Raw genomic sequence first — 55306 nt, forward strand, 5'->3', positions numbered from 1 at the left:
GCCGATACCCCTGCCCTGAGAGATCCGGCACCTTCACCTGCCGGCCCAGCCGTGTGGAGGCCCAGCGGACCAGCGTGGCGCTGTCCGCCGCGTGCAACTCTACCGGCCGCTCCCGGTCCGGCACGAATGCGGCGTAGCTCTCGGCCGCCTGCTGCGCGAGGGCCGCGATGCCCGCCGGGGCAGGCGACATCCTCCCATGGAGCCACCAGCCGCCGCTGCCGCCCAGGCCCAGCGCCAGGACGACGGCCGCCGCCATCTGCCAGGGCACCCGGCCTGGCCGTCGCCGCGCCTCGATCAGCCGGGCGAGGTTGAGCTCGGGCGGCACGGGCTCCGCCGCCACCGGCGCGAGCGCCTCCCGGAGGGCGGCGCGCTGGCGCCGATAAGCGTCGACCCGCGCCGCCACGGCCGGCTGCTCAGCCAGGTAGGCGTCCACCTCCGCCTGCCGGGAACTGTCGAGCAGCCCGTCCACCAGGGCATGCAGGTCATCCTCCGTGATGGGACGCTGGCTCATTTCACCCTCCGCAGATGCGGCACTTCCGCCGAAGCGGCTTCTCCCTCCATCGCCTGGCGAAGCCGCTCCCGCCCGCGCGCCAGACGCGACATCACCGTGCCCACGGGCACTCCCAGTGCCGCGGCCGCCTCTGCGTAGGACAGGTCCTCCACCGAGACCAGCAGCAACACGCTCCGTTGGTCCTCCGGCAGGGTGTCCAGGGCGCGCAGCAGGTCCCGGTGTCGGAGCGCGTCATCCTGGACTGGTGGCATGCCCGGCTCGGCCACCTCCTCCAGCGGGAGGTGCGGGCCGCGTCTGGCACCCTGCCGCAGCCGGTTGATCGCGAGGTTGTGCAGAATGGCGAAGACCCAGGCGCGCGCGTTCCCCTCGGCCCGGCGCAGATGCCAGCGGGACAGGGCGCGTTCCAGCCCGTCCTGCACCAAGTCATCCGCGGCGCTGCGGTCCCGCAGCAGGGCCCGGGCGTAGCGCCGCAAGGCCGGGATCATCGGCTCCAACGACTGAACCGTGTCCGTCATGGCAGGGCCCGCCCGCCCCGACCGGGATGATGGGGCCGCTTCCTCATGGTTGCCGCACCTGTTGCAGCGGTGCCCTCATCATCGCGACGGCGTCGCGGCTGGGCTGGACGGCCATGGCCTTCATTATCCGCGTCATCGCCTGATCAGGCCCGATCAGCAAGCGATGTTCCGCGACCGTCGAGGCGCCGTGCTGGTGGGCCTCACGCGCCGTCGTGGTACCTCCCGCGGCGAGTAGCCGAAATCCGGCCAGGGCTGCACTCCGCGCGGGCGGGCGGAAGCTGTTGCTCATGGGATCGTCCTGCGGTCGGGGAGGCGGGTCATGGCTAGGAGACACTCGCGCGCGCGAAATATTCCCGGCGTCCGACAGCTTATTCGCGGCCCCGCAGTCGTGTAGGAGCGGAGTGTCAGCTCCCTCCCCGCTTTTCCCGAGAGCGGCATTTTCGCTTGCGGCCAGCTTCGGTCGTGGCAGACCACCGCGTACTTCGAATGCACGCTGCCCAACCTCCTCAGTCACTCGGATCGTAGGGCCCGCTGGTATTTGCACACTGTCGAGGGTGATCAGGATAATCACCGTGAGCACTTCGCGACCCACGGGTCGGTGCACACCCAGAAGCCTCCCGCCCGTCATGCGTGGGCATCGCAACGGGGGGCGGGTGTGGGAAGCTCCCCCAAACGCTACCTAGCTTATAGATGGTTGCCAATCGACGCGACTCACGCCCACTCTTGAAACTGAGTTGTCGGGCGGGGTGAAGCGGGCGGCATGCATCGGCGAACCTGGGCTACCCTGGCACTTTCAGTGCCCTGGATAGTAGGTCCGGCAGCGCGCCGCTCCGCCGCGCAGGAGCCCGGGCGCACCCTGACCTTCGGCAACAACGCCACGGTCACCAGCCTCGACCCGCACTTCTACACGGCCACTCCGAATCTTGAGACGACGCGGCAGATCTTCGACGGCCTTACCGTCATGCGGGCCGATGGCAGCATCGGCCCGGCCCTGGCCGAATCCTGGACGCAGACGGCCCTGGAGATCTGGGAGTTCCGGCTCCGCCCGAACCTCCGCTTCTCGGACGGCACGCCCTTCACGCCCGAGGACGTGGCCTTCACCATCGACCGCATCCCGAACGTGCCGAACTCTCCCGGCTCCTTCGTCATCTTCACCGCCAGCATCGGCCGGGTGGAGGTGGTGGACGCCCGCACGGTCCGCCTGCACACCAAGGGGCCGGACCCGCTGGTACCCGCCAACCTGTCCTGGGTGGGGATGCTCAGCAGGCGGCTGCACGCCGGTGCCACGACGCAGGGCTTCAACGACGGCGCGCTGGCGATCGGCACCGGCGCCTACCGCCTCGTCTCCTACGCTCCCGGCGAGCGGATCGAGCTGGTTCGGAACGAGGGCTGGTGGGGCCCGCGCCCGGCATGGGACCGGGTGGTGAACCGCACGCTCCGCAACCCCGGCGCCCGCTCCGCCGCCCTGCTCTCGGGCGACGTGGACGTGATCAACGGCGTCCCGACGGCCGACCTCGCCCGGCTACGGGCCGATAGCCGCCTGGCGGTCGCGGAGACGGTGGGGCTGCGGATTGTCTACATCATGCTGGACACGTTGCGGGACGAGAGTCCCTTCGTGACCGGCCCGAACGGCGAGCCGCTCTCCCGCAACCCGCTGCGCGACCCGCGCGTGCGCCGCGCCCTTGCCGTGGCAATCGATCGCAACGCCCTGACCGAGCGCGTGATGGAGGGCTCCGCAGTGCCCACCGCGCAGGTGGTGCGCGAGGGGCTGAGCGGCCATGTGCCAGAGCTTCGGCCGGTCTATGACGCCGCTGCCGCACGGCGCCTGCTTGCCGAGGCCGGCTTCCCCAACGGGCTGCGCCTCACCCTGCACGGCCCGAACGACCGGTACCCCAACGATGCCCGCGTTCTGCAGGCCGTCGGCCAGATGTGGCAGCGCGCCGGCGTGCAGACCGTGGTCGAGGCGATGCCCTGGGCCAGCTTTTCCGCCCGGCAGGCCCGGCGCGACTTCTCGGCCTGGCTGCTCGGCGGCACGGCCGCGACGAGCGAGGCCTCCTACCCGCTCCGCTCCATCCTGAACCTGCGGGATGCCGCGCGCACCAACCGCCGCTACGACAACCCGGCCTTCGAGGCCGTGCTGGAGGAGGTCGGCCGCACGGTCGATCCGGCCGCGCGCGAGGCGCTGCTGCGCCGCGCCGTGACGATGTCCATGGAGGACGTGGCCATTATCCCCCTCTACATCCAGAAGGCCACCTTCGCCGCGCGGCGTGGCCTGCGCTTCGAGCCCCGGGTGGACGAGATGCTGGACTTCGCATCCGTCCAGCCATCCACCTGAGGGGCCGCCAGGGAGAGAACCGGACATGACGGGCAGCAGGGCAGGCGCGATCGCGCGCGCGCAGCGGGAGTACGACGACGGCGTCTTCGTCGATCGCCTGGCGAAGCTGGTGGCCGTGCCCACCGAGAGCCACCCGCCCGAGCACAAGGCGGACCTGGAGCGCTACTGCCACGCCGTGCTCGGCCCGATGGTCCGGGAGCTCGGCTTCGAGACCGTGGTGCTCGACAACCCCGAGCCGATCCACGGCCCCGTCCTCGTCGCCACTCGCATTGAGGACCCGGCGCTTCCCACCGTGCTCTTCTATGGCCACGGCGACGTGGTGCGCGCCATGCCCGAGCGCTGGCGCACCGGCCTCGATCCCTGGACGCTGAAGATCGAGGGCGACCGCATCTACGGGCGCGGCACGGTGGACAACAAGGGCCAGCACCTGCTGGGCATTGATGCCATGGGCGCCGTGATGGCCGAGCGCGGCGGGCGGCTGGGCTTCAACACCAAGATCATGGTGGAGACGGGCGAGGAGGCGGGCTCCCCCGGACTGCTGGAGTTCGTGCGGCGCCACAAGGACCTGCTGGCCGCCGATGTCTTCATCGCGCTCGACGGCCCGCGCGTCTCCCGCACCGTGCCGGACGTTACCCTCGGCACGCGCGGCGGCATCGCCATGGACATCGTGGTGGACCTGCGGGAGGGCGGGCACCATTCCGGCCACTGGGGCGGGCTGCTGAAGGATGCGGGCGTCATCCTGTCCCACGCCATCGCCAGCATTATCTCGCGCGACGGCCGCATCCTGGTTCCGGGCTGGACGCCGAAGAACGTGCCGGATTCCGTCACCCGCGCCGCCCGTGCCGTGCAGGCCGAGGTGCTGCCCGGCGCCCCGGTGCCGGAGCCGGACTGGGGTGAGCCCGGCCTGAACAACGCTGAGCGCATCTATGCCTGGAGCAGCGCGATCGTGCTCGCCAGCATCTCCGGACAGCCGGAATCACCTGTCAACGCGGTGGGCGGCAAGGCCCGCGCCCGCATCCAGCTCCGCCACACGGTGGACGTGAAGGCTGAGGACGTGGTGCCCGCGCTGGAGGCGCACCTAGCTGCCCAGGGTTTCGATGAGGTGAAGGTGGTCCCCGTGACGGAGCGGGACGCCTTCCAGGCGTCCCGCACGGATCCGGACGACCCCTGGGTGAAGGCCGTGGTATCCTCCTTCGCCGAGACCTCCGGCGGCGCGCCTAACATCATCCCCAACATCGGCGCCTCCGGCCCTTCGGAGTACTTCCGCCAGACCCTCGGCACGCCGGTGATCTGGATCCCCCATTCCTATGGCGGTTGCGGCCAGCACGGCCCGGACGAGCACGGGCTGGGCACGCTGTTCCGCGACGGGCTGGGCCTTATGGCCGGGCTCTGGTGGGACATCGGTGAGAAGGGACGCCCGGCCTGACAGTCACCTATGGCATTCCGACCAGCGGCCGCGCGGTCCTCTGCCCCGCCAGCACCATCCCCGGCCAGGTGGATGAGTCCTGGCCCTATCATGACGCGGGCGAGTGTGGAGAACCGGCGCGACAAGCTGACTGCCATAGTTGAATCAGCGCCGATGCAAGACGCGGCAGGACCTCCAGCTAAGCAGCTTTGTCAGTGCTGGCTTTGTCGGCCTCCTCGGGCAAATGCGTCAAACCACAGTGAAGGTCCGCAGCACGGCCGGATCAGGGTCGCGCCCCAGCCCTGGTCCGCTCGGCACTGTGAGCATGCCGCCTTCCGGGCACACAGAATCACCGAATGGGCTGGCGCCGAGCTCGCACCAATGGATCTCAATCGGGACTTCACCTTCCATTGCGGCGGCGAGATGCATCGAGGCCAGGAGGCCTGGGCCGAAATACGGCGAGTGCGCAGCCACCGTGACGCCGCTCGCCCTCGCCCGGTTCGCTGCGCGCCACCACTCACCGATGCCCCCGATCTTGGTGACGCTGGGCTGCACGACGTCGGCCGCACCTGCGCGCAGCAGTGCCTCGAACTCGAAGCTGTTGCAGGCATTCTCTCCCGTCGCGATACGCAGCCCGCCCTCCTGCCGCACCCGCGCCAGGCCAGCGTAATCTTCCGGTGGCCAAACCGGCTCCTCCAGCCAGAGCAGGTCATAGGGGGCGAAGCGGCGAGCAACCGCGATGGCCTCTTCCACCGTCCAAGGGCAGTTCGTGTCCACGGTCAGCGGCACATCCGGTCCCATGGCCTCACGCGCCGCTCTCACCTCCGCCTCACGGATCTCGTGCAGCTTCACCATGGAATAGCCACGTCGCACCGCCTCTGCCGCGTTGCGCGCGACGAGTTCGGGGTCGCCGTACCGCATCAGGCTGGCATAGGCCGGCAACCTGTCCCGTCGTGCTCCGCCGAGCAGCGTGGATACCGGCTGCCCGGCGCGCTTGCCGGCCAGATCCCATAGCGCGATCTCGAGGCCGGAGAGCGCGAAGACGATGGCCCCGGTACGTCCGAAAAGATGGAATACCTGGCGGAGAGCACCGATGGTGCCCTCGATGTCCGTGGCGTCGCGGCCGATGGCGACGGGCGCGATGTTGTGCGTCACCGCCGCTGCCGTGGCTTCCCAGGCGACATGGCTGAAGGCCTCGCCCCAGCCAACCAACCCGTCCGCCGTTTCCACGCGCACGAGGATCATATGGACGAACTCGCGCGGCCTGCCGGCGAAGCGCGGCTTGGGCCCGCCCACCTCGAAAGGCAGGGCGAGGGTCACGGCCTGGACGGATCGGATGATCAACGAGCGCGCGCTCCTACTGGGGCTGGATCTTCGCGGCGCGCACGACCTCGCGCCACTTCGCAACTTCGGCGCGGATCCAGTCGCTGAACTGCGCCGGACTGCTGGCCGCTGGGTCGCAGCCCAGCTCCGCCATGCGCTTCAGCATATCCGGCCGCTTTACGGCATCGGCGACTGCCGTGCTGATGCGCTCCAGGATCGGGCCAGGCGTACCGGCCGGGGCGATCAGACCGTTGATGGTCTGCGCGTCCACAGTTGGCAGGCCCAGCTCGCCCATGGTTGGCACATCCGGTAGCGCGGCGGAGCGGCTGGCACTGGTGATTCCGATCGCCACCGCTTGGCCACCGGTGGCAAGCGCACCCGCCTGCGACTGCGCGAGGAAGGCCAGTGTCACCTCACCCGTCAGCACGGCATTGGCGGGCAGCGAACCACCGCGGTAGGGAACATGAAGCAGGTCGGTCCCGAGCGCGAGACGAAGCTGCTCGCCGGCGATGTGCACCGCCGTGCCCACACCGGCGGAGGCGAAGGATACCTTGCCCGCGTTCGCGCGGATGTGGGACACCAGCTCCGCCATCGTCCGGACGCCGAGGCGCGGGTTGACCATCAGCACCAGCGGCGTCGTCGCCACCAGGCTGATGGCGGTGAAGTCGCGCAGCGTATCGTATGGCAGGCTGAACAGGGATGGATTCACCAGGAAGGCGAGGTCGATCATCCCAATCGTCTGGCCGTCCGGCGTCGCGCGCGCCACTGCTTCCGTGCCGATTGCGCTGTTGCCGCCCGGGCGGTTCTCCACCACCACGGCGGCGCCCAGTGCATCCCCGACCGGCGCGGCGATCAGGCGCGAGAGGATGTCGGTGCCGCCGCCGGGTGCGTAAGGCACGATGAGACGGATGGACCGGCCCGGTGCCGGCTGAGCCTTCGCTGCCGCTGAAAGCCCCGTAAGGCCGAGCAAGGCCACCGCCGCGCGACGCCGCATGCGTTCCTCCCCATTCCCTCTCACCGGCTGTTGCCGCCGGTTCTTGCTAGATCGGAACGCTGTTGGGGAGGGGAGTCAATCCTGCACTGCGCGCCTCACGCGGCCAGATCCTTCATCAGCGCGTAAAGCTCCGCCTGCCCCTCGAAGCCTATGCCCGGTCGGTCCGGCAGACGCAGCCATCCGTCCTCCACGCGAGCGTCGTCGGCGTATCCGGCGAAGGCACCGAAAACACCGGGATAGGCTTCGCACCCGCCGAGACCAAGCCCGCCGACCACCGCGAGCGACATCTGGTTGCCGCCATGGGGAAATATCTGCGCCCGAGAGAAGCCCGCCTTCTCCGCCATGGCCACGATGCGTGCAAAGGTCGCAAGGCCAAAGGCCTGGGGAGGATCCACCTGCAGGATGTCCCGGTCGGGCCGCAGCCCCCCGAATTGGATCATGTTGGCCACGTCCTGGAGGGAGTACAGGTTCTCGCCGGTTCCGATCGCGGGAGCGTAGGCGCCGCACACCTCCGCATAGAGCGCCAGGTCCAGGGGATGCACCGGCTCCTCGAACCAGCGCAGTCCATAGGGCGCGAGCATGGCCGCATAGGCGAGTGCACGCTGCCGGTCGAAGGCGCCGTTCGCGTCCACGGCCAGGTTGTGGCCGCCGCCAACGATCTCCAGCACGCCCTCGATGCGCCGGCGGTCCTCGTCCAGCGGCATCCCTCCGACCTTGGTCTTGAGCATGACGTAGCCGGCATCCCGGTGGCGGCGCATCTCGTCCTGCAGGTCCGCCACCGTCTGGCCGGGCCGGTACCAGCCGCCGCCGACGTAGCAGGGCACCCGCCCGCCCGGCGTCCCCGGGCCGTAGCGCCGGGCCAGAAGTGACCAGAGTGGCTCGCGCCGGGCCTTCGCGGCGGCGTCCCACAGCGCCGTCTCGATAGTGCCGATGGCCCAGGCACGCTCCGCGTCACCGCCCGGCTTCTCGCGGCGGTTCAGCACCGGCAGGCAGCGCTCCGGGTCCAGGAAACCTTCTTCGTCCAGCAGGCTCTCGGGCGCTTCTCCGAGCAGACGGGGGATGAAGCGGCCGCGCATCGCGCCGCCGCAGGCGTACCGGCCGGTTCCGTTGAAGGCGTAGCCGACAACCGGGCGTCCCTCGACCACGCGGTCCGTGATCACCGCGACGACCGAGGTCGTCATCTCGCCGAAGTCAAAGACGGCGTTGCGCATGGAGGAGCGGACGGGCACGGCCGTCTCGCGGATCTCGACAATTCGCATGATGGTCCTTCTTCAGTCGGCGCGGATGCCGGCCTCGCGCACCAGCGCGGCAAGCGCCGGCACCTCGGTCGCGAGCTGGGCGGCGAACTCGGCGGGAGTATTCAACAGGGCGCGGAAACCGATGCCCCGCAAGCGCCCCTCCGAGGACGCGGCGCGGACTATGGTGGTCACCAGTCCTGCGATACGCGCCGTTACCGGTTCTGGCGTGCCGGCGGGAGCGAACAGCGCCTGCCATGTTTCGCTCTGGAAGCCCGGTAGAACCGTTTCAGCGACCGTTGGCATACCCGGCAGGTCCGGCCAGCGCTCCGGGCCTGTGGTGGCGAGGCCGATGAGCCCGCCGGTGCGAACCAGGGACTGAGCTGCCGGCATCGCAGCGAAGCCCAGGGGAACCGTGCCGGCCAGCACGGCCTGCATCGCCGGGGCCGCCCCGTTAAAGGGCACATGCGTCAGCTCGATCCGCGTGGCGCGGCGGAACATCTCGGCCGCGAGGTGGGGACCGGTGCCACTGCCGGGGCTGGAATAGTCGAGCTTGCCGGGCTCCGCCCTTGCTCGGGCCAGCATGGCCGCCAGGGTCCCGATCTGCGCGGAGGGATGCGCCACGATGGCGTTCGGCGAGGTGACGGCGGCCGTGATTGGGGCGAAGTCGCGCAGCGGGTCATAGAGCGGCGGCCGGTCTTGGGGCTGCAGCGCCGGATTGGCGGCGAAGGCGCTGGAACAGAACAGCAGCGTGTGGCCGTCCGGTGCGGCACGCGCCACCGATTGGATGCCGATGTTTCCGCCGGCCCCTGGCCGGTTCTCGATGACGACGGGCTGGCCCAGCGACGTGCCAAGTGGCTCCCGCAGCATCCGGGCTATAATGTCCCGGCAGCAAAGGGCACGATGACTCGCACCGGTCTGCTCGGGGCCCAGCTGGCCTGGCCTCGCGCGACAGCGGGAGCGGCGAGAGCGGCCACCAGGCTGCGGCGAGCGAGGATCATGCGGCTCTCTCTCATTCCACGGCAATCCGCATGCGCGCCGCCACGTCGCGATAGCGCGCGATCTCTCTCGCGATGAAGGCGGCGAATTCCGACGGGGGCATTCCGCCCGCCTCCGCCGAGGCATCGTCCAGGAGGCGCCGCATCGGCTGCGAGGCAAGGGCCTCCACCGTGGCCGCATAAAGGCTCTCAACCGCCGGCGCGGGTAGCCCCGCCGGGCCGAAGAGGCCGAACCAGGACCGGATCTCCACACCGGGGGCTCCGGACTCATCCAGGGTAGGCAGGTCAGGGAAGCGCGCCACGCGGCCAGATGTGCTGACTGCCAGGGCTTTGATGCGCCCGGCGTGCATGAGGGGCGCGGCTGCCGCCAGCCCATCGATCACGAAGTCCACCTGCCCTCCCGCCAGGTCGGCCAGCGAAGGGCCGGTGCCGCGATAGGGAACGTGGACCACGTCGATCCCCGTCGCTGCCCGCAGCATCTCCCCCGCGACGTGCTGCACCGAGGCCACGCCGGAGGAGGCATAGGTCAGCCGGCCGGGGGCGCGCCGGGCTGCGTCCAGGAGGTCCTGCGTGCTCGCATAGGGAGCTCCCGCATTGACCAGCAGCGCATGCGGCTGCGCCGCGACAAGGGTAATCGGCGTGAAGGCGGTTCGCGGGTCGAAGCCGAGCCTCTGGTCGAGGTTGGCCGCAATGGCATTGGCGGTGGAATGGCCGAGCAGCAGCGTCGTCCCGTCGGGCGCCGCATGGGCAACGAGGTCGGCCCCGATGATGCCGGCAGCACCGCCCCGGTTCTCAACAACCACCGCCTGCTCCAGCTGGGCCTGCAGCAACGGGGCCAGCGAGCGCGCCAGGATGTCCGTGAAGCCGCCTGGCGGAAAGCCGACGATGAGGCGGATCGGCCGCGCGGGGCGCCAGCGGGCGGGAGACTGAGCTCTGGCCGTCCCGCCGGATGCCGCCGTCAGCAGCGCCAGCACGACACGCCGGCCATGCCAAGCCTCTTGGCGCATGGACCCTATCCTCCCGTTTCGTTACGATTTAACCCATCAGCTAACAATCCACCATCGGCCTTCGCGCGGATGCGCCGGCCGGGTTCAGTCCAGTGACAGCGAGACACATGCCAGGAAGCGGTGGGAGGATCCGATCTCGCCTTCGATCAATCGCCGGAGTTCGGCGGGCGGCATGCCATCGGGGGTGTGCGGAACATGGCCGATCCGCAAGCACCAGATGTCATATCCGACCCACCTGAGCGCGAGGATCAGAGTGACCATGGTCACCCGCCTGCTGAGCCAGCGCTGCCCACGGAGCCCCGGCGTCCGCAGCCTGCCCGTCCGCGGCTTTAGCAACCAGGTGGGCCTGATCCTGGAGCCGGTGGCGCACGGCCTGGGCTTCGCGGTCATCCCGCGCTACGCGCGGCAGGCCTCTCCTCGGGCTGAGGCGATCCGCGTCGTCGAGGGCGGGACAGCGGTGGTGGGCACGCTCTGGCTGATCCATCGCTCCGAATGGCCGGCCCGGCCTGTGCGGTCAGGGTGCTGGACTACCTGCAGGAGCGTGTCTCTCAGGATGGGGTGTGCCAGGGGGACACCCGGCAAGGAGGCTCTCAGGCGATGAGGTAGCCGCCATCGACGGGCAGGATCACGCCGGTCATGAATGACGCCGCGGGGCTGGCCAGGAAGCACGCGGCGCCCGCGACATCGGCCGGCAGACCCCAGCGCCCGAGCGGCGTGCGCGAGAGGATCGGCCCCGAGCGCGTGGGATCGTCCTGGAGTGCCTGTGTCAGCGGGGTCGCGATCCAGCCCGGCGCAACGGCGTTCACCCGGATGCCGTCCGGAGCATAGGCCATGGCGAGGGACTTGGTCAGCTGCGCCACACCGCCCTTGCTCGCGCTATAGGCCGGCACGAGGCCGCCGCCGAAAAAGGAGAGCATGGAGGCGGTGTTGATAATGCAGCCCCGGCTTTCCGCCAGCCGGGCTCGGGCGGCCGTGCAGACCCGCATCGTACCGGTGAGATTGATCGCCAGCACGCGCTCGAAAACATCGAGCTGGTGCTCCTCCACGCGGCGGATCACGCCGGCGCAGTTCACCAGGATGTCGAGGCGGTCGAGCGATCCAATCATGGCCTCGACCCCCTCCGCATCCGTCACGTCGAGCTCGCGGGCCATGACATCGACGTCCGGCGGAAAATGGCATTCCGCCGCGCCCAGGCCGACGGCGATGACGTTGGCACCAAGGCGCGCCAAAGCCTCCGCGATCCCGGCCCCGATGCCGGTGGTGCCGCCAGTGACGACGGCCGTGCGGCCGGCCAGCAGACCCGGCGCGAAGGCGGCCTGGGCGGCCGGCATGGTCATGTCAGCCGTCATCGCACGAACTGATCCGCGTATGCCGCGCCGAGACCAACCTCCTCGTAGTGCTTGCGGCACATGTCGAGTTTCGTGAACACGTCCTCGTAGCCGGTGTGCCGGCCCCAGGGATCGACGTAGTACATGCAGCCATTCACCTGGAAATAGGTGATCATCTCCTCCACGCCCTCGTCCACGACGAGGGTGTGGATCTCGCCGGGCGGCTCTAAGGCGTAGGAGCCCTCGCTGGCCACCCAGTCGTGCTCCAGGTAGCGCCAGCTTCCCTTCAGCACAAAGGCATGGACCGGGCCGGGATGGCGGTGGCGGCTGAGGATGCCGGAGCGGCGGACCTTCAGCAGGTTCATCCAGTAGCCGCCCGAGAGGCTGAGGCAGAGCGGGCGGAACCAGACGTTCTCGGCCTGGGGAACCCAGACCCGGTCGTCCTCCGGGATGGCGGGGGCCACGACGAGGTCGGGCAGGCAGCGCTCGTGCTGCGGGTGCTGGTAGGGCATCCGCCTCAGCGTCTCCGCGTCCAGCCCCGCAGCCGGATCGGCTTCCGTCACGCGGTCGTTCATCGGCGCATCCTCCGTTATGGGTTCACGCGGTTAAGCGGCGCCTCGCCCCGCAGGACTCGGGCCACCTCCTGCGCGGACATGGATTGCAGGTCCGCGATGCTGTCCTCGGAGTACCAAGCGGCGTGGTCGGTCAGGATCACGTTGGACAGGCCGCGCAGCGGGTTGTCCATCGCCGGCGGCTCCGCCTCGAACACGTCCAGGCCGGCACCGGCGATTTGGCCCTCTCGGAGGGCCGCAGCCAGGGCCACCTCGTCAATCAGAGTGCCGCGACTGGTGTTGACGATGATCGCCGTGGGCTTCATCGCCGCCAGGAAGTCGGCGTTGATGATGTGGCGCGTCACCGGGAGCGCCGGCGCGTGCAGGCTGATCGCATCCGCCTCCCGCGCGATGGTGGCGGCGTGGGTCAGTTCGCACCCCTCCGGCGCCTCGCGCAGCCCGGGATCGGCGATGAGGATGCGCCCGAAGCCAAGGGGCCGAACCTTCCGCAGGAGGGCCGCCCCGATCCGTCCCAGTCCGATCAGGCCGAGCGTGCGGCCGCGGATGCGCCACTGCGGCAGGCTGCGCGGCACGCCCCAGCCACCTTCCGCCATGCGGGCGGCCGATTGCGGCAGACGGCGCCAGAGCGCCATGAACAAGGCCAGGGCGTGGTCCGAGACCTCCTCCGTCCCATAGTCCGGCGTGTTGCAGACAGGGATGTCCCGCGCCTTCGCCGCGGAGAGCGCGATATTGTCCACGCCGACGCCGGCGCGGACGATCACGCGCAGCTCCGGCGCGCCGGCGATGGCCTCGGCCGTGATCGGGCTCTCCCGCACGATCGCGGCGGTGGCGTCCCGCAGGGCCTCGGCCACGCGCGCAGCATCGCCTCGGCAGGGCCGCAGCTCCACCGTCGCCCCGATCGGGGCGAGGATGGCCCGCTCCGCCTCGTAATGTTCGTAGCCGTCGTCGAGGACCGCGACGATCATGCCGCACGGCTCCCGGCCAGCAGCGCGCCGATGGCGGCCGCCGTTGGGATAGGGGCTACTGCGCCGTAGCCCGTGGTGGAAAGGGCGGCGGCCGCATTGGCGTAGCGGGCGGCGTGGAAGGGATCGTCCCCGGCGACGTACCGGGCCAGGAAGGCGCCGGCGAAGGTGTCGCCCGCCCCGGTGGCGTCCACGGCCTGCACCGCGTGGCCAATGACTCTCTCCCGCCGCTCCCGCGTGCAGACGAGGACACCGTCCTTGCCGAGCTTCAGCAGCACGACCGGGCAAAGGTTCAGGTAAAAGTCCGCGATCGCCTCCGGGTCGCTCAGCCCCGTCAGCACCTCGGCATCCTCGAAGGAGGGGAAGACGATGTCGGATCGCGCGATGGCGGCATGCATCACGGCGGCCGCGCGCCGGGCGGGCCAAAGGCGGAGGCGCAGGTTCGTATCGTAGGAGACCTTCACCCCTGCGCCCCGCGCTGCCTCGATCGCGGCGAAGACGGCGTCGCAGGCCGTCTCGGAGATAGCCTGGCTGATGCCGGAGACATGCAGCACCTTCGCGGCCGCAATGGCCGGCAGCGGCAGGTCAGCCACCGTGTAGCGGGCCGCGGCGCTGCCGGTGCGATAGAAGGTGAAGTGATGGCCCCCCTCGTCATGGGTGACGAAGTAAATGCCGGTCTGGGCCGCGGGATTGGTCCGCACGGTCGCAGTGTCCACCCCTTCCTGACGCCAGAGCGCCTGGAAGGATTCCCCGCCCGCATCCGCGCCCACCGCCGTGATGTAGCCCACGCGGGCCCCGCTGCGGGCGGCGGCGATGGCGGCGTTGCTGGTATCTCCGCCATGGCCTTCCAGGTAGAGGATGCGGCCTTCCGCATCGGGCGCCTGCTGGTTGAACTCCAGCATCGGCTCGCCCATGCAGAGGATGTCGGGCGGGGTCGCCATGCTCAGATGCGCCCGTACTTGGCAAGACCCTTGGCGAGCGACTTCTCGGCGATGATCAGCCGGGCCTGCTCCGCCTCGCGCTCGTCGATCTCGCGCGCCATGGCCAGCACCTCGGCCGCCTTGGCCGGGGGCACGACGCAGACGCCGTCGATATCGGCCACGATCAGGTCGCCGGGATGGACCATGATGTTGCCGATGCTGACGGGCACATTGCCGGAGACGGTGCCGGTGCGGCCAAGCGAGGTGCCAGGGGACGCGTAGCGGGCATAGACCGGCAGGTCGTAGTCGCGCCGGATCTCCGGGATGTCGCGCACGCCGCCGCCGAGCACGGCACCGGCATGGCCGTTCGCCACCGCGCCCGCCGTCATCAGCCCGCCCCAGAAGGCCAGGTCCTCATCGCCCATGGCGGCGATGCAGATCACGCTGCCGGCGGGGCTGGAATCGATCAGCTCCAGCGCGTGGGTGGGGGGCAGGAACTCGTGGGTGGGCGTGTGCAGCACGGTCACGGCGGGGCCGACCATGCGCTTCTCGTTGATGCGGTTCTTGATCTCGTGGTGCATGTAGCCGCGGCGGCCTACCACCTTGTCCAGCGCATCGGCCACGGAGGCGATGGCGACGGTCTTGAAGCCTTCGATGATTTCAGGGGTCAGCATTCGGTCCTCGTTCTCTTCAGATGTGCATCAGGCCGAGCGCGTCCTCGGCGGCGCGCCGCACGGAAGCGCGGTCCCCGGCCAGGATCGCGGCCTCGTCCACCAGCTTGCCGCCGATGCCCACGAAGGCGGCGCCGGCGGCGAGGTAGTCGGGGGCGTTGCGGGCGTCCACGCCGCCGGTGGGGCAGAAGGCCACGCCGGGGAATACGGCACTCAGCGCCCGCAGGTGGGAGGGGCCGCCGGCGGAGCTGGCGGGGAAGATCTTCACTACGTCGGCGCCCGCGGCCAGGGCGGCGCGCACCTCCGTCGGCGTCATGGCGCCCGGCATCATCCCGGCGCCGGCCGCCTTCGCCACCCGCGCCACCTCGGGATCGACCCAGGGGGTGACGAGGAAGCGGGCACCTGCGGCGATGCAGGCCTCGGCGGAGGCGACGTCACGCACAGTGCCGGCGCCGACCACCAGGTCGGGGTCGGAGGCCAGGTCGCGGATGAGGGCGGGCGCGTCGGGTACGGTCATGGTGATCTCGAAGATCCGCATGCCGGCCTCGTGCAGCCAGCGCACGGCCGTCTCGGCGGTCGCCGTCGCGTGGGTGCGGATGACGGGGACCACCCTTGCCCGGCGAAGCGTCGGAATCAGGCTATGCATCAGATCTCTGTCCTGGGGGCGGCCGGACGCGGAGGCGCCCGGCCGTCGTGAAGTGTGGGGTTTAGGCTGCTTCCTGCGCCCGCCGCGTCGCGTTCTGCAGCTTCTCGGTCCACTCGCGGCCGATCTCCTTGTCCAGCCATTCCCGCACGGGACCCTGGGCGCGCTGGCGGAAGGCGTCGATCTGGGCGGAGGTCAGGCGCTGCACGGTCATGCCCTTCTCCTTCAGGATCACCTCGGCATTGGCGTCCTGCGCCGCGGTCATGCCGCGGTGGATCACTTTCGCTACCTCCACGCCCTGCAGCACCGCCGCCTGCTCCTCCTTGCCCAGCCGGTTGAAGAAGCGGTCGGACATCATGTAGGCGTGCAGCGAGTACACGTGGCCGTCGAGCGTGATGTGCTTCTGGCTCTGGTAGAGGCTGGCGGCGAGGATGTTGGTCACGCCGTTCTCCTGCCCGTCCACCGTGCCCTGGGAGAGCGCGGCGGGCAGCTCGCCCCAATCGATCGCCGAGGCGGAGGCGCCGAGCGTCTCCATCAGCTTCACGAAGACCGGCGAGGGCTGCACGCGGATTTTGAGGCCACGCATGTCGTCGGGCGTGACGATCGGGCGCTTGCTGTTGGTGATGTGGCGGATGCCGTTATCGGCATGGGCGAAGAGGCGGATGTTGACCTTCTTGCGCATGTCCTCGGCCATCTCGGCGCCGAAGGCGCCGTCCAGCACCTTCCAGGCGATCGCCTGGTTCTCCCACAGGAACGGCAGGGAAAAGGCTTGGTAAGGCGCGTAGACGCCGGCGATGCCGCCGTCATGCACCACGGCCATCTCCAGGCTGCCGAGGCGGAGCTGCTCCATCACCTGCTGGGCCGGGCCGATCTGGCCGGCGGGGAAGATGTCCACCCGGATGCGGCCGGCGGTCAGGCCCTCCACCGTGCTCTTGAACGCGAGCGCGGCGGCGTGCTTCGGCTGGTCCAGCCGGCCCGGCTGATAGTGGGTGTAGCGGATGATGCGCGCCTGCTGCGCGCCCACCACCGCGGGCATCGCCAGGGTGGCGGCGCCGGCCGCGGCTCCCAGCATCAGGTGACGACGGTTGATCTTCATTGGGATTTCCTCCTTTGCGATTTACTTGGCGTAGCCCATGGCGTGCGGCAGCCAGACGGACAGGCCGGGCACGAGGGTGAGCAGGAGCAGGATGGCGATCTGAGCGGCCAGAAAGGGCCAGAGCTCCTTCACGATCCGCCCCATGGATTCGCCGCTGACGACCTGCGTGACGAAGAGCAGCCCGCCGACCGGCGGCGTGATCATCCCGAGCGTCAAGTTGACGATGACGACAATGGCGAAGTGCATGGGATCGATCCCCATGCTGGCGGCCAGGGGCGCGAGGATGGGAACGAGGATCATCACGCCCGGCAGCGGCTCGATGAAGATGCCAAAGAGCAGCAGGAAGATGTTGACGACGAGCAGGAAGCCGATCGCCGAGAGGCCGAGGGTGCCGATCCACTCGCCCACGGCCTGCGGCACCTGCAGCACCGTCAGCACGTAGCCAAAGCTGTTGGAGGTGGCGATGATCAGCATCACCGCCGCCGTCATCACGCAGCTGCGGACGAGGATGCCTGGAAGGGCCGAAAGGGCGAGCGAGCGGTAGAAAAAGAGCCCGCAGACCAGGGCGTAGAACACGGCGACCGCGGACGCCTCGGTCGGCGTGAAGACGCCGCCGTGGATGCCGCCAATGATGATCACGGGCAGCAGCAGGGCCGGGATGGCGCTAATGGAGAGCGAGACGAACTCGCGGAAGGGCGGACGGGAATCCACCCCGCGGTAGCCGCGCTTGACGCTGATCCAGTGATTCACGCCCAGCAGCGCGGCCGAGATCAGAAGGCCTGGGACCACACCCGCGATGAAGAGGCCGTTCACGGAGACGGAGTTATCCGTCAGCGCATAAACCACCATGATGATGGAGGGCGGGATGATCGGCCCGACGATGGCCGTGGCCGCCGTCAGCGCCGCGCCATAGGCACCGGAATAGCCGCCCTCCTTCATCATGCGCTGGATCACCGCACCGGGGCCGGCGGCATCCGCCAGCGCACTGCCGGACAGCCCGGAGAAGAGCGTGAGGGTGATGATGTTGGTGTGGCCCAGCCCGCCGCGGGCCCGGCCCACGCAGGCGGCCGCGAAGCGCAGCAGCGTGTCGGTCAGGCGCCCGCCCGTCATCAGCTCGGCGGAGAGGATGAAGAAGGGGATGGCGAGGAGGGGAAAGCTGTCCAGCCCGGCAAATACCTGCTGCGGCACGACCAGAAGGTCTGCCAGATCCTCCTTCCAGATCACGGCCGCGCTGGCCATGCCCATGGTGAAGGCGATGGGGACGCCGAGCGCCAGAGTGGCGAGGAAGACGAGGGTGAGGGTGATCATGGCGCGATCGCTCCGTAGGCCCGGCGGTTCAGAGCGCGCCGCCGAGTTCGGCGGCGGTGACCTTGTCCTCGTCACTGCGGGCCTGCCGGACGAAGCCGGGCGCCATCAGGGCGAGGTGGATGAGCATCAGCACGCAGCCCACGGGAACGGCGAGATAGACCATGCCGGCCGAGAGCCGCAGCACCGGGCTGTGCTGCCCCCAGGCGAAGATTGCGTAGTCCCAGCCCCACCAGCCCAGCAGGACGAGGAAGGCGGTCACCAGCAGCACGATCAGCATCCGCACCAGCCGCGCGGCGGGTTCCGGCAGGGCGTCCGGCAGCGTCTCCACGGCGATATGCGCGCCCTGTCGCAGCGCAAGGCCGGAGCCGAGGAAGGCGAGCCAGACCACCATGTAGCGGCTGACTTCCTCCGCCCAGGCGAAGGACTGGCCGAAGCCGTAGCGGAGCACGACGTTGGCGAAGACGAGGGTGCAGGAGGCCGCCAGCAGGACAGCGCAGACGAAGCGGTTCACGAAGAGGAAGGCGCGTTCCATGGCGTTCACTCCGTCCGCCGCGGCTTGAGGGCGGCCTTCATGCGGGCGAGCCGCTCATCGGCCGCCGGTGGTGAGAGCAGCGCCACGGCGACGGCCAGGGCATCGCCCATCACAAGATGCGCCAGGCGGGAGACCATGGGCGTATGAAGTTCCGTGTCCTCCTCCACCTCCACGGGAACGAGAAGCGTCGAGACTTCGGCCAGCGGAGAGCCGGGGCGCGTGACGGAAAGGACGGTCGCGCCGGCCTGCCGTGCCAGCTGCGCCGCCTCCACCAGCTCACGCGAGCGGCCGGTATGGGAGATGCAGAGCGCGACCGCGTCGCCGTCGAGGGTGGCGGCGGCCATGGCCTGCATGTGCGGGTCGCTGCGCGCGACGACGCCACGGCATACACGGAACAGCTTGTGCGCCAAGTCTTGCGCGACCGCCGCGGAGGCACCGAAACCCCAGATCTCCACGCGAGAGGCCCGCACCAGGGCCGGCGCGGCGCGCTCGATCACCGTGGGATCCAGGGTCTTCTGCAGGTTTTCCAGTGCAGCGATGGCTGTTCCCAGGACGGCGCCGGCGACCTCAGAGACGGGCGTGTTCGCCTCCACCCGCCGGTGCATGCGCGGGCGCTGATCAGTCCGCGCGAGGGCCATCCGCAGGTCGCCGAAGCCTTCCAGGCCGAGGGAGCGGCAGAACCGGACCACAGTTGGCTCGGAAACGCCGGCGCGCCGCGCGACATGCGCCAGGGTGCCGGTCATGGCGGCATCGGGATCCGCAATGACCAGCTGCGCCACCTTACGCTCAGCCGGGCTCAACTCGCCCATTGCAGAACTGATCTGTTCCTGCACGCTTCCCGCCCTCAATTCTTGTCGTAGTGCTACTACATCGTGGGACCGGTCTTCAAGAGGGCTGTATGATGTCCTTTAGATGAGTGCGTCCGGGCTTGGTACTAGACGGCGAGGAGCCGTGCTGAGCCTTGGGCCAGCGAGGCTGCCATTCTCACCGCGACGCCTATTTTGCCGCTGCTCCAGTCGAAGTCGTTGTAGTGCTACGCCAAGAACGGACGGTTGGGGGACGGGCCAGGGTAAGCGGCAGCGCGGTGAGAGGCCGCTGCCAACCTGCCCGGCAAACAGTGCCGCCAAGGTGCCCATTTCAGTGAGCGTCCGCTTTCCTGACGCCTCGCTTGCAAGCGGATTAACGGCTTACTTCGGCCTTCATCGTTCCCTCCCCGTTATGCCTTGGGCGTGGGCAGAACCTAGACGGGGCGGAATGGAGCGATGCTTCACGTCCGCTTAGCCATCGTTCGAGTTCAAGGGCTGACGGGCAGCTCTCGGCCAAAACGGGCCGCTGCGAAGGCGTGCCATCAACGGCGCGAGGCCCGGCCCGCAGCGCTGGACGCGGGAGACCAGAGGTCCACCCGCGCCAGCCGCCCGCACGCCGAGGGCAGCCTCGTGCCCAGGTCGCTCGCCACGCAGCCACCGGTACCGTCGTCGAACCTAGCGCCCCGTGCCCGGCGGCATACCTGCTTCAGGACACCGCCACGGGATCGAGTACGACGGCGGTACGCTCAGCAAGATCGCCGATGAGCGAAAGGTATCTCTGGAAGTGCGGAGTTGCGCGGTGCGCCGCCACCGCCTCGCCGTCGACGTAAAGTTCGTCAAGCACGAACCGGGCAGGGTTGGCTTGGTCCTGCCAGAGGTCGTAGCGCAGGTTGCCCGACTCCGCGCGGCTTGCGGCGATCATCCCATCCAACAGGGCCCGCAGTTCCGCGGCCTTCCCTGCCCGGGCGGCGAGGATCGCCATGATCTTCACTTGGTTCGACATCTTGCTGTTCCCTGTCAGATGAGCGGGATCGGCGGGGCGCGAGCGAAGCGCCCCGCCGGTCATGCGGGTTCTCACGCCATCACGAGCGGTCGAGCGAGCGCTTCGATCAGCTTGGCGGCGAGGGCATGGTCGGAACTCGGGTTCTGACCGGTGATTAGCTCGCGATCGACCACTACGTTCGGGGCGAAGTCGACCGGGTTGCTGGTCACCCTGCCGCCCGCGGCCTGCAAGGCCGCCGGCATGTCGAAGTAGAGCCTGCCGAGCAGCAGGTGCTCCTCGGCGATCCTCTCCTCGCTCGCCGAGAAGACGGTCATCTGATAGCCCTCATAGGGCCAGCCCCGGGCGAACTCGGCCGCCCCGGCCGTGTCCCCGGCGATTAGCGCGGCGCGGAATTCGCGGGCTCGCGGCATAGCCGCGGCAATGGCGACCGGGCCGTGGCAGAGCAGCGCGGTCGGCTTCCCGGCCTCGTGGAAGTGCCGGAGGACCGCGCCCATCTCGGCGTCCTGCATGAGGTCGACCACCGGGGCATGGCCGCCGGGCACGAAGAGGCCGGCGTAGCCGCCCAGTCCGCCATCGACCACGGAGTGCAGCGTGCGCACCTGGTTCATGGAGGGATCGTCGGCATAGAAGCCCCTGGCGCGTCCATGGGCAGCCTCGTCACCTCCGAAGTGCTGCGGAGAATCCGACGCTTCGTCGATATGCGGCTTGGTCCCGTCCGGCGTGGCGAGCACCACCCGGTAGCCGGCCTCGATCAGCGCCATTACCGGCACGACCGTCTCATTCAGGTATTGCCCGATCGCGGCCGAGCCGCCGCCCTGGAGCTCGATCCGCGTGGCGTTGGAGCCAACTACGAGCACTGTTCCCTTGGTCATCTGAGCCTCCGCTGCCCCGTCCGCTTCCCTGCGGACGAGCGCACCATCGTCGCTCCAGAGGTATTCCAGAAGTTTATTGCTTTGATTCTAGATATATTGAGCGCATTATAAGCCGTGCGCTATGACCTCAACCTCCTGCCGATCTTCATCGCCCTGATGGAGGAGCGCAGCGTCACGCGCGCCGCGGAACGCCTCGGCATGACCCAGCCCGCCCTGTCGAACGCGCTCTCACGCCTGCGGGTCATGTTGCAGGACCAGCTCTTCGTCCGGGAACGCTACGGGATTCAGCCGACCCCGGTCGCCCTGGAGTTGGCACCCGGTATCGCTGAGGCGCTGGCGAGGCTCGACGACGCCGTGCTCGGCCAGCAGGAGTTCGACCCGTCCAAGGCCGAGCGTCTGCTGACTATCGCGCCCAACGGCTATGTCGAGTTCGTCCTGGTACCCGCGGTGGTGGCGAGGCTGCGCCAGGTCGCCCCCGGCATCCGGTTACGACTGACGCCGTACAGCAACGATCTCGCAGAGACCGGCGTCACCTCCGGGACAACCGCGCTGGTCCTCGGCCGGGTCGTCGATCCGCCCGACAACCTCGTCGTGCAGCACCTGATGGACGAGGGGCTCTCCTGCGTAGTGCGGGCAGATCATCCCGAGATCGGCGATAGCATGACCCGGAAGCAGTTCGAGCGGCTCAGGCACGTAAACGTGGTGCCACCCGGCCGCATGCGGGCCGGGCTGTTCCAGGCGCTCGCGCAGCAGCAGCTCAAGCGCGAGGTCGCCATCTCCGTCACGAACTTCTTCGCGGTCGCCGAGATGGTCGCCGTCACAGACTACTGCGCGACGCTGCCAGATCTCATCTGCCGCCGGCTGGCACATGATCCCCGGCTCAAGGTCCTGCCTCCGCCGGTGAACCTCGGGACATTCCCGGTCGAAATGGCGTGGCACGTCCGATACCGCCAAGATCCGGCGCACCGGTGGCTGAGAGCGCTCATCGCCGAAGTGGCGGTGAACCTCTCGGGCCCGCCGCATTGAGGAGCAGGGCGACTTAGCGGTCATACTTGCTCCTTGAGGAAGTCCTCGAAAGCGGGCGGAGCGCTGATTGCTGGCCGAGCCAATCCGGGAGGAGGCGCGAAGACCTGAGAGGCTACTCCCTGAAGATCACGCCTCGCTGATCTAGCCAGGCGCGATATTCATCCCTCTGTACCGGGCACCAAGACCCGGTTCCGCGCGTCTAGATCGTGAAGCCCCATCAATGATTAGGCTGGCTCCCGCGACGCAGCCAGCCGCGTCGCGGGCGACGCATGAGACGAGGCCAGCGAAACCAAGCCCGACAGGGGAGAGGGTTCACGGGAGGTGGCCTCGATGGCGCAGGGCGCCGCCAGGACGGCGAGACCCAGGACACTCAGTGAAGCGATCCGGAAGGGCATCTTCTTGAGGAAGGTCATGCACGATGCCATTTCAGGTAGGCCGGGTGGCCGTTGCAGAGGTGAGGGTCAGTTTCACCTTGATGTTGCCGCGCGTGGCCCTGGAGTAGGGGCAGGTTGCATGCGCCTCCTCCACCAGTTCGTGCGCGAGCGCGGGATCGAGACCGGGAAGGGAAGCGGCGAGGCGGCCGCGCAGGTGGAAGCCATCCTCTGCCTTGCCGAGGTCCACCTCCGCATCCACGGCCGTGCCCGCTGGCAGCGCCAGCCTGCGACGGCCCGCAGCCAGCCCCATCGCGCCGATGAAGCAGGCGGACCACCCCGCCGCGAAGAGCTGCTCGGGGTTCGTCCCAGGCTGCGCGCTGCCCGAGGGCGAGAGCCGCAGGTCCAGCCGGCCGTCATCGCTGCTGGCGCTTCCGTCGCGCCCGCCAGTGGTGTGGGTACGGCCGGTGTAGAGGACCGTCTCGATCGTCATCATGGGATGCTCCTCAGCCCCTCGGGCCTGGGACGCGGCCGCTCCGGGCCGTGAGGTGAGTATCCAGTGGGAAGGTATCCGGCGCTTGTCCGAGTTTTCGCGCCTTCGTATCGGACCTCCGCCAGCCGCGGACGTGATACGCCAGCTTACCATTCCGTTCGGCTCGCGCCGGTCAGGGCAGCACGAGCTCGGCTGCCAGCCCGCCGCCATCGGTCCGGTTGTAGAGGCGAACAGAGCCGCCGATGCTCCCCGCCAGTTGCCCGGCGATAGCAAGACCCAGCCCGGTCCCGCCCGTGTCGCGGCTGCGCGACCCTTCCAGCCGGACGAAGGGCTGCATCACGGCGTCCAGCATGTCCTCCGGGATGCCGGGGCCGCGGTCCCGGACCGTGATGACCGTCCGACCGTCCCTGCCACGCTCGACGCCGATCTCGGCCGTGCCCGCGAACTTGAGGGCATTGTCGAGGAAGTTGGAGAGGATACGCCGAAGCGCGTGCGGCTTGGTGGAGACCACGCCTTCCACCAGGGCGGCGACGGTGACGTCCTTGCCGGTATCCTGGTAGTCGCAGGCGAGGCTGTCCACAAAGGCCGCGAGGTCAATACGAGCCTCCTTCTCCCCGCTGCCATGGGCGCTGCGGGCATAGGCAATGCCGTCCTGGACCAGCGCCTCGATCTCGCGCAGATCGTGCACCAGCTTGTCCCGCTCCGGCGAATCCGGCGCCATGTCCGCGCGCAGGCGCATCCGCGTGATAGGCGTCTGCAGGTCGTGGGAGATGGCGGCGAGGATCTGTACCCGCTCCTCCAGGTACCCGGCGATCCGGCGGCGCATGGCGTTGAAGGCGCGGGCCGCATGGGCCACCTCGCTGGGGCCGGTCTCGCTCAGGTCGGTGCCCTTCCGGTTCGGATCCAGCGCGTCGGCCGCCGCCGCCAACTCGCCGAGCGGCCGCAGCGCCTGGTTCATGGCGAGCCAGGCGCAGAGCACGAGTAGGACCATCTGCGCGGCCAGAACCCAGGGCAGCCAACTGGCGACGGGCATGACGCCGCGCGGCGTGATGTCGATGGTCAGGGGACTGCCGTCGTTCAGGGTCAGGTGGGCCTGTAGCCGCTCCCGCCCCCCGGGGATGGATCGGATGGCGACGGGGAACCGCCCGCCCGCCGCCTCCTCGATCCGCGCCGCGATCTCGCGCCTCCGGGTGGACGTTTCCGCCACACCCGGCTCTCCGGGGCCGATCACGAAGCGATAGCTGCCGCGGGCCAGCCATTCGGCAAGCCAGGGACGGTCCTCCGCCGGGCTCCGGTCGAGGATGTTGATCGAGGTGGCGACGTCGCTCTCCAGCGTGCCAAGCATCACCGCCTTGGCCGACAGGTACCGTTCGGCGCCCAACGCGGCGAGGGACAGGCCATAGGCCGCGGCCAGGCCGGCGAGGAGGATGAAAAAGACGCGGAGCCGCAGGGTGCGCGGCCACCAGCCGCGGGAGGCGTGCGCGGCGCTCACCCCATGGGTTCCGTGATCTCGACCGAGGCCGAGAAGACGTAGCCCTCACTCCGCACGGTCTTGATGTAGGCCGGGTCGCGCGCGTCGTCGCGCAGCCGCTGGCGCAGGCGGCTCACCAGCAGGTCGATGGAGCGGTCGAAGAGCTCCGCGTCTCGCCCCTGGGTGAGGTTGAGGAGCTGGTCGCGGTTCAGGACGCGGTTGGGGTGGTCGATGAAGACGCGGAGGAGCCGGTACTCGGCGCCGCTCAGCGCTACCTCAGTGCCCTCCCTGTCGATCAGGTGCCGGCCCACGGTGTTAAGGCGCCAGTTGCCGAAGGTCAGGACCTTGCCGGCCTCGCTGATCTGCAGGTTGGGCGGCAGCATCCGGGTTCGGCGCAGCACGGCGTTGATGCGCGCCAGCAGCTCCCGCGCGGCGAAGGGCTTCAGCACGTAGTCATCCGCGCCCATCTCGAGCCCGATGATGCGGTCGGTCTCGTCGCTGCGGGCCGTCAGCATGAGGATGGGGATGGCCTTGTGCCTGCCCCCGCGCAGTTCGCGGCAGAGGGTCAGCCCGTCCTCCCTCGGCATCATGATGTCGAGCACGACCAGGTCCACCGTGTTGGCGTCCAGGAAGCTCCGCATCTGCCGTCCGTCGGCGGCCACCGTCACGCGCAGGCCGTTCCGTCTCAGGTACTCGGAGACCAGATCGCGGATCTCCCGGTCGTCGTCGACGATCAGGATGTGGTCGACATGGTCCATGCCCGTCCTCCTCGCCGCCCGCCGCGAGTGTATCGTGCCCGCTCCGGGGATGACGACCCCGGCTTGCCGCAGGATAGGATCGGCCGGGTATCCCGCCTGTATCGGCGTGGGCCTGAATTGTATGCCCACGTATCTCCGACCGGGACGGGGTGGGCGCTGCCCGGCCCGCGCCGGAATGTACCGGCGTGTATGGCGCGGCCCCGCAGCGACACCGCGGTACGCTTCCCGCCGCCCGGGCACATACCCCGGATACCCGGCCCCGCTGGGATGGCGGCACGGCTTCAATCCCCGGAGGTGGCCATGCCCTTTCTCCTCGTCGCTTACATCGGCGGCGCGCTGACGATCCTCAGCCCCTGCATCCTGCCGGTCATCCCCTTCGTCCTCGCGCGGGCCGGGCGTTCCTTCCTGCGCGATACGCTACCGATGCTGGCCGGCATGGCCATCACCTTCGCCCTGGTCGCCTCGCTGGGGGCAGTGGGCGGGGGATGGGCAGTCCGGGCGAATGAGATCGGGCGCCTCGTCGCGATCCTGCTGCTGGCGCTCTTCGGCACCGCTCTGCTGCTGCCCGGTCTGGCGAACACCCTGGCCCGGCCCTTCGTGGCTGGGGGCAACCGGCTGATCGGCGCCGCCGGCGGCCGCCGATGGGGCGCCGCCGGCTCGCTGCTGGTCGGCGTGGCGACGGGGATGCTCTGGACACCGTGCGCCGGGCCGATCCTCGGCCTCGTGCTGACGGGGGCAGCGCTGAACGGCGCCAATATCGGCACGGCGCTGTTGCTGCTGGCCTATGCCGCCGGCGCGGGCACCTCGCTGGCCGTGGCACTGCTCGCAGGCCGGCTGGCCCTGGCCCTGGCCACCCTGAGGGGATTGCTCGGCGCTGGGGAATGGGTGCGGCGCAGCCTGGGCGCCGCCGTCCTCGCCGGCGTGACCGTCATCGCGCTGCGCCTCGACACGGGTGCGCTGGCGCGGGTGTCCTACGCCAGCACCACGGCCGCCGAGCGGGCGGTGCTTAACAGGCTGCGTCCCGCCCCGACTCCCGCGGCCGAAAGCGGCGCCGAGGCTTCCGACGCCGCCCCGCCATACCGCAGCAGCTTGCCCGTGCAGGGCAGCGCGGCCCCGCTGGAAGGCGCGGTGCATTGGCTGAACTCTCCACCGCTAGCGACGGAGGCGCTGCGCGACAAGGTGGTGCTGGTCGATTTCTGGACCTACTCCTGCATCAACTGCATCCGCACCACCCCCTACCTGCGCGCCTGGGCGGAGCGGTACCGGGACCAGGGCCTCGTCGTCGTCGGTGTCCACACGCCGGAGTTCGCCTTCGAGAAGCGGCTCCAGAACGTGCGCCGCGCCGTGTCCGACTTCGGGATCACCTATCCCGTGGCGGTGGACAGCGATTACCGAATCTGGCGCGCCTGGCGGAACAACGCCTGGCCGGCTTTCTACCTCGTCGATGCCAGCGGGCGCATCCGCTACAGCCAGTTCGGCGAGGGGCACTACGATCGCTTAGAGGCCGCCATCCAGGACCTGCTGCGCGAGGCGGGCAGCGGCATGCCGGCCGGCGCAGCGGCCGAGCCCCGGCCCCAGGCCATCGAGGCGGCGCCGGACCTGGCCAACATCCGCTCCGGCGAGACCTATGTCGGCTATCGTCAGGCCAGCAACTTCGCCTCCCGCGAGCGCGTGCGGGACGACGCGGCGCGGGACTACTCTATCGGCGACCTGCGCGTGAACGAATGGGGCCTGTCCGGCAACTGGACGGTTCAGGCCGAGCAGGCCGTGCTGAACGTGCCCGGCGGCGGCCTCGACCACCGCTTCAGCGCGCGGGATCTGCACCTGGTGCTCGGCCCCGGTGGCGCCGGCAGCCCCGTGCGCTTCCGCGTTACGATCGACGGGCAGGCGCCCGGCGCCGATCACGGCGCGGACACGGATGCCGAGGGCTACGGCACGGTGGACGCGACCCGTCTCTACCAACTCGTCCGCCAGTCGGGCGCCGTGCGGGCGCGCCGCTTCGAGATCCGATTCCTTGATCCCGGCGTCGAGGCCTTCGCCTTCACCTTCGGCTGATCCGCCTTCCCGATCCATCACACCGCAGGAGCAGGCCCGTGATGAAGCGGCATAACGTCACCGCCCTCGCCATGGCCATCGCGGCCAGAACTTCCGCGGTGGACGCCGAGGTGCGGAACGTCGTCATTGTCCACGGTGCCCTGACCGACGGCTATCTCGCTCTACTGGCTGACGGGAACGGGTGCCTCTGCCGCGCGCATCTCCTGGAAGGACCATTCGAACAGCTTCAACGTGCGCGAGATCACGGGCAAGCCCATGGCAGTCACTTCGCGGCCTGAGAGCAGCTGCGGATCTTCGTGGACGAGGCGCGCGAGGCCTTCCGGCGCCTGCGCTGATCCGCCGCACCTCCGGGCGAGCCGCGCCGTGCCCTTCGGGCCGGCGCGGCCGCAACCGCTTCTACCGTCGCGGTTGCAAGGGGGCACGGGTGCTGGTGTGCCCGCGATGCCGGAAACTTCCGATCACTGCCGGAGGTCCAGCCTTCTCTCGATCCGCCACGCACTGCCAAGGCGGCCAGATTGCCATCCCCCGGACAGTCCTTCAAGCAGTTCCCGGGAGGTCGCGTCATCGACATTGTATCGCCGCGTGTACAGCAGCCCGCCCTGTACAGGGTCTTGCAGATCCCGGGAGTCCGCGACATCGCGGCGATACAGCGGCGCGGTCTTCTCCCCTTCGCCAACGACGTGAAGAGGAGACAGTGATGCCCGAACAGATAGATCAGCGCCGCAGGACGTTCCTTGGGACCGCCGCCCTGGGTGTCGCGGCCACCGGGCTGGCCACCATCAAGCCCGCCCTCGCCCAGCAGGAACCACAGGGCGCTTCGCCGCCCACCCGCCTGGCGGCCCGCCCCGTGGCCGTGGGCCGCACGGCCTTCCCGGCCCTGAAGCATATCCGGGCCGGCGTCCTGGACGTGGCCTATGTCGAGGAGGGCCCGGCGGACGGCAACCCGGTCCTGCTGTTCCATGGCTGGCCCTACGACATCCACGCCTTCGTGGACGTGGCGCCGATCCTGACGGCGGCGGGCTACCGGGTGATCATCCCCTATCTCCGCGGCTACGGCGCCACGCGCTTCCTCTCCGCCGACACGCCCCGCAACGGCCAGCAGAGCGCGCTCGCGGTGGACGCCATCGCGCTGATGGACGCACTGGGCATCCAGAAGGCCCTCGTCGCCGGCTTCGACTGGGGCGCCCGCAACGCCTGCATCCTGGCCGCCCTGTTCCCCGAGCGCTGCACGGCCCTTGTCTCCGTCAGCGGCTATCTCATCGGCAGCCAGGAGGCCAACCGCGCGCCCCTGCCGCCGAAGGCGGAGCTGCTGTGGTGGTACCAGTTCTACTTCGCCACGGAGCGCGGCGCGCAGGGCTACGCGAAGAACACGCGGGACTTCGTGCGCCTGATCTGGGAACTGGCCTCGCCGAAATGGCGGTTCGACGACGCCACCTTCGACCGCTCCGCGACGGCGCTCGACAACCCGGACCATGTGGCGATCTCGATCCACAACTATCGCTGGCGCCTGGCCCTGGCCCAGGGTGAGGCGAAGTACGACGAGCTGGAGGCGAAGCTCGCCGCCTTTCCCACGATCGGCCTGCCCACCATCACGCTGGAGGGCGACGCGAACGGCGCCCCCTATCCGCCGCCGGCCAGCTACGCCCGCAAGTTCACCGGCCGCTACCAGCACCGGGACATCACCGGCGGCATCGGCCACGACCTGCCGCAGGAAGCGCCGCGTGAGTTCGCCCAGGCGATCCTGGATGTGGACCGGTTCTAACCCCGACCATCACCTGAAAGGATAAGAGACCATGAGCCATCCTCGCTCGGCGAGCCGTGCCGTCCTGGCCGCGTTCGGCCTCGCCCTCCTCAGCGCCTGCGCGCCGTCCACCCCGCCACCCTTCATCGGGAACGAGGAGATGCGCGGCGGACCGCTGCCGGCCGCGGCAAACAAAGCGCCCCCACCCGGGGCCGCCTAGTCCAGTGTCATTCCCGCCAGCACGCGGCGCCAACGCTCCCCCTCCTTCGTGACCGCCTCGGCAAAGGTGGCCGCACCGCCGCCGAGCGGAACCGTTCCCTGGGCCGCCAGCTTCACCCGGATCTCAGAGGAGGCCATGGCGCGGGTGAAGGCATCCTCCAGCACCGCTCGGACCGGCTCCGGCGTGGCGCGCGGCAAGACAATGCCCGCGGAGGAACCGTTCACGAGACCGGGCATGCCCGCCTCGGCCGCGCCCGGCGTCTCCGGCAGCAGCGCCAGCCGCTCTCGCACCGCGGCGACCAGGGCGCGCAGCGTGCCGGCTCGGATATGCTCCACGACAACAGGCGTCGCCTCCGCGGTGGCTGAGACCTCGCCGGCGAGCACCGCCTGCACGCCGGCGGCGCCGGACCGGTAGTGCACCGCGGTCAGTTCCGCCCCGCCCAGGAACTGCAGGAGGGCGAGGGTCTGGTGCGGGGAGCTGCCGGCCCCGGCCGTGCTCCAGGTCAGCCGTCGGGGCTCCGATCGGGCCAGGGCGATGAACTCCCTCAGTCCGGCGCCGTCCGGCAGCAGGCCGGGGCGGACCACCAAGATATGGGGCGTGTCGGCGAGCGGCGCGACGAAGGAGAAGTCCTTCGCCGGATCGAAGGGAAGCCGGCGGTACAGCACGGGGTTCACCGCCAGCATGCCGATGCTGCAGAAGAGCACGGTGTACCCGTCCGGCTGCGCGCGCGCCGCGGCCTCGGCCGCGATGTTGCCGCCCGCGCCCGTGCGGTTCTCCACCACCACGGGCTGGCCGAGAATGGGGCTCGTCGCCTCCGCCACGATGCGGGCCACGAGGTCGCTGATCCCGCCGGGACCGAAGGGCACGATCATCCGCAGCGGGCGCGCGGGAAAGGCCTGCGCCAGCGCTGGTCGCGCCAGGGTCGTCAGGACGGGCGCGGCGAGGGCAGGCCCCGCCAGGAAGGTGCGGCGCCTCACCGCGCGGCTCGCCGCAGGCGCAGCATCATGCTGTCGAAGGAGTAGTCTGCGACCTGATGATAGCCGTAGGAGCGGTCGCGGAAGGCCACCTGACTCTCCAGCAGTTCCTTGAAGCGCGGGGAATGGGCCGACATCTCCGCAAAGACCTCCTGAGTGGTCCGGTAGAAAGCGTCCAGCACCTCGTTCGGGAAGGCGCGGAGCTGGGTCCCGTTGGCGACAAGGCGGTACAGCGCCTCCACGTTCTTCCAGTCGTACTGCGCGAGCATCCACTGCGTCGCGGCGCCAGAGGCGGTGGTGAGCACGGCCTGATAGGATTTCGGCAGCTCGTTCCAGCGCTCCAGGTTGATGAAGGCGTGGAACACGGCGCCGCCCTCGCCCCAGCCGGGATAGTAGTAGTAGCGCGCAACCTTCTCGAAGCCGAGCTTCGCGTCGTCATAGGGGCCGACATACTCGACGCCGTCGATCGTGCCGCGCTCCAGCGCTGCGTAGATGTCGCCGGGCGCGATCTGCTGCGGCACCACGCCGAGCTTGGCCATCACGTTCCCGGCCAGCCCGGCCACGCGGAACTTGAGCCCTTTCAGGTCCTCGACCGAGCGAATCTCCTTGCGGTACCAACCGCCCATCTGGTTCCCGCTGTTGCCGAGCGGCAGGCCGTAGACGTTGTACTCCTTCAGCAGGCGGTTCAGCATCTCGTTGCCACCGCCGTGGTACAGCCAGGCGGCTTGCTGCCGCGGGTTCAGCATGAAGGGCACAGTGGTGGTGAAGGCGAAGGCCGGATCCTTGCCGGTGAAGAACAGGCCCCCGGTATGCGCCATCTCGACGCTGTTCGACGACACGGCGTCCAGCGCCTGCAACCCCGGCACGATCTCCCCGGCCGCGAAGGGGGTGATGCGGAACCTGCCATCCGTCATCTCGCCGACGACGCGCGCGAGGTACTCGCAGGCGGAGTAGGTCACGTCGAGCGCCTTCGGGAAGGAACTGGTCATGCGCCACCGGATCTCGGGCGCGGATTGCGCCAGCGCCGGTGCGGCGAGGGCGGGCAGGACGAGAGCGGGCGCCGCGGAGCCCGCGGCCATGAGGTGACGACGACGCATCGGGAAGCTCCTGATCGGTCCGGGCCAGGACATTACAGACCCGGCACCAAGCCGTTGCCCAGCATGAATCCGCGATTTGCTTGCTGAAATCCGTCTTCCTGGTAAGAGTGATGATCATCAGGCAACAAGTTGCCCAAAGTTGGAGCAGGAACGAATGAGCGTGTCCCCGACCTGGAGCGGCGTGGTGGCCCACCTCCACATCACCCCCCGCGCCTTCCTGCCCATGCAGGGGCAGGAGGCGATCGAGCTGGTGGCCGGTGAAGGGATCGTGGGCGACCGCTACCGCATCGGCACGGAGACCGGCTTCTACTCCGAGAAGCCCGAGGAGGGCCGTCAGGTCACCCTGTTCGAGGCCGAGGTGCTGGAGGCCATCCTGCGCGACTACAAGATGGAGATCCTGCCGGAGGAGCACCGCCGCAACGTCACCACGCGCGGCGTGCCGGTGAACCATCTCGTCGGCCAGCGCTTCCGCCTTGGCGGTTGCGTGGTGGAGGCGACGCGCCTCTCCATCCCCTGCCGCCACATCGAGGAGATCCTGGGCAAGCCGGTCTTCGACCCCCTGGTCCACCGCTCCGGCCTGAACTGCAAGATCCTGGAGGGCGGGACGCTGCGCGTGGGCGACGCCATCCGGCCGCTCTAAGCCCCCATGCCCCGCCACATCGAGCTGCGCGTCGCGGAGGTCCGCCCGGCGGGACCGGGTATCCTGCGCGTGACCCTGCGCGACCCGGATGGCTGGCCGCTGCCGCGCGTGAAGCCCGGGGCACATCTGGACCTGCATGTGCCGGGCGTGGGCCCGCGCGCCTATAGCCTCTGCGGCGACCCGGCGGTGCAGGACGCCTGGACGGTGGCGGTGAAGCTGGAGCTGGAATCGCGCGGCGGAAGCGCCTGGGTGCACGCGCTGGCGCAGGGCGACGCGGTCGCGGCGTCCATGCCTCGCTGCACCTTCCCGCTGGCGGAAGGGGCGGGGCGGCACGTGATGATCGCGGGTGGGATCGGCGTCACGCCCTTCCTCGCCATGGCGCCGGTGCTGGAGCGCGCGGGGGCGGACTGGACCCTGCACCTGCTGCACCGGGGCGCCCTCCCCTGCCCCGAGGACCTGTCGCCCTGGCTTGAATCCGGTCGTGCCGTCGCGCACGACACGGCGGCGGTCCCGCGCCCGAGCCTTGAGTTCCTTCTTGGCCCGTACCGGCCCGGGCTGCAGGCCTATTGCTGCGGCCCGAACGCGATGATCGAGGATTTCGAGCGCTCCACCGCCGCCTGGCCCACGGGCAGCGCGCGGGCGGAGCACTTCGTCCCGCCGGTGCTGCCGCCGGACCCGGACGCGCGGCCCTATACTCTGGTGCTGGCAGGCAGTGGCGCCACGGCAGATGTGCCCGCGGGCGGGAGCATGCTGGTGGCACTGCGCGCCCTTGGTGCGAAGGTCGAGGCCTCCTGCGAGGGCGGGATCTGCGGCGCCTGCAAGCTGCGCTGGCTGGAGGGGGCGCCACTCCACCGCGACCGCGTGCTGACTCCGCAGGAGCGGGAGACGCACTTGATGGCCTGCGTGGCCGGCTGCACCTCCGACAGGCTGGTGGTCGAGGCATGAGCGCCAGTCTTCGCAAGCCAGCGCCCGACCGGGATGCCGCCCGCAAGGCGGAACTCGGCACGAGGCTGCGCGCGCTGCGCCAGAGCCGCGAGATGACGCTGGAGGTGCTGGCGGAGGCTGCCGGCCTGGACAAGGGCTACCTCTCCCGGCTGGAGAGAGGGCTGAAGAATCCTTCCATCGCCACCGTACTGCGCCTGTCGGAGGCGCTGGAGGTGCCGGTGGCCGAGCTGTTCGGAGAGCGGCTGGCCGAGCACGCAGTGCGTGTCACCCGGGCGCAGGACCGCCTGGCGGTCTCGACCGTGGAGGAGGGCGTGAACGGCATCGAGGCGCTGAGCCGCGACGGCGCTGCGCTGGAAGCCTTCGTGCTGCATCCTGCCGCCGAGTTCAGCCCGGACGGCCATGCCGAGCATGCGGGCGAGGAGCTGTTCTTCGTGCTGCGCGGCACGATTGAGCTTCGCTTCGCCGACCGGGGCTTCGTTTTGGAAACCGGGGACTGCGCCCAGTTCCCCGGCCACCTGCCGCATCGCATCCGTCGCGTCGGGCCGGAGCCAGCCTCGGCGCTTGTCGCCGTCGCGCAACCGGCGCAGGGCCGCAGGGGCTAGCGGCCTTCGTGGGGCTGCAGCCGCTTCGCCAGGAGTCAGCGTTCCAGCTGGCTCGCTTGCTCACCCCCGTGAGTTGACCCACAGCACCACTGACCGCCCCTTTGCCGCGTTCGAGAAGCCGTGCGGCGTACTGCTGGCAAAGCGAAAGGAATCGCCTTGCGCCAAGCTGTAGGTAGCATCCTGGATGACTAGGTCGATGCTGCCCTCCAGTACCAGTCCCGCCTCCTCTCCCTCGTGGCTGTAGAGGTCCATGCCCGTGCTGGATCCTGGTTCCAGCGTCATTGTGAAGAGCCGCAGTTCTCCTGCCGCGGATGGAACCAGCGACGTTTTGGTGATCCCGCTGGGGTGGAAGGTGACAGGCGTTGCATCCGCCGCGCGCCGGATGTGCGACGCCCCCTCCCCCGCCCCGGCCGGGCTGACGAGTGAGAGGAAATCCACCCCCAGCAGCTCCGCGATCCGCACCAGTTCCCGGATGGGAAGGGAGGAGAGGCCACGCTCCACCTGGCTGAGATAGCCCACCGACCTGCCCAGGCTCAGCGCCAACTCAGCAAGCGGCATGCGGCGTGTCTCACGCAGCAGCCGCAGTCGACGCCCGATCGTGCTGTCGATGGCAGCGGTGGAGACGGGCTCGGCGGGCCGGGCGGTTTGGGAGGGATCACGTGCCAAGCAGCCTCCTTGGATTTCATATCGGTGAAACAGACTTGCACCACCGTGAACGCGGTGCCTAGTCTCGTCACGATGAAAGCAGCCCTCTCCGCCCCGGAAAGCAATTGAGCGACTTCCACCCCTCCATGGATCCCGGCGTGGTCGCCTATGTCGAGAAGGCAAGGCAGGACGCGGGCCGGATGGCGGGGATCGTGGACCTCTCGCCCGACCAGCGGCGGCTGCGAGCGGAGATCCTCGCCCGCCTCACCGCCGAGCGGCATCCGGACTGGCTCTCCACCTACACCACTTACGTCACCCTCCCCGGGCGCGAAATCCCCATCCACGTCCACGTGCCGGCCGGCGGTGGGCCGCGTCCCGCCATCCTCTACCTGCACGGCGGAAGCTGGATCGCCGGCAGCCCGGAGTCCCACGACTTCATCACGGCCAGCCTGGCCGCCAACACCGGCGCCGTCCTGCTCAGCGTCCACTACCGCCGCGCGCCGGAGAACCCCTACCCGGCGGCCACGGAAGATGCCTACGCAGCCCTGTGCTGGGCCGCGCAGCGGGCCGAGGCGCTGGGGATCGACCCCAACCGCCTCGCCATCGCCGGGGACAGTGCGGGCGGCAACCTCGCCGCGGCCTGTGCCCTGATGGCGCGCGACCGGGGGGGCCCGGCCATCGCGCACCAGACGCTGCTCTACCCCACGCTGGACGACGACCTGGAGACGGAGAGCTACCGCGCCGGGACCGACCCCATCCTCACCCGCGCGGCGATGAGGGAAGCGCTGGAGGCATTCCTGCCCGCGGGCGCTGGGGCGGATGATGGCTATGCCCTGCCCATGCGCGCCCCCGGCCTCGCCGGCCTGCCGCCCGCCTGCCTCAGCATCGCGGCCCTCGATCCGCTGCGGGACGACGGGCTGCGCTACGCCGCCCGGCTGGAGGAGGCGGGCGTCCCGACGGTCACCCGCGTCGGCCCGGGCCTGATCCACGGCTATGTCCGCATGCGCCGGTTCAGCGCCGTGGCCGAGGCCGAGTTCCAGGCCGTCTGCGCCGAGATCCGCGCTGCCCTCGACCTGCCCGCCGGTCCCACGTGGTAGCCGCGCCCTGAAGGATCCCGACCGATGCACCTGACCCGCCGCCATGCCCTCCTCGGCTCGCTCGCCCTCGCGGCCCTGGCTGGCGCGCGGCCGGCCTGGGCAGCCTTTCCGGACCGGACGGTCCGCCTCGTCGTGCCCTACGCGCCGGGGGGCAGCTACGACACGACAGGGCGGCTGCTGGCCGAGGGCGCGGCGCCGCTCCTCGGCCAGCCCGTGGTGGTGGACAACCGCCCCGGTGCGGGCGGCATTGTGGGCGCTGCCTCCGTCGCCCGCTCCCCGGCCGATGGCTACACCCTGCTGCTCAGCGGGCTGACGGCGCAGATCCTGGTGCAGGGCGCCAATGCCAGCCTGCCCTTCGATCCCATGGGCGACTTCGTGCCCGTCGCGCTCGTGGCCAAGGTGCCGCTGATCCTGGTCGCGGCAAAGAACATGAACGTCCGGAGCGTCGCCGAACTCGTGCAGGCCGTGAAGGGGAAGCCGGGCAGCTACAACTTCAGCTCGGCGGGTAACGGGGCGTCCGGCCACATCGCGGCCCAGCACTTCGCCAACGTCACCGGGCTGGAGGTGACGCACGTGCCCTATCGCGGCAGCGCGGCGGGGCTGGCGGACCTGCTGGCGGGGCGGATCGCCTTCCTCGTCGACACGCCCTCGGTCGTCGGAGAGCACATCCGCTCCGGCGCGATCAGCGGGCTGGCCGTCATGTCGGACGCGCGCATCCCCACCCTGCCGGAGGTTCCCACAATGAAGGAGGCAGGCTTCCCCGGCGTGAACAACCTCGAGCCCTGGCAGGCGGTCGTCGCCCCGCGCGGCACCCCGCCGGAGGTGGTCGCCCGGCTGAACGCGGCCATCAACGAGGTGACGGCCCGGCCGGAGGTGCGCGAGCGCTTCGCGGCCATCGACCTCACGCCCATGTCCGGATCACCGGACCAGGTGGCGCGATTCTTCACCGAGGAGAACGACCGCTGGGTGCCGATCGTCCGCGCCATGGACATGCGGGCCGGATAGGGCGAGGCCAGGAACGATCGACGGCTTATCGCCTATGCGTCTGCGGCCTAGCAGGTACGGTCGCTCCTACGGCGCGGCCAGATCCGATCTGGCCGCCCTTCCTTGTCTTACTCAATCAGCAATCCGGCTGCTGCAAGGCGGCGCTTGATGTCCGCGAGGTCACCCTCGTACTCCCAGGTCTGGACGGTGTCGTGCGGGCACTCGATGAAGATGTAATCCTCCGTGACGGAGAGAATGCGGTCCACCTTGATCACCTTCTCCACAAAGTCCTGCGCGGGCATCTTGTCCACGACCAGCTTCCGCTCCGCGTCGTATCCATGGAACACCCGGTCAGGCCGGATGCGCGCCGAGATGTAGTTCACCAGTCTCATCCTCTCGATAGGCAGCATGCCAACAGGGCGCACCGGATCGCGCTCAGGCGTCGCTCCGCCGCCATGATGGGCGCAGCCCATTCCGGTGCCGACTTCGCTTCTTGCAGTTTGTGACCAATCGGTAAATAGTTCGCGCGACAGAAGGTAGCCGACACGCGCGCCCCGGCCCTGCTTGCCATGCCGATCGCGCCATCTCCCTGGAGGGCAGACATGCTTCGTCGTCAGTTGCTGGGCTCGCTTCCCCTTCTCGGCGCCGGAGCGGTGGGGCTGGTTTATCCTGCAGCTGCCCCTGCACAGCAGGCGCGCGGAAACACCCTCGTCGTCGTGACGACGCCGGAGCCGACGGTCCTCACCAACGCCATCAACTCCGCGCCTTCCGTCGCGGAGCTGGCGACGAAGATCTATGATGGCTTGCTCGAATACGACATGCAGATGCAGCCGCAGCCCTCGCTGGCCGAGTCCTGGGAGGTATCGGGCGACGGCAAGTCGGTCACCTTCAAGCTGCGCCGCGGCGTCACCTGGCACGACGGCAAGCCCTTCACGAGCGCCGACGTCGCCTTCTCCCTCCTGGAGGTGGTGAAGAAGTTTCACCCGCGTGGCCCGGGCAATCTCGGCCCGCTAGAGGCGGTGGACACGCCGGACGAACACACCGCAGTCCTCCACCTCGCCCATCCCTACCCGCCGATGATGAAGGGCCTGTCCAGCCTGGAGTCGCCGATCGTCGCGAAGCACCTCTACGAGGGCACGGACATCCGGAACAATCCGGCGAACAACCGGCCCATCGGCACCGGGCCGTTCAAGTTCGCCGAGTGGAACCGCGGCGCATCCATCATCCTGGAGAAGAACCCGAACTACTGGCGCCCGGGGCGCCCCTATCTCGACCGGCTTATCTTCCGCTTCATCAACGATCCTGCCACCCGCGCGGCGGCGCTGGAGAGTGGCGAGGTGGATGTGGCCTTCTTCGGCACGATCACCCCGGCGGAAATGCGTCGTCTCGCGAGCCTGCCGAGCATCGAAATCGCCCAGGGTGGCTACGAGGCTCTCGCCCCGATGATGCTGCTGGAGCTGAACACGAAGAAGAAGCCGCTGGACGACAAGCGTGTCCGCCAGGCGCTGGCCTATGCGATCGATCGCAAGTTCATCGTGGACAATGTTTGGTATGGCTTCGGCAAGCCGGCGGTGGGCCCGATCTCCTCGGTCTATTCCGGCTCCGGCCTCTACACGGATCAGGTTCTGCGCTTCGATGTTCCCGACCGCGTGGCGCGCGCCAATGCCCTGCTCGATGAGGCCGGGTACAAGCGCGGCTCCGGTGGGATCCGCTTCGAGCTGACGCAGGATGTGGGCCCTTATGGCGACGACTACCGGCGCATGGGGGAATACATGCGCCAGGCCTACAACCGCATCGGCGTGAGGCTGAACCTGCGCACGGTAGACCAGGCGACCTATGTCCGCCGAGTCTATACCGACTACGACTTCGACATGACCTCCGGCTGGTATGTCGGCATGGGCGATCCCACCCTCGGTGTGCAGCGGCAATTCGTGACGAGCAATATCCGGCAGGGCATCCCGTTCAACAACGTCGCCCAGTACAGCGATCCCGAGAACGACAGGCTCTGGGCCCAGGCCGCCGTGGAGACGGACCCGGCGAAGCGCGGCGAACTGTTCCACGCCATACAGCGCAAGCTGGTGGAAGACAGCCCGGTCATCTGGATCATGGAGATGGACCTCGTCGCGCTTCAGAACAAGCGCGTGAAGAACCTCATCACCTCCGGGCTGGGCGTGCGCGGCGGCCTCTACGAAACACGGGTCGAGGGCTGATCCGAAGGTGGCGGGTCCGGGCGGGAAAGGCAGCCGCTGGCGCTTCCTGGGGCGTCGTGCGCTCCAGGGGCTGCCGACGATCCTGCTGATCGTCACCTTCAACTTCTTCTTGCTGCGCCTCGCGCCAGGGGATCCGGCAACCGTCATGGCTGGAGAGGCCGGGGCGGCCACGCCGGAATACATGGCCCAGCTGCGCGCCCAGTTCGGCCTCGATCGCCCGCTGCTGTTCCAGTACGCCAGCTATGTCTGGAACATCCTCACCCTCGATTTCGGCTACTCCTTCCGGTACCAGGAATCGAACCTCTCCCTCATCCTCGGGCGGATGTCGGCGACGCTTCTGCTTATGGGCGCCTCCGTGCTGCTCTCCGTCGGGCTCGGCACGCTGCTGGGGCTGATCGCGGCCGTTCGGCGCAACCGGATCGAGGCGGCGCTGATCCTGCTGGCGACCGTCCTCGCCTATGCCTCGCCGATCTTCTGGCTGGGCCTCATGTTCATCGTTGTCTTCGCCATCCAGCTGGGCTGGGTGCCGACCAGCGGCATGACCACGGTGGGCGGCCCGGTCGGCGGCGTGGCGCATGTGCTGGACGTGCTGCACCACCTCGTGCTGCCGGCCCTCACGCTCTCGCTCTTCTACATGGCGCTCTACACCCGGCTCATGCGCGCCTCTGTGCTGGAGAACCTGCGGATGAACTACGTCGTGACGGCCCGGGCCAAGGGCGTGCCGCCGCGCCGCCTGGTGTTCCGCCACGTCCTGCGAAATGCGGTCCTGCCCATCGTCACCATGGCGGGGGTGCAGATCGGCGGCGCGTTGGGCGGCTCCGTGGTGGTGGAATCCGTCTTCGGTTGGCCGGGCCTTGGCCAGCTGGCCTTCGAGGCGCTCTTCGCGCGCGACCTGAACCTGCTGCTGGGTATCCTCACCCTCAGTTCCGCCGTGGTCGTCGTCGCCAACCTGCTGGTCGATCTCATACACTCCATCATCGATCCGCGCGTGGCGCTCGCCTGATGCGCCTGTCTCCGGCACTGCGCCGCTTCCTGCGCCAGCCGGCGGCGGTGGCGGGCGCGATCCTGCTGCTCCTCGTCATCGGTCTCGCCGCCTCAGCCGATTTCCTCTACCCGGAGGATCCCTTTGAGATCGTCGGCCGCCCCTATCTGCCTCCCTTCACGGGGGAGTTCCTCCTGGGCACGGATACGCTGGGGCGCGACCTCGCGGCGGGGATCGTCCACGGGGCCCGCGTCTCCCTGCTGATCGGGGCCCTGACCGCCCTGGTGGTCACGGCCATCGGCATCGTGGTCGGCGGAGCTGCGGGCTATCTCGGGGGCCGGGCGGATGCGCTGCTGATGCGCTTCACCGAGCTGTTCCAGACGATCCCCTCCTTTCTCTTCGCAATCGTCCTCGTCGCGATCATGGAACCCTCGCTGGAGGCGCTGCTGATCGCCATCGTGGTCGTGTCCTGGGCACCGCTCGCACGGCTGGTGCGGGCGGAGGTGGCGGGGCTGCGGAACCGGGACTACGTGCAGTCCGCGATCGCGATTGGCATGGGGGATGCCAGCGTGCTCGCACGCCAAATTCTGCCCAACGCGCTGCCCGCCATCCTCGTCGCGGCTTCCGTCATGGTGGCTACCGCCATCCTGTTCGAATCCGGCCTCTCCTTCCTCGGCCTCGGGGACCCGAACGTGATGAGCTGGGGGCTGATGATCGGCGCCGGGCGTTCGGCCATCCGCACCGCTTGGTGGATGTCGGGCATCCCCGGCATCGCGATCCTTCTCACGGTCCTCTCGATCAACCTGGTGGGCGACGGCCTGAACGAAGCGCTGAACCCGCGCGCGGCAGGCCGGGCATGAGCGCCTCTCCAGCCCAGCCTGTCCTGAAGGTGGAAGGCCTGCGCACGGTCTTCGAGACCCCGCGCGGCCCGGTCACCGCCGTGGCCGACATGGATCTTTCCGTCCATGCCGGGGAGACGGTGGCGGTGGTCGGGGAATCCGGCTCCGGCAAGAGCGCCTTCGCCTACTCCGTGATCCGCCTGGTCCAGTCGCCCGGAAGGGTGGTGGCCGGGCGTGTCCTCCTCGGCGGCCGCGACATCCTCCCCTTGGATGAGGCAGCGATGCGGGACATCCGCGGGCGGGAGATGGCGATGGTCTTCCAGGAGCCCTCGACCAGCCTCAACCCGCTGATGCCGGTCGGCGTGCAGATCGCCGAAGCGATCCTGCTGCACGAGAGGGGCGTCACGCGGGCCCAGGCCCGCTCGCGCACGCTGGACCTGCTTCGCCTTGTCGGCATTCCCGCACCCGAACGGCGGGTCGACGAGTACCCGCACCAGCTCTCGGGCGGCATGCGGCAGCGGATCGTCATCGCCATGGCCCTGGCCTGCCGCCCCGCCCTGCTGCTGGCGGACGAGCCCACCACGGCGCTGGACGTGACCGTGCAGGCGCAGGTCCTGGACCTGATCGATGCCCTGAAGGCGGATCTCGGCATGGGCGTCGTGCTCATCACCCACGACCTCGGGCTCGTGGCGGACCACGCGCAGCGCGTGGCGGTGGTCTATGCCGGGCGGAAGGTCGAGGAGGGGCCGGTGGACGCGGTGCTCGCCGACCCCGCGCACCCCTATACCCGCGCCCTCCTGGCCTGTCGTCCCGACCCGTGGCAGGACGTATCGGAACCACTGGTGGAGATCCCGGGCGTGGTGCCCCCTCCCCTGGCCCTGCCCCCGGGCTGCGCCTTCGCGCCCCGATGCGCTCGGGCCGAGCCGGCCTGTGCGGACCTGCGCCCCGCCCTCGATCCAATCGGCCCGGGCCGTCAGGTAGCCTGCCTCGTCGCCAGCCGCGAAAGGGCCGCCGCATGAGCGCCGAAGATGAGCTTCTGGCCGTGCGCGGCCTGCGGAAGTACCACCGCACCGCCGCTGGCATCGTCCATGCGGTGGATGGCGTGGATATCGGCATCGCAACCGGCGAGGTGCTGGGGCTTGTCGGGGAATCGGGCTGCGGCAAGTCCACCCTCGGCCGCACGCTGAACGGGCTGGACGCGGCGGAGGCGGGGTCGATCCGCTTCCAGGGCGCCGAGCTGGTCGGGCTTGGCCGCCGCGCGCTGCGCCCGCATCGGCGCGAGATGCAGATGGTGTTCCAGGACCCGTTCGGCTCGCTCAACCCGCGCGACAGCATCGGCACGATCCTGCAGGACCCGCTGCGCGTGCATGGCGTGGGAACGCGGGCGGAGCGCCGGGACATGGCCGCGGCGCTGCTGGAGCGTGTGGGGCTGCGCGCCACCGACCTGGACCGCTACCCGCATGAGTTCAGCGGCGGCCAGCGACAGCGCATCAGCATCGCCCGCGCCATCGCCCTGCGCCCCCGCCTCGTGATCTGCGACGAGGCGGTCTCGGCGCTCGACGTCTCGATTCAGGCGCAGATCGTGAACCTGCTGCGGTCGCTGCAGGTGGAGTTCGGCCTCTCCTACCTGTTCATCTCCCACGATCTCGCCGTGGTCGGATACCTCTCGGACCGGATCGCGGTCATGTATCTCGGGCGGATCGTGGAGATCGGGCGCAAGGGCTCCATGCTGCGGGAACCGCGCCATCCCTATACACGCGCGCTCTTCTCCGCCCTGCCCGGCCGCGGCGGCAGCCGGGCGGACCGCCAAGCACTGCGCGGCGAGCCACCCAGCCCCCTCAACCCGCCCCAGGGCTGCCGCTTCCATCCCCGCTGTCCCGTCGCGGTGGACCGCTGCCGCGTGGATGTGCCCGTCATGCGGGAACTGGCCGAAGGCCACGCCGCCGCCTGCCACCTGGCGGCCTGAACAGGTCACGAGCGATCACCATGCCCGAGCAGCCCCTCGCCCGGTCCGCGACCGGCATCGGCCAATCCGTCCGGCGGCGCGAGGACCAGCGCCTGCTGCGCGGCCAGGGCCGCTACGTCGCGGACATGGCCGTGCCCGGACAGGCCCACGCGGCGTTCTTGCGCTCCCCCCACGCCCATGCGCGGATCAACGGCCTACAGCTGGATGCCGCGCGCGGGATGCCGGGCGTGGTGGCGATCTTCACCGGGGCCGATCAACGCGCCGCCGGGGTCGGCAGCCTTCCTTCCGGCTGGGTGGTGCGCGACCGCGACGGGCGCCCGAACGCGGAGCCGCCGCACTATCCCCTGGCCGTGGACAAGGTGCGCCATGTCGGCGAGCCGCTGGCCGTCGTCATCGCCGAAACGGCAGCCGAGGCGCGAGACGCGGCGGAGGCGATCGAGGTGGATTACGCGGTGCTGGAGGCTGCGGCCGATCTCGGCACGGCACTGGAAAGCGCCGCGCCGCGGGTTTGGGACCACCTGCCCGACAATCTTTGCTGCGACTGGGAGATCGGTGACGCGGCGGCCGTGGATGCCGCCTTTGCCCGCGCGGCGCACCGGGTCCGCCTCTCCCTGGTCAACAACCGCTTGGTGCCCGCGCCGATGGAGCCGCGCGCGGCCGTGGCGGTGCATGACACGGCGATGGGCACCACAACGCTCTGGACGACCAGCCAGAACCCGCACACGGTGCGGGGAACGCTTTGCGGCAGTGTGTTGAACATTCCGGAGACCGACCTTCGCGTGGTCTCCCCCGATGTCGGCGGCGGCTTCGGGACGAAGATCTTCCTCTACCCGGAGGAGACGACCCTGACCTGGGCCGCCCGCCGTCTGGGACGCGCCGTTCGCTGGGTGGGGGACCGCACGGAATCCTTCCTGACGGACGTGCAGGGCCGGGACCATCGGACCGAAGCCGAGCTGGCCCTGGACGCGGATGGCATCTTCATCGGGCTGCGCGTCGTTACCCTCGCCAATGTCGGCGCCTATCTCACGGGCGGCGCCACGGCGATCCCGACCTACTACTACGCGCCCTTGCTCGCGGGCGTGTACCGGACGCCTGCGATCTGGTGTAACGTCAAGCTCACCTTCACGAACACCGTCAGCGTGGATGCCTATCGCGGCGCCGGGCGGCCAGAGGCGAGCTACGTGCTCGAGCGGCTGGTGGACGAGGCGGCGAAGGTCACGGGGATCGACCGCGTGGTCCTGCGCCGGCGGAACTTCATCGGGGCCGACCAGTTCCCCTATCCCACGCCTCTCGGGCTGGAATACGACTCCGGCGACCATGAATCCACGCTCCGCCTCGCCCTCGAGGCGGCCGACCTGGATGGCTTCCCTGCCCGGAAGGAGGAGGCCGGGCGCCGGGGACGGTTGCGGGGCTTCGGCATTTCCACCTATGTCGAGATCGCCGGCGGCACGCCCTCCCGCGTGGTGGGGCAGCTCGGCGGCCGCGGCGGACGCTCGGAGTCCGCTCAGGTGCGCGTGCATCCGAGCGGCGCCGTCACCGTGTTCAGCGGCGCCCACAGCCATGGCCAGGGCCACGAGACGACCTTCGCCCAGATCGTCGCGGATCGTCTTGGCGTTCCGTATGAGAGGGTCCGCATCGTGCAGGGCGACACGGATCAGGTCCCCTTCGGACGCGGCACGGCGGCTTCCCGCTCCCTCGTCGTCGGCGGCTCCGCGATCATCAAGGCCGTCGAGAAGATCGTCGCCAAGGGCAAGCGCATCGCCGCGCACCGGTTGGAGGCGTCGGCGGATGACATCGTGTTCGAGGACGGGATCTTCCGCGTGGACGGCACGGACCGCGGCGTGAGCTTCACCGACGTCGCGCGGGCCGCCTACACGCCCCACGACTATCCGATCGACGAGATCGAGCCCGGGCTGGACGAGACCGCCTTCTACGACCCGAAGAACTGGACCTATCCCGGAGGCTGCCACGTCTGCGAGCTGGAGGTCGATCCCGAGACCGGTGAGGTGACTTTAGAGAAGGTCGTGGCCGTGGACGACCTGGGTGAGATCATCAACCCGATGATCGTCCACGGGCAGATCCATGGCGGGCTGGCCCAGGGCGCGGGACAGGCGCTGCTGGAGGGCTGCGGATTCGACGAGGCGGGGCAGATGCTGACCGCCAGCTTCCAGGATTACGCCATGCCTCGGGCACACAACATGCCCAGCTTCACGGTCCTGACGCACGGCACGCCGTGCGAGCACAATCCGCTGAAGGCGAAGGGTTGTGCCGAGGTGGGTTCGGTCGGTCTGCCGCCAGCTGTGGTGAACGCCCTGCTCGACGCGTTGGGCGAGGTGGGGGTGCGGGACATTGCGATGCCGGCAACCCCGCTTCGGGTATGGCAGGCGATCCAGTCTGCACGGAATGCGCCCTCCCGGCCGGCCTAGCGTACCGGGCTGCAGCCCGTGCCCGCGCCAGCTATAACGCCGCAGCACGACGGCGGGGAGAAGAATGCCGATGGCCAGGGCCGCCACCAACCCGGCCGTACCGCGCCGGCCCAGGGTAGCCGCGGCGGATCGCGAGCGCATGATCCTCGATGCAGCGATCCCCTTTCTCGCGGAGGCGGGCTTTTCCGGCCAAACGCGCCTCCTTGCGCAGTCGCTCGGGATTTCCCATTCCGTTCTCTACCGTCACTTCCCAACTAAGGAACTACTGATCCAGGCAGTCTGCACGGAGATGTTCGAGCGCCGGTGGCAACCTGCCTGGGCTGCTGTCCTGCACGATGCGTCCCTTCCTCTCGAGAAGCGACTGCTGCACTTCTATCGCGCGGCTGGAGCGCTGCTGCTCGCGCCCGAATGGGTGCGAATTGCCCTAGCGGCCGGACTTACGGGCCAGGCCAAGTCCTCCGGGTTACGGTCACTGTTGGAGGACCGCGTCGTCCATCCCGTCGCTGAGACTCTTCGGACGCCGCGGGGCAGCGGTGCTGCCCTGACCGAGCCGGAGGCTCGGGAGCAGGCCTGGGCGCTACAGGGCCGCGTTTTCTACCTCGGGGCACGCCTAGCCGTCTGGCGCGGCGCGACGCCACGGGATCCTGACGCAGCCCTCAGCGCCGCCATCGCCGGCTTCTGTCGCGGTGCGCGCGCCCTTGCCGCTGCGGAGGCCTAGAGGTGGTGCAACCGACGCGGGCCAGACGTCTGGCACCCGAGGAGCGCGAGCGACAGATCGTTTCTGGCGCCATCGCCTACTTCGCGGAACACGGGCTGGACGCGCAGCTGCGCGATCTCGCAGACCATCTCGGCATCACTCACCCTTTGCTGTACCGGTATTTCCCGACAAAAGAGGCGCTGGTCGAGCGGGTTTACGAGGAGTTCTACGCCACGCGGTGGCAGGCAGGCTGGGACCTTCTGCTCCGCGACGCATCCCTGACCCTGGAAGAACGCCTGACGCGCTTCTACGCAGCCTATCTCGACGCGCTGGAGGACGGCCCCTGGTTGCGGATCTTTGCCTTCTCCGGCTTGCAGAACCAGAAGGCGAGCCAGCACTACATGGCCTCGATACGAGTCCGCGTCATCCAACCCATCGCAGCCGGCCTCCAGGCGCTGGCGTCCAGCGAAGGCGGCCGGCCGGAGCCCGCCTTGATGGAACTCGCCTGGGCTCTGCACGGGGAGCTCTGCTTCAATCCCATCTGCAATCGCCTGCTCGGCATCCCTGCGGGGAGGATGACATCGGCACAGATACGCCAACGCCTCTCAGCGTGGCTGAATGGATACGCGAGTGCTCCGATCAGAATGAGCGGCGTCTCGGCCGTCGAGGCTGGATCTGCCTGAGTTGTTCATCGGGCACGATGCAGCTTCATGTCGGTGCGAAGGAATGCCTCGCGTTGGGCAGCCCGGGGTAGCTCGCCTCCTGATGACCGCATTGCTGGACATCTTACCCTGAGGCAGCACTTCTGCTCTCGGTCAGGTGGGCCCGTTCCGCTCGGCGCCTAACCCGGACCTTCAAGGCGTCACTGACGGTTTTCAAAAGCGGCCGCGGCAGATGCCGTTGGGCCTCCAAGCTGATGGGCTTCCGAGTTCGCTTGCGGCCCTGCCCTCGTCGCGGCCTGTTTGGCCGGCCTCGTGGAATGCTGGGCTAGTGCACGGGGCGCGCATCATCGAATCCCAGCGCCCGTGTGATGGCCTCGATCCCGACAGGCTTCTCGCAACGCCCGCCCCCCGCATACCGCTGGGGGATCACGCCACTGCCATAGCCGGTAACGAACACGAACGGCACGCCGCGCGCCAGCAGCGCGTCAGCCACCCCGTAGGAAGGCTCGCCGCGCAGGTTGACGTCCAGGACGGCTCCATCGATCGCCCCTGGCCGGCCGAGCAGGTTCAGGGCGTCTTGGACGGTGGGCGCCGGGCCGACCACCTCGGCCCCGCTATCCTCCAGGAGCTCGCGCATCTCGTCCGCGATCAGGTAGTCGTCCTCGACCACGATCACGCGCCGGCCCGTCAGATCCGCCCCGGCCATTGCCAGCCCTCCTCACGCGGCCCCGCTCACCACCGGGGCAGCGATGGTGCAGATCACGCCAACGGCCCCCAGCTCGTAGGTCGTCCTCGCCCCAAGCTGGTAGGGGAGAGCCCGCTCGATCAGCTCGCGTCCATAGCCGCCTCCTGGCACCGGCGCACTAACCTCCGGCATCCTCACCCCGCTCTCCCGCCACTCGACCCATAGCCAGGGCTCGCCGCCCTCCGCCACGGGAACGAGGCGCCAGGACACGCGCAGCCGGCCGGCGGGCTGCTGCAGGGCGCCGTACTTCACGGCGTTGGTGGCCAGCTCGTGCAGCGCGAGGGCAAAGGTCTGCACCGCGCCGGAGCGGAGACGAACGCCAGGAGGCCCCTCCAGGATCACCTTGCCCGGCTCCTCCAGCGCACCGTGCCCGGAGAGTTCCGCCCTGACCATCTCGCCGAAGTCGACCCGCTCGCTCCCGGCCAGCTGCGAGAGCAGGCCTTGCACCCGGGACAGGGCAGCGAGCCGGTCATTGAAGCGAGCGCGGAGGTCCTGCAGGGAGGTGCTGCCCTTCAGGGTCTTGGTGAAGGTGGACTGCACCACCCCGATCAGGTTGCGGGTCCGGTGCTGGAGTTCCGCGATCATCACCTCCTGCTGGTCCTGCAGGCGGCGCAGGTCATCCACGTCGGTCGACGTGCCAAGCCACTCCACGACCTGCCCATCCTCGCCTCGCACCGGCGTGGCGCGGGTCCGGAACCAGCGGTAACGGCCCTCCCCCTGGTGGAAGAGACGCCCCTCGAACTTGAGTGGCGCTCCCGCCTCGGTCTTGGCCCAGGCCGAATGGACGCCTTCGCGATCATCGGGGTGCATGGCCCTGAGCCAGCCCATGCCCTGGCTCTCTTCGGCCGAGAGGCCAGTGTAGGCGGTCCATTGCGGGCTCGACCACGTCCACTCGCCGCCATGCCCCGCCCGCCAGACCAGCTGGGGCACGCCCTCTACCAGGGCCCGCAGCAGTTGCAGGCTCTCCGCCAGTGCCGTCTCGGAGGCGCGGCGCTCCGTCACGTCCTGGCCGATCTTGATGAACCCCGTGACGCTGCCCCCGCCATCCTTCAGGGCGCGCACGGCCCCCTCAATGAACACAGGCGAGCCGTCCTTCCGAACGTGCCAGCGCACGTTCGGGGCATGCCCCCTGGCCCGGGCCGTTTCGACCTCCCTTTCGGCCTCTCCTGCCTGCCGGTCCTCGGGCGAGAAGAGGATATCCGCGGGCTTTCCCTCGACCTCCTCGGCAGACCAGCCGAACACCGCGGCAGCTCCGGGCAACCAGTCGACGATCCGGTCATCCCGGTCCGTGGTGAAGATGGCATAGTCCTGCGCTTCCTCCACCATGAGGCGGAAGCGCTCCTCGCTACGGCGCAGCTCGCCCACCTTCAGAAGCCGGTCGAGCAACGGCCCGAGGATGATGGTGTAGGTGCGGAGGAACTCCGTGTCCTCCTCACCGAAGTCGCGCGGCTCGGTGTCGTCCACCTGCAGCAGGCCATAAGCCCTGCCGCCCGGCAGCAGGATCGGGGCATTCGCCAGCGCCACCACCCCGGCCACCTTCATGAACTCGGGAACCTCGAAGCGGTCTTCCTTGCTGATGTCCTGTGTGACGACGGGGACGCGCTTCTCGATAGAGTAGGTTTCGGAGGAGTGTTCCTCGATCTGCAGGCGAAGGTGGCCCACGACGCCCTCGGCCCAGCCCACCCCGGCCCGCACGAAGAGCTCCTTCCCGCCCTCCTGGATCTCCAGGATCTTGGCCCGGCCGGTCCCGAGCGTCTCGCCGACGAGGCGGCAGGCCTCGTGCAGGATCTCGTCCAGGTCCTCACAGTGCAGGACGAACTCCCCGAAGTCGGCCAGCGCCTTCTGCCGCTGGATCATCTGCTCCACGTCAGGCATCCAGAGGTCCCTCCGTCAGCGTCGCCGGCGAAAGGCACCATGCACGGGGGCTTGCCGGGTTCGCCACCCCCGTCGGAACGCTCCCGCAATGCACCGGCTGCCGATCCGCGTTCGGAGAGGCGATGGCTGGCGAGATGAGCCGCCCCTTCGGCCGCTCCTCTGCCCTCGCGCGTCGGGAGCCGCCATTCCGCTACCGGCCAGCTTCGCCCGCCGTCTCAGCGCCCAAGTCGGCCATCAGCATGGCGTTGATGGCGTCCCGACAGTGGAAGTCGCGGTCGACCTTCCCGGCGCATTCGCTGGTGCCGATAGCACCCGCTCGACGGCTTGCAGCAGGTGCTGGCCTGGCCGCCTTCCGCTCCGCCCGGTGCCGCGGCTTGCAGATGGCGGGCCGAGGTCCGAGCTCGATAACGGCGGTCCGCCGCACCAGCTCGATGGCGGCGGAGGCGCCCACCTCAAAGCGGGCCGCCGCCTCCCGTGCCGAAGCTCCAGCCTCCACCGCACGAACCGGCCGGCGCCTGACCAGGATTGCCACGCATCTGAAACACAAGCTGTCGGAACTCGGCAAGCCGTTCAGCGCATGGTGCAGACCAGACCGCCATCGACGGGCAGCACCACGCCGGTGATGTAGCGTGCCTCGTCCGAGGCCAGGAAGACGGCGGCGTTCGCCACGTCCCAGGCGTTGCCCATGAAGCCCATGGGCACGCGGGCATGACGGCCGGCCATCATCGCCTCGCGGTCAGCGTAATTGCCGGCGATCTGCTGGTGGATCAGCGGCGTGTCCATCACCCCCGGCATGATGGCATTGATACGCACGTTGCTCGGCGCGTAACGCACGGCCAGGCCGCGGGTCAGCCCGTTCACCGCCGCCTTCGCGGCGCCGTAGAGCGGCTGCGGATAGGGCCCGGCGCCCACTGAGGCGACCGAGGATATGTTGATCACCGCGCCGCGCCCGCGCTCCACCATGCCCGGCAGCACGTGCTTGCAGGCGAGATAGACGCCGGCCGTGTTGAGCGCGAGCAGGCGGTTCCAGTCCTCGAACTCCACCTCGACCGGGCCACCCATGCGGGTGAATCCCACATTGTTGTGCAGGATGTCCACGCGCCCGGCCGCGGCCAGCACCTCCGCAACCACGGCCTGCATGCGCGCGGGATCCGTGACGTCGGCCGCCAGGGCACTGACGTCGTTGCCCTCCCCGCGGATGATCTCGGCCGTTTCCTCGGCCGAGCGGAGATCCAGGTCGAGGGCGAAGACGCGCGCGCCCTCCCGCGCATAGGCGACGGCGGCGGCGCGGCCGTTGCTCCATCCCTCGCCCGCCGACCCGGCGCCGAAGACAAGCGCGATCCGGTCGCGCAGGCGCTCACCCATGTCTTCCTCCGTGCTTTCCCCAGGGGCTTTGTTCCAGGCTGGCCCGGTGGCCCGGGGGTGGCAACCGAGCTTTGCCTGGGGTTAATGTGAGAAAAACTCAGGGCAGAGGGAGGGACGCATGGCCCGGCTACCGTCGCTGAACGCGCTTCGCGCCTTCGAGTGCGCCGCCCGCCAGCGCAGCATCACCCGCGCGGCGGAAGAGCTCTGCGTCACCCATGGCGCGGTCAGCCGGCTGATTCAGCAGCTGGAGGCGGAGCTGAAAGCCCCCCTGCTACGCCGCCTTCCGCGCTCGGTCGAACCCACGGCGGAGGGCGCGCGGCTGGCCGAGACGCTGGGGACCGCCTTTTCCCTCATGCACAAGGGCGTGGCCGAGTTCCGGGACCGGCCGCTCACCCTCGCCTGCTCCTCCTCCATCATGTCGCGCTGGCTCATCCCGCGGCTCGCCGCCTTCCGCCAGCTACATCCGGGGGTGGAGCTGCGGCTCTCCGTCTCGCACGGCGCCGTGGACTTCGCGCGCGACGACATCGACGTGGCGCTGCGCAACAGCAGCGTGCCGCGCCCGGCCGACATCGTGGTGCGGCCGCTGACACGGGAGAAGATCGGGCTGGTCTGCGCGCCGGACTACCTGGCGGCCCTGGACGAGGCGCCGGGCCCGCGCCGCTGGCGCATCCTGGAGACGAACTCGCGCCCGGACGCACTGGCAGCGTGGCGCGGGGCAGCCGGGGAGCCGCCGCTGGAGATCGCGGGGCAGGAGACCTTCGCCCACTTCTTTCTCGCCATCCAGGCCGCCGCCTGCAGCTTCGGCGCCGCCGTCGCTCCCCACATGCTGGTGGAGGACGACCTGGCCTCGGGCAAGCTGGTGGCGCCATTCGGCTTCGCGCCCGGCACGCGGGAGCTGCAGCTCTGGATCCGGCGGAGCGCCGCGCAGAAGCCGGGCGTGCAGGCGCTGGCGGCCTGGATCGAAGCGGAAGTCTCCTCCGGCCCGCCCGCCGCTGTGACCTCGCCTCACCGCAAGCCGGGGCAAAACTCGCTTGTCGGGGCCGCCGCCGCCGTGGTGTGACGATGCGCGCCGCCGGGTTCCATGCGGCCACGAACCGCGCAGGGGGAACACGGCTCTTGTCCCATTCCGGGCACGTCCCCGCCTTTGCCTTCTACGGCGACGACTTCACCGGTGCTTCCGCGCACCTGGACGCCTACCGCATGGCCGGGCTTCGCACGCTCCTCTACCTCCGCACGCCGGACGAGGCGCAGCTCGCGCGGCATCTCCCCGGCCTGGACGCGATCGGCATCGCCGGCGTCGCGCGCTCCCTGCCGGCCTCGGCGATGGAGGCGGAGGTGCGCCCGGCCTTCGAGCTGTTCCGCCGCCTGGGCTGCCGCGCCGTGCAGTACAAGGTCTGCTCCACCTTCGATTCCGCGCCGGACCTCGGCAGCATCGGGCGGATGATGGAACTGGGGCGGCTGGTCTTCGGCCCTTCCCCCATTCCCATCGTGGCGGCCTGCCCCGATGCGGGGCGCTGGACGGCCTTTGGCCAGCACTTCGCCGAGGCGAAGGGAGAAGCGGTGCGGCTGGACCGCCACCCGACCATGGCTCACCACCCCGCCACGCCGATGGACGAGGCCGACCTGCGGCTGCACCTGGCGCGGCAGACCGACCTGCCCGTCTCGCTCATCGACTGGCGCTGGCTGCGCGCCGGGCCCGAGGCGCTGCGGGCGCGGTGGGACGCGCTGGCCGGCTCGGCCGCCGCCGGCATCGTGATGGACGCGCTGGAGGAGGCGGACCTGGACCGTGCGGCGGCGCTGATCTGGGATCTGTCGGCCGCGGCGCCGGTCCTGGCCGTGGCGGCACAGGGGCTGGCCGGGGCGCTGGGGCGGCACGCCGCCGCGCTGGGCCTGGGCGGGCCGGCCGCGGCGGAACCGGCCATAGCGCCGGTGGACCGGCTGCTCGTGCTCTCCGGCAGTGCCTCGCCCCAGACGGCGGCGCAGATCCGTGCCGCGGAGGCGGCGGGGTGGAAGGCGATCCGCCTGGACCTTCCGGCGCTGATGGATCTCACGCCGGAGGCCGCCGCGGGGCCCCTGGAGGCTGCCCTGGCGGAGGCGCTGCAATCCGCCCCCGGCGCGGTGGCCTACACGGCGCTGGGCCCGGACGACCCGGCAATCCCGGCAGCGCGGGAAGCGGCAGCACGCCGCGGCATCCCGCCGGAGGAGCTGGTGCGGCGCACGGGCGACCTCTTCGGCGCGCTCGTCACCCGCCTGGCCGGGGGGCTGGGCCTGCGCCGCGCCGTGCTGGCAGGGGGTGACACCTCCAGCCGCGCCATGCGGGCGATCGACGCCTACGCGCTGCGCATCCTGGGCTTCAGCCGCGCGGCCGGGGCGCGCATTTCCGGCCTCGTTTCCGACGATCCCCGGATGGACGGGCTGCAACTGCTGCTGAAGGCGGGGCAGACCGGGAGCGACGATGTCTTTCTCCGCGTCCGCAGCCTGGAGGGCTGGTCATGAGTGCGCCCGACACGGCCACCGCCGGGATGCGCGGACTTTCCGCCACGCGCTTCGCCGCCACCTACCTCATCGAGACGCCGGGCGATGTGGAGACCGTGGCCGCCGCCATGGCCGGGGAGCAATCCACGGCGACCCACACCAGGGTTGCGGGCGAGACGCCGGAGCTGCTGCGGCGCCACGGCGCGGTGGTGGAGCGCATCGAGAGGCTGGGGACGGTCTCAACCCCTTCCCTCCCCTCCCACGCCACCGGCGCGGCCCAGAGCTTCCAGCGGGCGCGGGTGCGCATCTCCTGGCCGTTGCACAACATCGGCCCCTCCCTGCCCATGCTGATGACAACGCTGATGGGCAACCAGACCGGCATGCGGGACCTGACGGGGCTGCGGCTGCAATCCCTGGAACTGCCGGAGGAGTTCATCCGCGCCTGCCCGCGCCCGGCTTTCGGCATCACGGGCACCCGGCGGCTGTCCGGCGTGCAGGCACGGCCACTGATCGGCACCATCGTGAAACCGAATATTGGCTTGGCGCCGGAGGAGACGGCGGCGCTGGTCTCCGAGTTCGCGGAGGCCGGGCTCGACTTCGTCAAGGACGACGAGTTGATGGCGGACCCGCCCTACTGCCCCGCCGTCGAGCGCGCGGAGGCCGTGCTGGGCGCCGTGCGGCGCGCGGAGGACCGCACAGGGCACCGCCTGACCTACGCCGTGAACATCACCGGCGAGGTGGACGAGATGCGCCGGCGGCACGATGCCGTGCTGGCGGCGGGCGGGCGCTGCGTGATGGTGAACCTGAACGCCGTCGGCCTCTCCGGCCTGCTGGCGCTGCGGCGGCACAGCCAGCTTCCCATCCACGGGCATCGCGCCGGCTGGGGTGCCATGGCGCGCGCGCCGCTCATGGGGGCGGATTTTGGCGTCTACCAGCAGTTCTGGCGCCTGGCCGGGGTGGACCACCTGCATGTCAGCGGGCTCGGCGGCAAGTTCTGGGAGACGGCGGAGGACGTCACCGCCTCCGCCCGCGCCTGCCTCTCGCCCCTGCTCGATGACTCGGACCGCGCCATGCCGGTCTTCTCCGGCGGCTCCACCGTGCGGCATGTCGCCGGCACGCTGCGCGCCGCCGGCAGCGCCGACCTCATCATGACGACTGGCGGGGCCATCCTCGGCCATCCCGGCGGGCCGCGCGCGGGGGTGGAGAGCATGCGCGCCGCCTGGGCCGCCGCCATGGCCGGCATCCCGCCAGACGATTTCGCGCGCGACCACCCGCCCCTCGCGACCGCCCTCGCCCACTGGCCTGCCCACGCCTGAGAACCGCGCCATGACCAACCCCACCTCTACCCGCATCCTCGTCAAGGAACGCACCGAGCACGGCGGCGTGGCCCTGCACGAGCGCCCGCTGCGCCCCATGGGCCCGCAGGACGTGCTGGTGCGCGTCCACCGCGCCGCGATCTGCGGGACCGACCTGCATGTTTACGAATGGAACGACTGGGCCGCGCGCAACTACCGCCTGCCCATCCCCATGGGGCACGAGCTGGGCGGGGAGGTGGTGGCGACCGGGGAGCTCGTGACGGGGCTGGAGCCGGGCATGCGCGTCTCGGCCGAGACGCACATCGCCTGCGGCCATTGCCGGCAGTGCCGCGCGAACCGGCGCCACACCTGCCTGAACCTGAAGCTCTTCTCCAAGCAGGGGCTGGGCTGCTTCTCCGACCACACGGTGGTGCCGGCCTCCGCCCTGCGCCGCGTGCCGGATGACCTGCCCTTCCGCGACGCCAGCATCATGGAGCCGCTGGGCGTTGGCGTGCGCGCGGCGATGGAGGCGGATCTGCGCGGGCGGAACGCCCTGGTGGTGGGCTGCGGGCCGATCGGGCTCTTCACCATCGCCGCCGCCCGGGCCCTGGGCGCGGCGCGGGTGATCGCGGCGGACCTGCATGCCTATCGCCGCGATCTCGCCGCCCGGATGGGTGCCGACGCAGTGATCGACCCTGTCGCGACGCCGCTCGTGCAGGCGGCGGCGGAGGCCAGCGGCGGCGAGGGGATCGACGCCGCCATCGACGCTTCCGGCAACGGCCGCGCCATCCAGGACGCGCTGTCCTGCCTCGTCCCCGGCGGTGCCCTCATCCTGGCGGGAATGCCGAGCGCGCCGGTCGCGCTGGACCTGGCAAAGGACGTGATCGTGCGGGAGGCGCAGATCCGCGGCATCTTCGGCCGGCTGATTGACGAGACCTGGCTGGCGACCGAGAGCCTGCTGCGCTCCGGCCGGCTGAAGGTGGAGCCGGTGCTGACGCACAGCTTCCCGCTGGAGCGCTTCGAGGAGGCCTTCGAGCTCGCGGAGTCCGGCGCCGCCGGCAAGGTGATGTTCGAGATGGCGTGACGGTCCGGCCGGGAGCGCCGCCGGACCGCGGTTCAATGGCTGCCGAAGCCGCGCTGGTAGAAGGGCTTCGCGCCGATCGCCTTCATGGCGCGATCCGCCGCGAAGAGATCGGCGTAGTGCAGGATCTGCGCCTCGCTCGTGTCGCCGTGGAAGGGCGCGTTGGTGGCGTGGGTGGCGACGGTGCTGACCACCAGGTGGGAGAAGCCGAGTTCCTTCAGCAGCATGGCGCCCACCACGCCGTGCGGCAACTCGCGGAAGAGCCGCGTGTAGCGGTGGCCGCCCTCCGGCGCCGCCTCGTAGAGCAGCGGCTTGTCCACGTCGTGCAGGATGAGGATGGCCATCATCTCGTCCCAGTCGAGCGCGATTCCCCAGTCCGCCTCCGCCCGGCGAGCGAGGTCCATCCCGGCGCGGGTCACCTCGTTCACGTGCTCGGCCAGCGGGTAGAACTGCGCGGCGGGCGTGAAGGGAATCGCCTCGATCGCCCGGTGCGTGCTGGAACCGAAGCTGGTGGTCCAGGCGGTGACGATGCG

56 protein-coding genes (2 of these 56 cut by a window edge) are annotated in these 55306 nt (G+C 69.9%); 24 read left to right on the top strand and 32 right to left on the bottom strand.

What is annotated here, in order from left to right; all coding sequences use genetic code 11:
- The 3 genes in view from NRP21_RS17200 to NRP21_RS17210 are tightly spaced (at most 43 nt apart) and all read right to left on the bottom strand, a layout consistent with a single transcriptional unit that may run on beyond the window.
- Positions 1-511 carry the 5' portion of an anti-sigma factor family protein gene (locus tag NRP21_RS17200; RefSeq protein WP_257717458.1) on the bottom strand. The gene continues 263 nt to the left of window position 1, outside the view, so only the first 511 of its 774 coding nucleotides appear in the window; it begins with the start codon at positions 509-511; its stop codon lies beyond the left edge, outside the window.
- The gene (locus NRP21_RS17205; RefSeq protein WP_257717459.1) at positions 508-1026 is read right to left on the bottom strand and encodes a sigma-70 family RNA polymerase sigma factor; all 519 of its coding nucleotides are present in this window, start codon (positions 1024-1026) and stop codon (positions 508-510) included. The genes NRP21_RS17200 and NRP21_RS17205 overlap by 4 nt, the downstream gene beginning before the upstream one ends.
- A gap of 43 nt (positions 1027-1069) precedes the next feature.
- Positions 1070-1315, bottom strand: coding sequence for a hypothetical protein (locus NRP21_RS17210; protein WP_257717460.1), 246 nt, complete (start codon positions 1313-1315; stop codon positions 1070-1072).
- Positions 1316-1786: 471 nt separating this feature from the next.
- Between NRP21_RS17210 and NRP21_RS17215 the strand changes: the two genes are divergently transcribed.
- Positions 1787-3361 carry an ABC transporter substrate-binding protein gene (locus NRP21_RS17215; RefSeq protein ID WP_257717461.1) on the top strand — a complete coding sequence of 525 codons (1575 nt, stop codon included), beginning with the start codon at positions 1787-1789 and terminating at the stop codon, positions 3359-3361.
- A gap of 25 nt (positions 3362-3386) precedes the next feature.
- Positions 3387-4787 (top strand): M20/M25/M40 family metallo-hydrolase, encoded by a 1401-nt coding sequence (locus NRP21_RS17220; protein WP_257717462.1) that lies wholly within the window; start codon positions 3387-3389, stop codon positions 4785-4787.
- Between the two features lie 228 nt (positions 4788-5015).
- On the opposite strand, the gene NRP21_RS17225 is transcribed toward NRP21_RS17220, so the two are convergent.
- The 18 genes from NRP21_RS17225 to NRP21_RS17310 all read right to left on the bottom strand — a co-directional run bounded on the left by NRP21_RS17225 (position 5016) and on the right by NRP21_RS17310 (position 21036).
- A complete protein-coding gene (locus NRP21_RS17225) occupies positions 5016-6110 on the bottom strand; it encodes a mandelate racemase/muconate lactonizing enzyme family protein (protein ID WP_257717463.1) in 1095 nt (364 codons plus the stop codon).
- Positions 6111-6123: 13 nt separating this feature from the next.
- Complete coding sequence (locus tag NRP21_RS17230; RefSeq protein WP_257717464.1) at positions 6124-7083, bottom strand: Bug family tripartite tricarboxylate transporter substrate binding protein; 960 nt, start codon at positions 7081-7083, stop codon at positions 6124-6126.
- A gap of 95 nt (positions 7084-7178) precedes the next feature.
- Positions 7179-8342: an enolase C-terminal domain-like protein gene (locus tag NRP21_RS17235; protein WP_257717465.1), complete on the bottom strand. Its 1164-nt coding sequence runs from the start codon at positions 8340-8342 to the stop codon at positions 7179-7181.
- Between the two features lie 12 nt (positions 8343-8354).
- On the bottom strand, positions 8355-9188 hold the full coding sequence (locus NRP21_RS17240; protein WP_257717466.1) for a tripartite tricarboxylate transporter substrate-binding protein: 834 nt from the start codon (positions 9186-9188) through the stop codon (positions 8355-8357).
- 142 nt (positions 9189-9330) lie between these two features.
- The gene (locus tag NRP21_RS17245; RefSeq protein ID WP_257717467.1) at positions 9331-10323 is read right to left on the bottom strand and encodes a Bug family tripartite tricarboxylate transporter substrate binding protein; all 993 of its coding nucleotides are present in this window, start codon (positions 10321-10323) and stop codon (positions 9331-9333) included.
- An 84-nt stretch (positions 10324-10407) separates the two neighbouring features.
- Entirely contained in the window at positions 10408-10584 is a 177-nt protein-coding gene (locus tag NRP21_RS17250) for a hypothetical protein (RefSeq protein WP_257717468.1), read from the bottom strand.
- A gap of 329 nt (positions 10585-10913) precedes the next feature.
- A complete protein-coding gene (locus tag NRP21_RS17255) occupies positions 10914-11672 on the bottom strand; it encodes an SDR family NAD(P)-dependent oxidoreductase (protein WP_257717469.1) in 759 nt (252 codons plus the stop codon).
- Positions 11669-12226 carry a 2,4'-dihydroxyacetophenone dioxygenase family protein gene (locus NRP21_RS17260; RefSeq protein WP_257717470.1) on the bottom strand — a complete coding sequence of 186 codons (558 nt, stop codon included), beginning with the start codon at positions 12224-12226 and terminating at the stop codon, positions 11669-11671. The genes NRP21_RS17255 and NRP21_RS17260 overlap by 4 nt, the downstream gene beginning before the upstream one ends.
- Before the next feature lie 14 nt (positions 12227-12240).
- On the bottom strand, positions 12241-13188 hold the full coding sequence (locus NRP21_RS17265; protein WP_257717471.1) for a C-terminal binding protein: 948 nt from the start codon (positions 13186-13188) through the stop codon (positions 12241-12243).
- On the bottom strand, positions 13185-14126 hold the full coding sequence (locus NRP21_RS17270) for a sugar kinase (RefSeq protein WP_257717472.1): 942 nt from the start codon (positions 14124-14126) through the stop codon (positions 13185-13187). Before NRP21_RS17270 ends, NRP21_RS17265 begins: the two co-directional genes overlap by 4 nt.
- A 2-nt stretch (positions 14127-14128) precedes the next feature.
- A complete protein-coding gene (locus NRP21_RS17275) occupies positions 14129-14779 on the bottom strand; it encodes an RraA family protein (RefSeq protein WP_257717473.1) in 651 nt (216 codons plus the stop codon).
- Positions 14780-14795: 16 nt separating this feature from the next.
- A complete protein-coding gene (locus NRP21_RS17280) occupies positions 14796-15422 on the bottom strand; it encodes a bifunctional 4-hydroxy-2-oxoglutarate aldolase/2-dehydro-3-deoxy-phosphogluconate aldolase (RefSeq protein ID WP_257717474.1) in 627 nt (208 codons plus the stop codon).
- Between the two features lie 61 nt (positions 15423-15483).
- The gene (locus NRP21_RS17285; protein ID WP_257717475.1) at positions 15484-16515 is read right to left on the bottom strand and encodes a DctP family TRAP transporter solute-binding subunit; all 1032 of its coding nucleotides are present in this window, start codon (positions 16513-16515) and stop codon (positions 15484-15486) included.
- 21 nt (positions 16516-16536) lie between these two features.
- Complete coding sequence (locus NRP21_RS17290; RefSeq protein ID WP_257717476.1) at positions 16537-17823, bottom strand: TRAP transporter large permease; 1287 nt, start codon at positions 17821-17823, stop codon at positions 16537-16539.
- A 28-nt stretch (positions 17824-17851) separates the two neighbouring features.
- Positions 17852-18355 (bottom strand): TRAP transporter small permease, encoded by a 504-nt coding sequence (locus NRP21_RS17295; RefSeq protein WP_257717477.1) that lies wholly within the window; start codon positions 18353-18355, stop codon positions 17852-17854.
- Between the two features lie 5 nt (positions 18356-18360).
- The gene (locus tag NRP21_RS17300; protein WP_257717478.1) at positions 18361-19188 is read right to left on the bottom strand and encodes an SIS domain-containing protein; all 828 of its coding nucleotides are present in this window, start codon (positions 19186-19188) and stop codon (positions 18361-18363) included.
- A gap of 679 nt (positions 19189-19867) precedes the next feature.
- Positions 19868-20227, bottom strand: a complete 360-nt coding sequence (locus NRP21_RS17305; protein ID WP_257717479.1) for a putative quinol monooxygenase — start codon at positions 20225-20227, stop codon at positions 19868-19870.
- A gap of 8 nt (positions 20228-20235) precedes the next feature.
- A complete protein-coding gene (locus NRP21_RS17310; protein ID WP_257717480.1) occupies positions 20236-21036 on the bottom strand; it encodes a type 1 glutamine amidotransferase domain-containing protein in 801 nt (266 codons plus the stop codon).
- A gap of 114 nt (positions 21037-21150) precedes the next feature.
- Here NRP21_RS17310 and NRP21_RS17315 point away from each other — a divergent pair, with 114 nt between their 5' ends.
- Positions 21151-22062, top strand: coding sequence for a LysR substrate-binding domain-containing protein (locus NRP21_RS17315; protein ID WP_257717481.1), 912 nt, complete (start codon positions 21151-21153; stop codon positions 22060-22062).
- A 426-nt stretch (positions 22063-22488) separates the two neighbouring features.
- Here the strand turns inward: NRP21_RS17315 and NRP21_RS17320 are convergent, their stop codons facing one another.
- The 3 genes from NRP21_RS17320 to NRP21_RS17330 all read right to left on the bottom strand — a co-directional run bounded on the left by NRP21_RS17320 (position 22489) and on the right by NRP21_RS17330 (position 25155).
- Positions 22489-22929: an organic hydroperoxide resistance protein gene (locus NRP21_RS17320; RefSeq protein ID WP_257717482.1), complete on the bottom strand. Its 441-nt coding sequence runs from the start codon at positions 22927-22929 to the stop codon at positions 22489-22491.
- Between the two features lie 169 nt (positions 22930-23098).
- Positions 23099-24418 (bottom strand): ATP-binding protein, encoded by a 1320-nt coding sequence (locus tag NRP21_RS17325; RefSeq protein ID WP_257717483.1) that lies wholly within the window; start codon positions 24416-24418, stop codon positions 23099-23101.
- Complete coding sequence (locus NRP21_RS17330) at positions 24415-25155, bottom strand: response regulator (RefSeq protein ID WP_257717484.1); 741 nt, start codon at positions 25153-25155, stop codon at positions 24415-24417. Before NRP21_RS17330 ends, NRP21_RS17325 begins: the two co-directional genes overlap by 4 nt.
- Before the next feature lie 300 nt (positions 25156-25455).
- Here NRP21_RS17330 and NRP21_RS17335 point away from each other — a divergent pair, with 300 nt between their 5' ends.
- The 4 genes from NRP21_RS17335 to NRP21_RS17350 all read left to right on the top strand — a co-directional run bounded on the left by NRP21_RS17335 (position 25456) and on the right by NRP21_RS17350 (position 29171).
- Positions 25456-27210 carry a cytochrome c biogenesis protein DipZ gene (locus NRP21_RS17335; protein WP_257717485.1) on the top strand — a complete coding sequence of 585 codons (1755 nt, stop codon included), beginning with the start codon at positions 25456-25458 and terminating at the stop codon, positions 27208-27210.
- Between the two features lie 41 nt (positions 27211-27251).
- Positions 27252-27488, top strand: coding sequence for a hypothetical protein (locus NRP21_RS17340; protein ID WP_257717486.1), 237 nt, complete (start codon positions 27252-27254; stop codon positions 27486-27488).
- Positions 27489-27907: 419 nt separating this feature from the next.
- Complete coding sequence (locus NRP21_RS17345; protein WP_257717487.1) at positions 27908-28972, top strand: alpha/beta fold hydrolase; 1065 nt, start codon at positions 27908-27910, stop codon at positions 28970-28972.
- Positions 28973-29003: 31 nt separating this feature from the next.
- On the top strand, positions 29004-29171 hold the full coding sequence (locus NRP21_RS17350) for a hypothetical protein (RefSeq protein ID WP_257717488.1): 168 nt from the start codon (positions 29004-29006) through the stop codon (positions 29169-29171).
- Here NRP21_RS17350 and NRP21_RS17355 read toward each other — a convergent pair.
- Both NRP21_RS17355 and NRP21_RS17360 read right to left on the bottom strand, forming a co-directional pair.
- The gene (locus NRP21_RS17355; protein ID WP_257717489.1) at positions 29168-30148 is read right to left on the bottom strand and encodes a Bug family tripartite tricarboxylate transporter substrate binding protein; all 981 of its coding nucleotides are present in this window, start codon (positions 30146-30148) and stop codon (positions 29168-29170) included. The two genes, NRP21_RS17350 and NRP21_RS17355, sit on opposite strands and share 4 nt — an antisense overlap.
- Positions 30145-31242 (bottom strand): TRAP transporter substrate-binding protein, encoded by a 1098-nt coding sequence (locus tag NRP21_RS17360; RefSeq protein ID WP_257717490.1) that lies wholly within the window; start codon positions 31240-31242, stop codon positions 30145-30147. The genes NRP21_RS17355 and NRP21_RS17360 overlap by 4 nt, the downstream gene beginning before the upstream one ends.
- A gap of 154 nt (positions 31243-31396) precedes the next feature.
- Here NRP21_RS17360 and NRP21_RS17365 point away from each other — a divergent pair, with 154 nt between their 5' ends.
- From NRP21_RS17365 to NRP21_RS17375, 3 genes are read left to right on the top strand one after another with little or no spacing between them, the layout of a single operon-like run.
- The gene (locus tag NRP21_RS17365; RefSeq protein ID WP_257717491.1) at positions 31397-31882 is read left to right on the top strand and encodes an MOSC domain-containing protein; all 486 of its coding nucleotides are present in this window, start codon (positions 31397-31399) and stop codon (positions 31880-31882) included.
- A gap of 6 nt (positions 31883-31888) precedes the next feature.
- Positions 31889-32827 carry a PDR/VanB family oxidoreductase gene (locus NRP21_RS17370; protein WP_257717492.1) on the top strand — a complete coding sequence of 313 codons (939 nt, stop codon included), beginning with the start codon at positions 31889-31891 and terminating at the stop codon, positions 32825-32827.
- Positions 32824-33429 (top strand): helix-turn-helix domain-containing protein, encoded by a 606-nt coding sequence (locus NRP21_RS17375; protein ID WP_257717493.1) that lies wholly within the window; start codon positions 32824-32826, stop codon positions 33427-33429. The genes NRP21_RS17370 and NRP21_RS17375 overlap by 4 nt, the downstream gene beginning before the upstream one ends.
- A gap of 60 nt (positions 33430-33489) precedes the next feature.
- Here the strand turns inward: NRP21_RS17375 and NRP21_RS17380 are convergent, their stop codons facing one another.
- Positions 33490-34095 carry a helix-turn-helix domain-containing protein gene (locus NRP21_RS17380; RefSeq protein WP_257717494.1) on the bottom strand — a complete coding sequence of 202 codons (606 nt, stop codon included), beginning with the start codon at positions 34093-34095 and terminating at the stop codon, positions 33490-33492.
- A 104-nt stretch (positions 34096-34199) separates the two neighbouring features.
- On the opposite strand from NRP21_RS17380, the gene NRP21_RS17385 reads away from it, so the two are divergent.
- Positions 34200-35171: an alpha/beta hydrolase gene (locus NRP21_RS17385; protein WP_257717495.1), complete on the top strand. Its 972-nt coding sequence runs from the start codon at positions 34200-34202 to the stop codon at positions 35169-35171.
- A gap of 24 nt (positions 35172-35195) precedes the next feature.
- Positions 35196-36176, top strand: coding sequence for a Bug family tripartite tricarboxylate transporter substrate binding protein (locus tag NRP21_RS17390; protein ID WP_257717496.1), 981 nt, complete (start codon positions 35196-35198; stop codon positions 36174-36176).
- A 107-nt stretch (positions 36177-36283) separates the two neighbouring features.
- Here the strand turns inward: NRP21_RS17390 and NRP21_RS17395 are convergent, their stop codons facing one another.
- A complete protein-coding gene (locus NRP21_RS17395) occupies positions 36284-36538 on the bottom strand; it encodes a hypothetical protein (protein WP_257717497.1) in 255 nt (84 codons plus the stop codon).
- A gap of 219 nt (positions 36539-36757) precedes the next feature.
- Here NRP21_RS17395 and NRP21_RS17400 point away from each other — a divergent pair, with 219 nt between their 5' ends.
- The 8 genes from NRP21_RS17400 to NRP21_RS17435 all read left to right on the top strand — a co-directional run bounded on the left by NRP21_RS17400 (position 36758) and on the right by NRP21_RS17435 (position 45958).
- Positions 36758-38365, top strand: a complete 1608-nt coding sequence (locus tag NRP21_RS17400) for an ABC transporter substrate-binding protein (RefSeq protein WP_257717498.1) — start codon at positions 36758-36760, stop codon at positions 38363-38365.
- Between the two features lie 7 nt (positions 38366-38372).
- Positions 38373-39368: an ABC transporter permease gene (locus tag NRP21_RS17405; RefSeq protein WP_257717499.1), complete on the top strand. Its 996-nt coding sequence runs from the start codon at positions 38373-38375 to the stop codon at positions 39366-39368.
- Positions 39368-40207, top strand: a complete 840-nt coding sequence (locus NRP21_RS17410) for an ABC transporter permease (RefSeq protein ID WP_257717500.1) — start codon at positions 39368-39370, stop codon at positions 40205-40207. The genes NRP21_RS17405 and NRP21_RS17410 overlap by 1 nt, the downstream gene beginning before the upstream one ends.
- The gene (locus NRP21_RS17415; RefSeq protein ID WP_257717501.1) at positions 40204-41205 is read left to right on the top strand and encodes an ABC transporter ATP-binding protein; all 1002 of its coding nucleotides are present in this window, start codon (positions 40204-40206) and stop codon (positions 41203-41205) included. Before NRP21_RS17410 ends, NRP21_RS17415 begins: the two co-directional genes overlap by 4 nt.
- The gene (locus NRP21_RS17420; protein ID WP_257717502.1) at positions 41202-42152 is read left to right on the top strand and encodes an ABC transporter ATP-binding protein; all 951 of its coding nucleotides are present in this window, start codon (positions 41202-41204) and stop codon (positions 42150-42152) included. Before NRP21_RS17415 ends, NRP21_RS17420 begins: the two co-directional genes overlap by 4 nt.
- 20 nt (positions 42153-42172) lie before the next feature.
- Positions 42173-44578: a xanthine dehydrogenase family protein molybdopterin-binding subunit gene (locus tag NRP21_RS17425; protein WP_257717503.1), complete on the top strand. Its 2406-nt coding sequence runs from the start codon at positions 42173-42175 to the stop codon at positions 44576-44578.
- 139 nt (positions 44579-44717) lie between these two features.
- Complete coding sequence (locus NRP21_RS17430; protein WP_257717504.1) at positions 44718-45296, top strand: TetR/AcrR family transcriptional regulator; 579 nt, start codon at positions 44718-44720, stop codon at positions 45294-45296.
- Positions 45297-45298: 2 nt separating this feature from the next.
- Positions 45299-45958: a TetR/AcrR family transcriptional regulator gene (locus NRP21_RS17435; protein WP_257717505.1), complete on the top strand. Its 660-nt coding sequence runs from the start codon at positions 45299-45301 to the stop codon at positions 45956-45958.
- Positions 45959-46262: 304 nt separating this feature from the next.
- Here NRP21_RS17435 and NRP21_RS17440 read toward each other — a convergent pair whose 3' ends face one another.
- The 3 genes from NRP21_RS17440 to NRP21_RS17450 form a co-directional block, all read right to left on the bottom strand.
- The gene (locus tag NRP21_RS17440) at positions 46263-46643 is read right to left on the bottom strand and encodes a response regulator (protein WP_257717506.1); all 381 of its coding nucleotides are present in this window, start codon (positions 46641-46643) and stop codon (positions 46263-46265) included.
- A 12-nt stretch (positions 46644-46655) separates the two neighbouring features.
- The gene (locus NRP21_RS17445) at positions 46656-48557 is read right to left on the bottom strand and encodes a PAS domain S-box protein (RefSeq protein WP_257717507.1); all 1902 of its coding nucleotides are present in this window, start codon (positions 48555-48557) and stop codon (positions 46656-46658) included.
- Positions 48558-49127: 570 nt separating this feature from the next.
- Positions 49128-49922, bottom strand: coding sequence for an SDR family NAD(P)-dependent oxidoreductase (locus NRP21_RS17450; protein WP_257717508.1), 795 nt, complete (start codon positions 49920-49922; stop codon positions 49128-49130).
- Between the two features lie 118 nt (positions 49923-50040).
- On the opposite strand from NRP21_RS17450, the gene NRP21_RS17455 reads away from it, so the two are divergent.
- The 4 genes from NRP21_RS17455 to NRP21_RS17470 are packed head-to-tail and all read left to right on the top strand — an operon-like array spanning position 50041 to position 54776.
- A complete protein-coding gene (locus tag NRP21_RS17455) occupies positions 50041-50982 on the top strand; it encodes a LysR substrate-binding domain-containing protein (RefSeq protein WP_257717509.1) in 942 nt (313 codons plus the stop codon).
- Positions 50983-51038: 56 nt separating this feature from the next.
- Positions 51039-52418 (top strand): four-carbon acid sugar kinase family protein, encoded by a 1380-nt coding sequence (locus NRP21_RS17460; RefSeq protein WP_257717510.1) that lies wholly within the window; start codon positions 51039-51041, stop codon positions 52416-52418.
- The gene (locus NRP21_RS17465) at positions 52415-53713 is read left to right on the top strand and encodes a RuBisCO large subunit C-terminal-like domain-containing protein (protein WP_257717511.1); all 1299 of its coding nucleotides are present in this window, start codon (positions 52415-52417) and stop codon (positions 53711-53713) included. Before NRP21_RS17460 ends, NRP21_RS17465 begins: the two co-directional genes overlap by 4 nt.
- A gap of 10 nt (positions 53714-53723) precedes the next feature.
- A complete protein-coding gene (locus tag NRP21_RS17470) occupies positions 53724-54776 on the top strand; it encodes a zinc-binding dehydrogenase (protein ID WP_257717512.1) in 1053 nt (350 codons plus the stop codon).
- 32 nt (positions 54777-54808) lie between these two features.
- Here NRP21_RS17470 and NRP21_RS17475 read toward each other — a convergent pair whose 3' ends face one another.
- On the bottom strand, positions 54809-55306 hold the 3' portion of the coding sequence (locus NRP21_RS17475; RefSeq protein ID WP_257717513.1) for an HD domain-containing protein. 96 nt of this gene lie beyond the right edge of the window; only the last 498 of its 594 coding nucleotides appear in the window; its start codon lies beyond the right edge, outside the window; the stop codon is at positions 54809-54811.

It is taken from the genome of Roseomonas populi (assembly GCF_024594815.1).
Lineage (GTDB): Bacteria > Pseudomonadota > Alphaproteobacteria > Acetobacterales > Acetobacteraceae > Roseomonas > Roseomonas populi.

Coding starts and splice junctions, on each gene's coding strand:
- NRP21_RS17205 (WP_257717459.1), bottom strand. CDS start 1,026: ATGACGGACACGGTTCAGTCGTTGGAGCCGATGATCCCGGCCTTGCGG.
- NRP21_RS17210 (WP_257717460.1), bottom strand. CDS start 1,315: ATGAGCAACAGCTTCCGCCCGCCCGCGCGGAGTGCAGCCCTGGCCGGA.
- NRP21_RS17215 (WP_257717461.1), top strand. CDS start 1,787: ATGCATCGGCGAACCTGGGCTACCCTGGCACTTTCAGTGCCCTGGATA.
- NRP21_RS17220 (WP_257717462.1), top strand. CDS start 3,387: ATGACGGGCAGCAGGGCAGGCGCGATCGCGCGCGCGCAGCGGGAGTAC.
- NRP21_RS17230 (WP_257717464.1), bottom strand. CDS start 7,083: ATGCGGCGTCGCGCGGCGGTGGCCTTGCTCGGCCTTACGGGGCTTTCA.
- NRP21_RS17235 (WP_257717465.1), bottom strand. CDS start 8,342: ATGCGAATTGTCGAGATCCGCGAGACGGCCGTGCCCGTCCGCTCCTCC.
- NRP21_RS17240 (WP_257717466.1), bottom strand. CDS start 9,188: ATGCTGCGGGAGCCACTTGGCACGTCGCTGGGCCAGCCCGTCGTCATC.
- NRP21_RS17245 (WP_257717467.1), bottom strand. CDS start 10,323: ATGCGCCAAGAGGCTTGGCATGGCCGGCGTGTCGTGCTGGCGCTGCTG.
- NRP21_RS17250 (WP_257717468.1), bottom strand. CDS start 10,584: ATGGTCACTCTGATCCTCGCGCTCAGGTGGGTCGGATATGACATCTGG.
- NRP21_RS17255 (WP_257717469.1), bottom strand. CDS start 11,672: ATGACGGCTGACATGACCATGCCGGCCGCCCAGGCCGCCTTCGCGCCG.
- NRP21_RS17260 (WP_257717470.1), bottom strand. CDS start 12,226: ATGAACGACCGCGTGACGGAAGCCGATCCGGCTGCGGGGCTGGACGCG.
- NRP21_RS17265 (WP_257717471.1), bottom strand. CDS start 13,188: ATGATCGTCGCGGTCCTCGACGACGGCTACGAACATTACGAGGCGGAG.
- NRP21_RS17270 (WP_257717472.1), bottom strand. CDS start 14,126: ATGGCGACCCCGCCCGACATCCTCTGCATGGGCGAGCCGATGCTGGAG.
- NRP21_RS17275 (WP_257717473.1), bottom strand. CDS start 14,779: ATGCTGACCCCTGAAATCATCGAAGGCTTCAAGACCGTCGCCATCGCC.
- NRP21_RS17280 (WP_257717474.1), bottom strand. CDS start 15,422: ATGCATAGCCTGATTCCGACGCTTCGCCGGGCAAGGGTGGTCCCCGTC.
- NRP21_RS17285 (WP_257717475.1), bottom strand. CDS start 16,515: ATGAAGATCAACCGTCGTCACCTGATGCTGGGAGCCGCGGCCGGCGCC.
- NRP21_RS17290 (WP_257717476.1), bottom strand. CDS start 17,823: ATGATCACCCTCACCCTCGTCTTCCTCGCCACTCTGGCGCTCGGCGTC.
- NRP21_RS17295 (WP_257717477.1), bottom strand. CDS start 18,355: ATGGAACGCGCCTTCCTCTTCGTGAACCGCTTCGTCTGCGCTGTCCTG.
- NRP21_RS17305 (WP_257717479.1), bottom strand. CDS start 20,227: ATGACCGGCGGGGCGCTTCGCTCGCGCCCCGCCGATCCCGCTCATCTG.
- NRP21_RS17310 (WP_257717480.1), bottom strand. CDS start 21,036: ATGACCAAGGGAACAGTGCTCGTAGTTGGCTCCAACGCCACGCGGATC.
- NRP21_RS17320 (WP_257717482.1), bottom strand. CDS start 22,929: ATGATGACGATCGAGACGGTCCTCTACACCGGCCGTACCCACACCACT.
- NRP21_RS17330 (WP_257717484.1), bottom strand. CDS start 25,155: ATGGACCATGTCGACCACATCCTGATCGTCGACGACGACCGGGAGATC.
- NRP21_RS17335 (WP_257717485.1), top strand. CDS start 25,456: ATGCCCTTTCTCCTCGTCGCTTACATCGGCGGCGCGCTGACGATCCTC.
- NRP21_RS17340 (WP_257717486.1), top strand. CDS start 27,252: ATGAAGCGGCATAACGTCACCGCCCTCGCCATGGCCATCGCGGCCAGA.
- NRP21_RS17345 (WP_257717487.1), top strand. CDS start 27,908: ATGCCCGAACAGATAGATCAGCGCCGCAGGACGTTCCTTGGGACCGCC.
- NRP21_RS17350 (WP_257717488.1), top strand. CDS start 29,004: ATGAGCCATCCTCGCTCGGCGAGCCGTGCCGTCCTGGCCGCGTTCGGC.
- NRP21_RS17360 (WP_257717490.1), bottom strand. CDS start 31,242: ATGCGTCGTCGTCACCTCATGGCCGCGGGCTCCGCGGCGCCCGCTCTC.
- NRP21_RS17365 (WP_257717491.1), top strand. CDS start 31,397: ATGAGCGTGTCCCCGACCTGGAGCGGCGTGGTGGCCCACCTCCACATC.
- NRP21_RS17370 (WP_257717492.1), top strand. CDS start 31,889: ATGCCCCGCCACATCGAGCTGCGCGTCGCGGAGGTCCGCCCGGCGGGA.
- NRP21_RS17375 (WP_257717493.1), top strand. CDS start 32,824: ATGAGCGCCAGTCTTCGCAAGCCAGCGCCCGACCGGGATGCCGCCCGC.
- NRP21_RS17390 (WP_257717496.1), top strand. CDS start 35,196: ATGCACCTGACCCGCCGCCATGCCCTCCTCGGCTCGCTCGCCCTCGCG.
- NRP21_RS17400 (WP_257717498.1), top strand. CDS start 36,758: ATGCTTCGTCGTCAGTTGCTGGGCTCGCTTCCCCTTCTCGGCGCCGGA.
- NRP21_RS17410 (WP_257717500.1), top strand. CDS start 39,368: ATGCGCCTGTCTCCGGCACTGCGCCGCTTCCTGCGCCAGCCGGCGGCG.
- NRP21_RS17415 (WP_257717501.1), top strand. CDS start 40,204: ATGAGCGCCTCTCCAGCCCAGCCTGTCCTGAAGGTGGAAGGCCTGCGC.
- NRP21_RS17420 (WP_257717502.1), top strand. CDS start 41,202: ATGAGCGCCGAAGATGAGCTTCTGGCCGTGCGCGGCCTGCGGAAGTAC.
- NRP21_RS17425 (WP_257717503.1), top strand. CDS start 42,173: ATGCCCGAGCAGCCCCTCGCCCGGTCCGCGACCGGCATCGGCCAATCC.
- NRP21_RS17430 (WP_257717504.1), top strand. CDS start 44,718: ATGATCCTCGATGCAGCGATCCCCTTTCTCGCGGAGGCGGGCTTTTCC.
- NRP21_RS17440 (WP_257717506.1), bottom strand. CDS start 46,643: ATGGCCGGGGCGGATCTGACGGGCCGGCGCGTGATCGTGGTCGAGGAC.
- NRP21_RS17445 (WP_257717507.1), bottom strand. CDS start 48,557: ATGCCTGACGTGGAGCAGATGATCCAGCGGCAGAAGGCGCTGGCCGAC.
- NRP21_RS17450 (WP_257717508.1), bottom strand. CDS start 49,922: ATGGGTGAGCGCCTGCGCGACCGGATCGCGCTTGTCTTCGGCGCCGGG.
- NRP21_RS17455 (WP_257717509.1), top strand. CDS start 50,041: ATGGCCCGGCTACCGTCGCTGAACGCGCTTCGCGCCTTCGAGTGCGCC.
- NRP21_RS17465 (WP_257717511.1), top strand. CDS start 52,415: ATGAGTGCGCCCGACACGGCCACCGCCGGGATGCGCGGACTTTCCGCC.
- NRP21_RS17470 (WP_257717512.1), top strand. CDS start 53,724: ATGACCAACCCCACCTCTACCCGCATCCTCGTCAAGGAACGCACCGAG.